Here is a 57671-nt window from a genome sequence, read left to right on the forward strand (position 1 = left end):
AAGACGGCGGTCGGTATCGAAATTGCGGCTGCGCCACAGGCCGTTGCCGTAGCTCATGTACCGCGACGGGCCGAAGGCCTGATACCCATCCAGCGTGGCCACCGTGGTGGTGGCACCGTTGACGGTGCGGAGAACGGGATCAGGTTCTCTTAATTCGTATGCTCTCATCGCATTAATGCCTTCACTTTTCTTCTGCTTTTATATCAGGAAGTGAACCTGACCCCGTTACTCGATGTCGGTGATGCCGCCCTGGGCGTCCTGCCGCGTCGCCACCTGGCCCCACGGCGTGTAGGCGAAGCTGGCCGTGGTGGCCGTGCCGCCGGTCATGGCGGCGCTGCATAACAACCCCTTGCCGTTGGTGCAGGTGTCATAGGTCAATGTGCGCGTCTGGCCATCTCCGGTGACGGTCTTCAGGCGGCCCAGGCTGTCGTAGGTGGCCGTGAGCGTGGAGGCATCCGCCCGTTGCACCAGAACTTGCTGGCCTTGGGCGTTGTAGGTGAAGGTGGTCGTCCCCGTGTCCGGGCTGGTCTGCGTGCGCAGCAGCTCCAGTCCGTCGTACACGTAGGTGGTCGTCGAGTGACGCGGGTCTTCCACCCGTACCAGCGCATCGCCCCGGTCGTACTGGAAGGTGGTGATGCCGCTGGCGGGATCCTTCGATTGCACCAGCCGGTTCAGGGCGTCGTAGCCCAGGGTGGTGATCTTGTCCAGCGAGTCCTTCACGGTCGCGACATTGCCGTTGCCGTCGTAGGTGTAGCGCACATTCTGGCCGTGGTCGCCGCGCCGCGCGCGGATGCGGCCCAGTTCGTCGTAGTCGAGCGAGGTCGGCGACGACTGCCCGGCGACCCAGTCGTACCACACCAGCTTGTCCAAGTATTCGTCGTGCATCTTGCCCTGGTAGCGGTAGCCCGTGTGACCTGCCCCCCCCCGCAGGACGAGTCGCTGGCCACCTGGGAGCCGGCCTTCGATCGGCCGGCACTGTCCAGGTCGGGCCGGTGACCGGCGGGGTATCATTTCGCCCTGTGCAATTTCCTTACACCAGCGGTAAAAACGCTACGCGGGCATTTATCTCACCGCGGAGGCCGATTTATCGCAGCCCGCTACACGTACTGCAACAGCAAGCGAGCCGCTAAAGAAGAAGCCCCGTGATGAGCGGGGCTTCTGTCTATGGGGCGATCAGGAAGTGAACCTGGACCCCGTTACTCCGTGTCAGTGGTGGCGTTCAGGATGCGGGTGTCCTTGGTTTTTATCTGAATTTTGGCCTCCTTTCTCTTTCTCTTTGTTCACCTTATTTATTGGGATAACAAAACCAACATACATGGCGATGATGAAAACAACTGGCTGCCACACAGAAGATAACGCCACCCCGAAGATCAAATTAAAAACAAGCGTCGCCACAAAGATACTCAGTACGGCGAGAAACAAATACGGAGTAAATATTTTCAACATCCTGGAAAATTTCACTTTCGCCCCTCACATCCGCAATCGCTGGCACCTTGAATGGCCTGCGATGTCGTAGCCGCCGCCACACCTGCGCCAGCACCAAACACAGAGCCGGGTATTGCCCCCAAAGGTCCTAGCGCGCCGCCCCCAGCCCCCCCTACACCAGTAAACTGCACCACCGTCGAGGCAAAATCACCGCCTCGCCCTGTCTGACTTAGTTTCTCAAGTCCGCCTGCCGTCAAGGCATTTATCACTACAACAGAAGCATTTCCTTTGCTTTCTATAATAGACTGTGCCGCTGACACAATAGATGCAGCAGCAGCATTCGCGTTTCCGCTCGATCCAAGTCTTTCACCGAGTTTTTGCTGTATATACGTCGCGCCAGCTGCAACACCACCACCTATCAAAGCACCTCTCCAATCCCCTTTACCAAGAACAAGCCCAAGCAAAGCCCCACCAACCCCATTTCCTATTATCTTGGACGCATTTGAAGATATACAAATTAATCCAAACTGATCAATGCCGCTTACTGGATTCCCCCCGACATAGGCATAAGTATTAACCCCACCCCCCAGCCCAATCGGGTCGCTCTGCAAATACCGTCCCGCATCCGCCAGGTATTCACGATAGCCGTTATGCCACAGGCCCGATTCGGTATCGAGGTATTGGCCCGGGAAGCCCAGATTGATCCCGCCGATGCTGTCCTGCGTCACGCTACGGTCAAATGCCAGGGTGCTGGCTTTCCACACCACTTGCTGGCTGGCATTGGTGGCCAGTTGCGGGCGGCCCAGGTGATCGTTGTGCAGGTAGTAAATCTGGTTGTTGCGCACCAGCGCCACTGGCTCGCCGCCGTTGTAGAGGTAACTGCTCCATTGGCCGTTGGTGTTTTCTGCCAGCAGCTGGTTGAAGCCGGCGTACACGTAGCGGCTATTGGTGGAAGCGTTGGATTTGGCCATCCGCTGATCCAGTGCATTCACCGTGTAGGTGGTGGTGGTGCCGGATTTTGTGTGGCTGGCCAGCCGCCCGAACGGATCGTAGGCCAGCGCGTTGGCCACGTCCACGCCGCTGATGAACGCGGTGATCTCGCCCGTGGTATTGGTGGTGTAGCTGCGGGTCAACCCGCCCGTGACCGTTTGCAACAACCGGTTGCTGCCGGCCTGATAACTGTAGCCGGTGCTGCTGGATGGGCTGGTATTGCCTGCACTCACGCGATTGCCCACGGCGTCGTACCCGAAGCTGGCCACGTTACCACCGGCCAAGGTGGCATTGGTGAGACGGGAAGCGCCGTCGTACTGGTATTGCTGGGTGAGCCCCGCATCCACGCCGTTGGTGATGGCGGTGATGCGGTCTGCCGCGTCAAACCCGTAGGTGAGGCTTTGCAGGGGGCCGGCACTGCCATTGGTGCTGATGCCGGCAAGACGGCGGTCGGTATCGAAATTGCGGCTGCGCCACAGGCCGTTGCCGTAGCTCATGTACCGCGACGGGCCGAAGGCCTGATACCCATCCAGCGTGGCCACCGTGGTGGTGGCACCGTTGACGGTGGCGGTGATGGCCGACAGATTGCCGGCAGCATAGGCATACCCCGCGCTGATGCCGCTGGGGTAGCCAATGCCGGTCAAGCGGCCCATGCCGTCGTAGGTGTAACTGGTGGTGTCGGTGGTACCGCCCAGGCTGTCCTGCCGTGTCGCCAGTTGCCCCCACGGGGTGTAGGTGAAGCTGGCCGTGGTGGCCGTGCCGCCGGTCTTGGCAGCAGTGCACAGCTGGCCCTTGCCATTGGCGCAGGCATCGTAGGCCAACGTTCGCGTCTGGCCGCCGCCGGCCTGGGTTTTCAGGCGGCCCAATGCGTCATAGGTGTACGCGGTAGCCAACATATCCGCCCGCTGGCTCTGCACCAGTTGCCCGGTACTGTTGAAGGTGAACGTGGTGGTACCGGTGTCCGGGCTGGCCTGGCTCAACAGATTGCCCAGGCCGTCATAGCTGTAGCTGGTGGTGTTATTACGGGCATCGCGCACCGAGGCGACCTGCCCCAGCGGCGTATACGTCATCCATGTGGTGCCGGCGGCATCACTGGTACTGCTGACGCGGCGCAGGCGGTCGTAGGTGTAGCGGGTGGTGTTGTTCAGCGCGTCCTTCGCCGTGGCCAAGTCGCCGTTGGCGTTGTAGGTATAGGTCAACACCTGGCCATGCTCGCCCTTGCGGGCACTGAGGAAACCGCCGGCATCGTATTCGAATGCGGTGCGTTGCTGCGCGGTGGTGTAATCACGCCGAACGGGTTTTCCCTTGATCGGGTCCCACAACGTGGAGCGATAACGCGTGCTCACCGCAAGACTGACGGGCTGGGATAACAGGTTGTACGCGAATATCTGCTGCTCTGTTTCGGTGCGCCCGGTTTCACATCCGGGATCATCAAACTGGCAGGCACCATCGTCCTCCAGGGTTCTGACCTTGTAGATTGAAGTCACGCGATCGTAAGCGTCAAAGCTGGTTTCAAGATTTTCACCGTCGGGCGTCACTACACTCACGGGCCTGCCGCGAGTGTCATACGTTGTCGTGGTGGTCTGGGCCACCCCATTGACCATGCGCGTTTCCGTCAATACCTGCCCACGCGCGTTGTAGGTATAGCTTGCAACAGCCCCATTGGGCGATGTGACCGTGCCCGGCTGCCCCAATGCATTGTAATTGGCATAGGTAGTGGCGTGGCCCAGGCTGTTGCTGACCGACAACAGGTTGCCGGCGGTATCAAAGCTGGACGTCACCGCGTCGCCGGCACCCGGCAGCGGGCCGTCCACGGTCATGCTGGCCACCATGCCATTGGGATGCAGGGTGTAGCTGTAGCTGGTGGTCAAGCTACCCACCGATCCACCGCCCTGATTGGTCACCGTCACCGATTGCAACAACCGTGCACGGGCATCGCCGTCCGGGTAATAACTGTAGGTGGTGGTATTCAGCGGCTGATCGATGCTGCTGCCGAAGACATTGATCTGGTTCAGACGATTCCTGTAACCGGCATCCCAGACGTACTGGGTGATTTGCTGCTGGTCGGTTTCATTCCCCGCACCAATGCCTGTAATTTTTTGAGTTACACGATTATCGGCGTCATAACTGTAATCTGTCTTCACACCCAGCGCGTCAACCTCATAGTCCGCGTTGCCGTTGGCATCGAACTGGGTATCTACAATCCCCGATGGGCAGGTGCCGCTGACCGGACGTTCAACGCGCCAAATGCGCTTGACACCATCAATTTCCACCAGCCGATAGGTTGAAGCCTGCCCCAATGCATTGGTGACCACCGTTCGGTCGGAAAAATAATCGAAATTGCTGCGCTCGATGCCACCTTCCAAACCCGACCACTGCGCACGGCCATCGGCCAGATACTGGTAGCGTGAATAGCGCGTGCCGTTGATTGAAATGCCGGTCAAACCACCCGCATCGAAGTTGTCTTCGTAGTGATAAGTGCGCGTACCCAGATTATCCGGATAGCTGACGCTGGCAAGATAGCCTGTACTGCTGTAGCCATAGCTGTAGGCCTTGCCATTCGGCGCGACAATGGCAATGACCTTGTCGCCAGACCACGTCAAGGCAATGGATCGGCCGGATGTGTGCGAGATCGTGGCCAACTGAGCACTTGCGCTATAGGCATAGGTCAGCCCGATACCCCGTTCATCCTTGATTGTTTTTGGCCGCCCGTTTGCGTCGAACACATGGCGGGCACCATCGGCATAATTCACCACCCAATCAGCACCCACCTGCTGAAGGGTATCGCCCTTCCCGGATGTCCAACTGCCATTCACCAAACGAAAATTCGTTGCATAACCGCTTGGGCTGTACGCATGCACCACCAGCAACGGCTTGCCATTGGGTGCGCACGGCGCAATGCGGCTTAGCCAGGCCCAACACACATAATTTTCGTATTCGAATACCAGGGTGTAATCAAAGCTGGCGCTCCACGCCTGCCCAAAAGCTCCATATTTTGTATTGCCTTTGGTGTAGGTTCTGCCCACCCCCAAGGCAACGCCACCGCCGATTGGGGCAATGTCCACTTCGGGCAGGTACTTGGTGCCGGTTGCAATCATGACCGGTCGCCCGGTTACCTGAATGCCTTGGCCTGCACTTTTGGTGCCGCCCGATTTTGCATCTTTATCGCAAGGCGATTTTTGTAGTGCTTGCGCTTTGGTGCCGGCACTTACTGCGCCTTGGCCAGACGGATAGCTTGAGGGGTTTACTGGTGCTGGTGTGTATTCCCTGCCGTAGTAGAGCCACCACGGAAAATCAAAACCGTAAGACGTGGGGTTGGATCCCGTCACAGGAACACTATCCATATTCAAAATACACTGTCCCGGATGGCTCTGATCAGGGGTGCTATTGGTTGGACAACGACCGTCCGGCCCCACAGAGAGAGCCTGCGCTTGCCCCGTCATCAGCAAACCACCAAGGGTCAGGAGTACCCCTCCCCCCCCGAAATCAAACGCTTGATTGATTGTGTTTCCATACATTCCCCACGAAGAAGTGCCGCGCAAGCGCGGATTCGGCGTTCAAGTCAAAGATTTCAGCCCCATGCGCGTTGCACGCATGCCCCCGGGCCACCTGTTGCAGCGCGCAAGCTTGCACGATGTTTGTGAAATTTGGAATACGTATACGTCATGACTGCATGCCGGGAGTGTGCCGTTTCGGAAAAACAGCCATCCCGCTGGATTCTGCGGCTGTGCTTCGCTTCGCGCAGAATGACGGAGCGGGTCAAGCATCAGTTCATGGCCCCACTATCGCCGCACCGGATTGGCCAGCCGGCGCAACCATGACAGCAAATCGCTGGGCAGCAAGCCGCGTTCGCCGTCATCCAGCGCCGCCGCGTCGCCGGCTGCGGCGTGCAGCAAGGCCCCCGCCAATGCGGCGTCGGCGACCGCCATGCCCTGCCCGCGCAAGGCGGCGATCACGCCGGTCAGCACATCCCCCATGCCGCCCGTGCCCATGCCCGGGTTGCCGGCGGCAATCACCGCCGGGGCCGCGCCCACGGCCTGCACCAGACTGCCCGCACCCTTCAGTACCACCGTGCAAGCCAAGCGTTCCTGCAGCGCGGCCACGGCGGCGAAACGGTCGCGCTGCACATCCGTGACCGCGCCCCCCAGCAGGCGCGCGGCTTCGCCGGGATGCGGGGTGATGATGTCGTCCTCCCGCAACCGGCTGCCGGCGTCAGCCAACAGGTTCAGGGCATCGGCATCGACAATGCGCGGCTTGCCGCTTCGCATCACCGCCTGCCACAACGCCCGCCCCCACTCGCCCTGCCCCAGCCCCGGGCCGAGTGCAAGCACGTCCGCGCGGTCCAGCAGCGGCAGCAGGTCCGCCGCGCCCTCCACCGCATGCGCCATCACCTCCGGGCAACGCGCCAGCAGTGCCGGCACATGCTCACGCCGGGTCGCCACGCTGACCAGGCCCGCGCCGCAGCGCAACGCCGCCTGCGCCGCCAGCACGATCGCACCGCCGCCGCCGTGATCGCCACCGATGCACAGCACGTGGCCATTGCTCCCCTTGTGGCCATTGCGCGGCCGCAGCGGCAAGAACCCATGCAGGGCATCGGCACGCCAGGCCCAGGCACTGGGCGTGGCGTCTTCCAGCACCGTCGCAGGCACCTCCAGCACCGACAATTCCAGCTTGCCGCAATGCTCCAGCGCCACACCCGTGCGCAAGCCGCGATGGCGCGCAAGGAATTGCAGCGTGCAATCGGCCACCACCGCCATGCCCGGCGCGCTGCCGGTGGTGGCATCGATGCCGCTGGGGACATCCAACGCCAAGACCGGGGCCGGGTGGGCATTGATGGCGGCGATCAACCCCGCTGCAACGGATTCGGGCGCCCGCGCAAGACCGATCCCGAACAGCGCATCCACGATGACATCGGCCTCCGGCATGCCCGTGCCCGCCACGTCCACGCTGCCGCCGGCAGCCACGAAGGCATCGCAGGCCCGCCGGGCCAATGCACTGGCTGGCGGCTGCGACCGCAGCACCCGCACGATGCGGCCGGCCTCGCGTGCATGCCGTGCCAGCACGTAGCCGTCGCCCCCGTTGTTGCCGGGGCCGCACACGACCGTGACCCGCATCGCCTGCGGCCAATGCTTGAGCAGGCAGCGCCACCCCGCCAGCCCGGCGCGCGCCATCAAGGCGAAGGGATCGCCACCGCAATGCGCAGCCCCCCGTGCTTCCAACATGCGCAGTGCGTCGGGTGCAAACAGTGGCAACGGGCTGTGCATCGAAACGACTCCGGTATGCAGACCTATAATTTGCGCCATGTCCACGCCCGACTACAACGCGCTTGCCGCGCGCATCCGCGCCCTTGCGCACGCCGCCGGTTTCCAGCGGGTGGGCATTTCCGACATCGACCTGGGCGAGGACGAAAGCCATCTGCTCGACTGGTTGCAGCAAGGCCTGTACGGCTCGATGGAATGGATGGCGCGCCACGGCGCGCTGCGTGCGCGCCCGGCGGAACTGCTGCCGGGCACGATCCGGGTGATTTCGGTGGGGCTGGACTACGGCAAGGACCCGGACGCGGCCTGGGCCAACCTGCGCGAACACGAGCGCGCCTACGTTGCCCGCTACGCGCTGGGCCGCGACTACCACAAGCTGATGCGCAACCGCCTGCAGAGACTGGCCGAAGTGGTGCAGGCCGAGATCGGCCCGTTCGGCCACCGCGCCTTCACCGACTCCGCGCCGGTGCTGGAACGCGCGCTGGCGCGCAATGCCGGGCTGGGCTGGATCGGCAAGCACACCTGCCTGATCGACAAGGATGGCGGCAGTTGGTTTTTCCTCGGGGAACTCTTTGTCGATATCCCGCTGCCGGTCGATCCGCCAGCCACCGCCCACTGCGGCAGTTGCACCCGCTGCATCGACATTTGCCCGACGCAGGCCATCACCGCGCCATACCGGCTGGATGCGCGCCGCTGCATTTCCTACCTCACCATCGAACACGAAGGCAGCATCGACGAGGAGCTGCGCCCGCTGATGGGCAACCGCATCTACGGCTGCGACGACTGCCAGCTGGTGTGTCCGTGGAACAAGTTCGCCAGGCGCAGCGACGAGCCGGATTTCCGCGCTCGCAACGACCTCGACAAGGCCAGTCTGGCCGAGCTGTTCGCGTGGGAGGAAGACGAATTCCTGCGCCGCAGCGAGGGCAGCGCCATCCGCCGCAGCGGCCACGAGCGCTGGCTGCGCAACATCGCGATTGCCCTCGGCAACGCGCCGACCACGCCGGAGGTGTTGGCGGCGCTGGAAACCCGCCGCCAGCATCCTTCGCCTGTCGTGCGCGAACACGTGGAATGGGCGCTGCGCCGCCACGGCGCGGCCTGAGCGCAACCCGCCAGCCGCCATCGCGATGGCCTTAGAATGGCCGGATGACCGACGATCTCCTCCGCGCCACCTTCCACGGTTTCGAACAGATCCCCCTGCGCGAGTACGCCGAGCGCGCCTACCTCGACTACTCGATGTACGTGGTGCTGGACCGCGCCCTGCCGTTCATCGGCGACGGCCTCAAGCCGGTGCAGCGCCGCATCATCTATGCGATGAGCGAGCTGGGCCTGAACGCCTCCGCCAAGCCGAAGAAATCCGCCCGCACCGTGGGCGACGTGATCGGCAAGTACCACCCGCACGGCGATTCCGCCTGCTACGAGGCGATGGTGCTGATGGCGCAGCCGTTCTCGTGGCGCTATCCGCTGATCGAGGGCCAGGGCAACTTCGGCTCCAGCGACGACCCGAAGTCGTTCGCGGCGATGCGCTATACCGAATCCAAGCTCTCGCCGATCGCCGAAGTGCTGCTCGGCGAGCTGGGCCAAGGCACGGTGGACTGGACGCCCAACTTCGACGGCACCCTGGAAGAACCCACGTGGATGCCGGCGCGGCTGCCGCACCTGCTGCTGAACGGCACCACCGGCATTGCCGTGGGCATGGCCACCGACGTCCCGCCACACAACCTCAACGAGATCGTCAGCGCCTGCGTGCGCCTGCTGGACGACCCCGACGCGACGGTCCGCGACCTGTGCGAGCACGTGCGCGGCCCGGACTACCCCACCGCGGCGGAGATCATCACCGCGCCTTCCGATCTGCTCAACCTCTACGAAACCGGCACCGGCAGCGTGCGTGCACGCGCCGTGTTCGTGAAGGAACAGGCCAACATCGTCATCACCGAGCTGCCGCACCAGGTCAGCCCGAGCAAGGTGATCGAACAGATCGCCGCGCAGATGCGGGCCAAGAAGCTGCCGTGGCTGGAGGACATCCGCGACGAGTCCGACCACGCCAATCCCACCCGCATCGTGCTGATCCCGCGCAGCAACCGGGTGGACGCCGAACAGCTGATGGGCCACCTGTTCGCCACCACCGACCTGGAAAAAAGCTTCCGGGTCAACATGAACGTGATCGGGCTGGACGGCCGCCCGCAGGTGAAGAACCTGAAGATGCTGCTCGGCGAATGGCTGGTGTTCCGCCAGACCACCGTCACCCGTCGCCTGAAGCACCGGCTGGAAAAAGTCGAGCGCCGCCTGCACTTGCTGGAAGGCTTGCTGGTGGCCTTCCTCAACCTGGATGAAGTGATCCGCATCATCCGCACCGAGGACGAGCCGAAGGCGGTGCTGATGGCCCGTTTCTCGCTCAGCGAGGATCAGGCCGACTACATCCTCGACACCAAGCTGAAGCAGCTGGCGCGGCTGGAGGAAATGAAGATCCGCGGCGAGCAGGACGAGTTGGCCGCCGAGCGCGAAAAACTGCTGGCCACGCTGGACAGCAAGGCCAGGCTGAAGAAGCTGATCAAGGACGAACTGCTGGCCGATGCAAAGAAATTCGGCGACGCCCGCCGCAGCCCGTTGGTGGCGCGCCAGGCCGCGCAGGCGCTGGACGAGACCGAGCTGGTGGCCAGCGAACCGATGACCGTGGTGGTCAGCGAAAAGGGCTGGGTGCGCGCCGCCAAGGGCCACGACATCGACGCCGCCGGACTGTCCTACCGCGAAGGCGACCGCCTGCTGGCGGCGGTGCGTGCGCGCAGCACCCAGCAGGTGGCCTTCCTCGATTCCACCGGCCGCAGCTATTCGACGTCGGTGCACACCCTGCCCAGCGCGCGCGGCAACGGCGAACCGCTGACCGGGCGCTTCGCCCCTGCTGCCGGTGCCACGTTCGAAGCGCTGGCCAGCGGCGGCAACGACGACCGGCTGGTGATCGCCTCCAGCCACGGCTACGGCTTCGTCACCCGCTTCGAAAACCTGACCAGCCGCAACAAGGCCGGCAAGGCGCTGCTGTCGCTGTCCGAAGGCGGCCACGTGCTGCAGCCGGCGGCGGTGGCCAGCGTCGAGGCCGACCGCATCGTGGCGGTGACCAGCGCCGGCCACGTGCTGGCGTTCCCGGTGGCCGAGCTGCCCGAGCTGGACAAGGGCAAAGGCAACAAGATCATCGAGATCCCGAAGGCCAAGCGCGGCACCGAAAAGGTGGTGGCGATCGCGGTGGTGCCGGAGGGTGGCAAGCTGCTGGTGCAGTCCGGCGCGCGCACCATGACCCTGGCCTTCCGCGAACTCGACCCTTACCTCGGCGCCCGCGGCTCACGCGGCGGCTTGCTGCCGCGCGGCTGGCAGAAGGTGGATGGGTTGGCCGTCGAAACCTGATCACTACCGCGACGGCGAGGAGACATGCATGCACCCTGATTTCTGGCACCAGCGCTGGCAGCAGAACCAGATCGGCTTCCATCAGCACACCCCCACCCCGCTGCTGCAGAAACACTGGCCAGCGCTGGGCGTGCCCGCCGGCACCCGCGTGTTCGTGCCGCTGTGCGGGAAATCGTTGGACATGGTCTGGCTGGCGGCGCAGGGGCACCGGGTGCTCGGGGTGGAGTTGTCGCAGCTGGCCGTCGAGCAGTTCTTCACCGAACACGGCCTGCAGCCCGTCATCCACGACAGCCCGCTGGGCCGGCACCACGTTGCCGGCAACATCGAAATCATCTGCGGCGACGCCTTCGGCCTGGACGCCGGCCTGCTGGCCGGCTGCAGCGCCGTGTACGACCGCGCCGCACTGGTCGCGCTGCCGCCGGCCATGCGCCAACGCTACGCCGGCGAGCTCCATGCCCGGCTGCCCAGTGGCTGCCGGGGCCTGCTGATCACCCTGGAATATCCGCAGCAAGACCGCGACGGCCCGCCGTTTTCGGTATCGGAGGACGAAGTGCGCGCACTGTACGCCGATGCGTGGAGCGTCGATCTGCTGGAACGCCGGGCGATCCCGGCCGGCCATCCCGGTTTCGTGAATGGGGCAAGCCGGCTGGAGACCGCCGTGTTCCGCCTGCACCGCCAGTGAACCTGCACCGGCGGTTGACCAGGATCAATTCGAATTTGCTCCCATCTGCCTAAGCTGCGCCCATGCAATCCCAAACCATCGCCTTCGATGCCGGTCTGTTGCGGCGTTACGACCGCCCCGGCCCGCGCTACACCTCGTACCCCACCGCCCCGCAATTCCATGCGGACTTCGGCGAAGCGCAACTGCGCGAGGCGGTACAAGCCAGCAACGAAGAGCCGATCCCGCGTCGGCTGTCGCTGTACGTGCACGTGCCGTTCTGCTTCAGCCCCTGCTTCTACTGCGGCTGCAACCGCATCATCACCCGCGACCTGGCCCGCGGCGAGGCGTATCTGGCGCGGCTGCACCGCGAAATCGCACTGATGGCACCGCTGTTCGACCGCGACCGCGAAGTCATCCAGCTGCATTTCGGCGGCGGCACCCCCAATTTCCTGACGCCCCAGCAGCTGGGGGACGTGGTCGATACCTTGCGCCGGCAGTTCCACTTCGCCGACAGCCAGGACCGCGACATCTCCATCGAGATCGACCCGCGCTTCTGCGAGCCGGGCTGGCTGCCGGAGCTGGCGAAGATCGGCTTCAACCGCGCCAGCCTGGGCGTGCAGGACTTCGACCCGAAAGTGCAGGAAGCGGTCAACCGCATCCAGAGCGTGGAGGAAACCCGCGCGGTGGTGGATGCCGCGCGCCAGGCCGGCCTGCGCTCGGTCAACATCGACCTGATCTATGGCTTGCCGGGGCAGAACCTGGAAGGCTTCGGCAAGACCCTGGACATCGTCACCGAAATTCGCCCGGACCGGCTGGCGGTGTACAGCTACGCGCACATGCCGCACCTGTTCAAGCCGCAGAAACAGATCGACGGCGCGCTGCTGCTGGATGGCGAAGCCAAGCTGGCGCTGCTGCAACTGGCGGTGGAAAAGCTCACCGCCGCCGGCTACGTCTACATCGGCATGGACCATTTCGCCCTGCCCGACGACGACCTCGCGCAGGCGCAGGCGCGCGGCGGCCTGCATCGCAACTTCATGGGCTATACCACCCATGCCGACAGCGACCTGATCGGCCTGGGCGTCTCCGCGATCAGCCACATCGGCAACACCTTCAGCCAGAACCCGCGCGACCTGCCGAGCTGGGAAGTGGCGATCGATACCGGCAAACTGGCGGTGTTCCGCGGCATGCGCATGAGCGAGGACGACACCCTGCGCGCCGACCTGATCCAATCGCTGATGTGCCAGGGCCGGGTTCCGGTGGCCGCGCTGGAACGCCGCTACGGCATCCGCTTCGAAGACTACTTCGCCCACGAACTGGAATTGCTGCACCCGTTGCAGGAAGACAACCTGGTGCGCTTTGCGCCCGACAGCATCGAAGTGACCTCGCACGGACGCCTGCTATTGCGTAACATTGCCATGTGCTTCGACCGATACCTGACACCACCCGCAGCCGATGCCAAGCCGCGCTTCTCCCGCGCGATCTGAGCCGTGCCCGCCACCTCGGGTTGCAAGGTGGCCACAATGAGTGACCTGCCGTTTCCGCGGCTGAGCCCGCAAGTCCTCTCCGACGACGGCGACGAACTGCAATTCTGCTCGACCTGCGCGTTTTCCCACGCCTGCTTGTCGCAGGGCATGGACAAGGGCGCACTGCGCGAGCTGCACGTGCTGGTGGAACACATCGGCCCGTTCCATGCCGGCGAGCACGTCTTCCGCGAAGGTGATCCGTTCGAAGCCATCGCCGCGGTGCGTGCCGGCACCGTCAAGACCTGCGTCACCGATGCCGACGGCCACGAACACGTGCTGGGCTTCCACTTCCCCGGCGAAGTCATCGGCCTGAACGCCATCGACGGCCACCGCTATCCATGCGATGCGATCGCGCTGGACACGGTGATGCTGTGCAAGTTCTCGTTCCCGAAGATTTCCGTGCTGGCGGCGAAAGTGCCCGGCGTGCAGCGTGAACTGTTCCGTCTGCTCAGCCGCGACATCGGCCGCGCCGCCCTGCTGGCCGGCGACTGGAGCGCCGACCAGCGGGTGGCGGCATTCCTGGTGGGGATGTCGCGGCGGCTGGCCGCACGCGGCTTCTCCGCCACCCGTTTCCAGCTGACCATGGCGCGCACCGACATCGCCAATTACCTGCGGCTGGCCCCGGAAACCGTCAGCCGCGTGCTGCGGCGGATGCAGGACGACAAGTTGCTGGCGGTGGAGCGACGCGAAGTGGAATTGCTGGATCCGGCGCGCATCGAAGCCCTGGCCGCCCCCATCCTGCGCGACTGAGCGCACCGGCCCGCAGTGCCTGCCCGGGACCACGCCGGCAGTTGACGCAAGTCATGGAGCAATGCGGCGTCGAAGCCGACGATGCCATCGCTGTTTCATCCAAGCGTTCGTCATCGAGGAGAGTTGCAATGTCCACTACGAAACGGCTATGGCTGGGCCTGAGTGCCCTGCTTGTCGCCAGCTTCGCGGTCATGCTCTGGTTGGGCGTGGATTTGGTCCACACCGCCCCGCCGGTACCCGACCGCGTCATCGCCGCCAATGGCCAGGTGCTTTACACCCGCGCCGACATCGATCGCGGCCGGGAGGTCTGGCAGAGCATCGGCGGCCAGCAACTCGGCTCCATCTGGGGCCACGGCGCACTGGTTGCCCCCGACTGGTCGGCCGACTGGCTGCACCGTGAAACCGAAGCCATGCTGGAATTGCAGGCGCGCGCCGACACCGGCCAGTCCTACGCCAGCATGGATGCGACGGAAAAGGCCAAGACCGAGGCCAGCGTCAAGCCGCAGATCCGGCACAACACCTACGACGCGGCCAAGAACGAGATCGTGGTCAGCAACCAGCGCGCGCAAGCCATCAGCACGGTGGCCGCGCACTACGAAAGCCTGTTCTCGAACGACCCGGCCACGCACCAATTGCGCATCGATTACGCGATGCGTGAAAACACGGTGCCGGATGCCGACAACCGTCGCGCGATGACCGCGTTCTTCTTCTGGACCGCATGGGCCGCCGGCACCGACCGGCCGGGCGCCAGCAACCGCACCTACACCAACAACTGGCCGTACGAGCCGCTGATCGGCAACCAACCGACCTCCGATACCTTCATCTGGTCGATGTTCTCGCTGCTGTTCATGATCGGCGGCATCGGCTTGCTGGCATGGCACTACGCCGGCTGGCACGGCAAGGAAGAACTGCCCACGCCGCCGACGCAGGACCCGCTGCAAGGGCTGGTCATCACTCCCTCGATGAAAGCCACTGCCAAGTATTTCTGGGTGGTGGTGGCATTGTTCCTGTTCCAGATCCTGATGGGCGCCACCACCGCGCACTTCCAGGTGGAAGGCCAGGAAGCCTATGGCGTGAAGGTCTCGGAGTTCCTGCCCTACGCGCTCACCCGCAGTTGGCATACGGAACTTGCAGTGCTGTGGATCGCCACCGCGTGGCTGGCCACCGGCTTGTACATCGCCCCGGCGATTTCCGGCCACGAGCCGAAATTCCAGCGCGCGGGCGTCAACTTCCTGTTCGTCTGCCTGCTCATCATCGTGGTGGGCGCCTTCGCCGGCCAATGGTTCGCGGTGATGCAGAAGATGGGCCTGCAATACAACTTCTGGTTCGGCCACCAGGGCTGGGAATACGTGGACCTGGGCCGCTTCTGGCAGGCGTTCCTGTTCATCGGCCTGCTGCTGTGGCTGCTGCTGATGGGCCGTTCGCTGTGGCCGGCGCTCAAGCGCAAGGACGAGATGTCCTCGATCGTGGGCCTGCTGTTCCTGTCCACCATTGCCATCGCCATGTTCTACGGTGCCGGCCTGATGTGGGGTGAAAAGAGCCACCTGTCGGTGGTCGAATACTGGCGCTGGTGGGTGGTGCACCTGTGGGTGGAAGGTTTCTTCGAGGTGTTCGCGGTGGCCGTCATCAGCTTCCTGTTCGTGAAGCTGGGGCTGATCCGCGGCAAGTCGGCCACCACCAACGTGCTGTTCGCCACCATCGTGTACATGAGCGGCGGCGTGCTGGGCATGTTCCACCACCTGTACTTCGCCGGCACCACCACCGCCGCGGTGGCCCTGGGTGCCAGTTTCTCGGCGCTGGAAGTGGTGCCGCTGGCATTGATCGGGCTGGAAGCCTACGAAACCTGGAGCCACAGCCGCGCCACCACCTGGATGGAGCGTTACCGTTGGCCGATCATGTTCTTCCTGGCCACCAGCTTCTGGAACCTGGTGGGTGCCGGCCTGTTCGGCTTCCTGGTCAACACCCCGATTGCGCTGTACTACATGCAGGGGCTGAACCTGACCCCGTTGCATGGCCACACCGCCCTGTTCGGTGTGTACGGGATGCTGGGCATCGGCCTGATGCTGTTCTGCCTGCGTGGCCTGCGTCCGCAGGTGGAGTGGCCGACCGGCCTGCTGCGCGGCGCGTTCTGGAGCCTCAACATCGGCCTGGGCCTGATGGCGTTGCTGACCCTGTTGCCGATGGGCGTGCTGCAACTCAATGCAGCGCTGGAAAACGGCTACTGGTTCGCACGCTCCGCCGAGTTCATGAGCCGCCCGATCATCCACATGCTGGTGTGGATGCGCATGCCGGGCGACCTGGTGTTCTCGGCCGGTGCCTTGATGCTGGCGCTGTTCATCGCCCGCAAGTGGCTGAAGCCGAAGATCGCGGCGAACTGACCGGCTCCACGCAAGGTGTCGCAACCACGGGGACGGCCATCGGCCGTCCCCGTTTTTCCGGGCCGGGCCGAGCAGGGCCACGCACGCCTCTCACGCAGGCGGCTCCGGAACATCGGTCAGGATCCTCTCCGCCAGCCGGCCGTGGCGGGCAAGCGCGGTGGACAGGGCTTTTGCCGCCACCTCCCGCACGGCCCACAGCTCCAGGGACGACCTGGCCCTGGACAGGCCGGTGTAGAGCATCTGCCGCACCAGCAGCGGCGAGCGGGGATCGGGGGGCAGCAATACCGCCACGTGCTGGTATTCGGAGCCTTGGCTTTTGTGCACGGTCAGCGCGAAAGCGTCCTCGTGCGGGGGAAGGGTGTTCGGGTCAAGCAGGCGCACGCCGCCTGCCGCGACATCACCACGGGCCGCCGATGGGTCGGGAGCGCGCTCGAACGCGACTTGCAGCAACGGCCGTTCGTCACCGTTGTCCACCAACACGCACACACCGACATCACCGTTGGACAGCCGCGCGGCAGGGTCGTTGCGGGTCACCATCACGCAGCGGCCGGGATACCACGCCCCACCCGACCAAGGTGCCAGCGCCTCCCAACCGCGCAGGCGTGCGGAAATCTGCCCGGCAGCCTGGATTGCGCCGAACGGCCCCTCGCGCAGCGCGCACAGCAGCTGTTGGCCGCGCAACAGCCCCAGCCGCGTCACCAATCCCGCAGCGTCATCGGCGGCGACAGGCCTGGCAATGCCCGCCGCCTCCATCGCTGCCTGCAGCCTGCGTGTCCACGCGGACAGCCGGCGGCGCAACGTCGCGCCGTCGGACACCGCATGCACATCCGCAGCACCGAGCGCGGCGTCGAACGCCGCGGCATCACCAGTGCGCACGGCTTCGTTGATCGGCACCAGCGCGACATCGGCACGGAAGCAGTGCGACAGCCGCACGATGTCGCCATCGCCACTCGCCTCCAATGCCCGCGCCACGTCCATCATCACCGAGCCGGTGCCCACCGAGGTGAGCTGGTCGGCATCACCCACCAGCACCAGCACCGCATCCTCGCGCAGGGCCGACAGCACAGCGCGCAGCAGGCCGAGGTCGAGCATCGAGGCTTCGTCCACTACCACGATATCGGCTGGCAGCGTTTCACCTGCATGGAAGGCATAGCCACCGTGGCGACCGCGGCTGCCCAGCAGGCGATGCACGGTGGCGGCATCAGCCGCCAGCACCGCGTCCATGTGCGCCGCCCATGCCTGGTCCAGCGGCTGCGCCCCCCCCTGCAGGCGCTCCGCGCCTTCGCGCAGGGATTCGGCCAGCCGCTGCGCGGCCTTGCCGGTGGGTGCGGCAATCCGCAGCTGCGGCAAGCGGCCGGTGACGGCCTGATGCTCGCGCGACAGCCCCAGCAGCATGCGCAGCACGGTGGTGGTCTTGCCGGTGCCGGGGCCGCCGGTCAACACCATCAGGCGGCGGCCCGGTGCCTGCCGCACGGCCGCGCGCTGGCGTTCCTCGGCCTGCGACCAGCTGCCGTTGAACAGCGCGCGAAGGTCTTCATCGCCGAGCGGGCAGCGCGGCGCGCGAGCGGCAGCGCGGCGGGCGCGCAGCGCGTGTGCCACCTCCACTTCGGCGCGATGGTTGCGCAGCAGGTAGAGATGGTCGCCGTCGAGCACGAACGGGCGCACGCCGGCGGCGTCACCCGCTGCCACGTTCGCCATCCTGTTGGCCACCATCGGGCTGCGCGCCAGCGCTGCGCGCTGCGCGTCGGTCACCAGTGGATTGCCCGCTTCATCCAGCAATGACAGCGGCAGCGCGCTATGGCCCTGGCCCTCGGCATGGCTGGCCCACGCCGCCGCATGTGCCGTGCCAAGATCGCCCCCATGCGCGATCACCCAGCGCCAGACCGCACGGTCGATGTCGCGCCACTGTTCGGGAAAGCCTGCGACGGGGGCCCGGCTTGCAAAGCCGAAACACTCACCGGCGATGCGCGCGTTCATGCGGCCTCCCACAGATTCAGGCCCAGCACGCCTTGCACGGCGTCGAGCAGGTCATCGCGAAAACGGTGGTGCCAGACACCGCAGGGCGTGCCATCCGGCAACTGCAGGCCGACGGCGCGGATGAACAGGTACCAGCAGTCGCCGAGATGTTCGGCGCGACGGTAGCGCCCCCCCAGGCGTTCACGCAGATAACGCTCCACCGCGATGGTGTAGAGCAACGCCTGGAAGCGATAACCCGTGGCCAGCATCGTGTGCTCCAGCGCCGCCGGAGCGTAGTCCTGCAGGCAACTGCGGAACCCGCTGGCCAGCTGGTTGCCCTTGTAGTCGAGCACGTGGAAACGCCCGCCGTGGGCGAACACCAGATCGATCTTGCCGTTCATCAACCCGGCCAGTGTTTGCTCGCGCATCGGCACCAGCCCGGCCTCGCCATGCACCTCGCAGGCGTTGCGCAGCGCACGCAGCGAAGCACCGTCGAGCAGGTAGTTGAACTCCAGCTCGGCGCGCATGTCGGCCGCCGCCAGATCGGCCAGTCGCGGGCCGGTTGCGCTGCCCAATGGGGTGTCCAGCACCGCCTGCAGGCGGTGCGCCAGCGGTGCGGCCAGTGCGTCGATGTCGCCTTCGCGTGGGCGCACGCCGTGTTCGCGCAGCGCCGCCAGCACCGCATCCGGGGCGAATGGCCGGCCGGGGACGCGGTGCTCGAACAGGGTATGCACCGCGTTGCCGAAGTCCGCGCCGGCAACTGCCGCCAGCGCATCGAGTTGGCTGTGGAAGGTCGCCGGTGTGTCCTGCAAGAGCGCTGTCGGGACTGGCTCCACATCCTGCGCAGCGACCTGTTCGATCAACACCTCGTCTTCCGCCGCACCATCCTCCTCCGTCACGCGATGGCGACCGCCACCACTGAGCGTGGTGAAGCTGTGCCGCATCGGCAGCGGGCCGGCGGGCGCGGCAGGCAGCGCGCGCGCGTTGCGCGTGGTGTCCGTACCGGCTTCATTGCGCCAAGTGGCGTCGGGATGGGTGTTCCAGCCTTCGATCACGTCGATGCAGCTGGCATCGGTGTTTGAGTGGAAGTTGGAAAAATTCAGCGCGTTGAGAGCCACGTCTCCTGCACGCTGCCGGGCCAACACGTCCGGCGAGAGAATGAAGACATGACAGGCATGGATCGCCCGGGTCAGAGCCACATACAGGATGCGGAAGCGCTCCTCGTATTCCTGCTGCTTGACGAGCTCCCTGGCCGGGCCTTCCACCAGGCATTTCGAAGCACCATCCTCGGACACAAGCAGGCGCGCGCCCTTGTTGATGGGGCCGTGCTTCCACATCAGCGGCAGGAACACCACGCCGAATTCCAGCCCCTTGCTGGCATGCAGCGTCATCAGCTTGACCCGCGCCGCGTCCGATTCCAGCCGCAGCGCGCGTGCATCGGCGGCGTCGCTGCCTTCGGCACCGTCGGCCATCTGGTCGGCCAACCAGGCCAGCAGCCGCTCGCCGCTGCCGCAGTCCACCCATGCCTCCTGCAGCAGCTCGCCCAGATGGCGCAGGTCGGTGAGCATGCGCTCGCCTTCCACGGTGTCCAGCAAGCGCGCGGCATGTTGTTCCAACAGGGTGGCCACCAGCGCCAACGGGCCGCCCCGCTCCAGCAGGGCGCGCAGCTCGTGAAAGCGCCTGGCATGGGCGTCCCATGCCGCCGGATCATGCCGCAGCGCCTGCAACGCTCCCAGACCGATGCCGCAGAGACGGGTCGCCAGCGCGGCGCGCAGCGTGCGCGGATCATCCGGATGCAGCGCCGCGTGCAGCAACAGCCGCAAATCGCGCGCGACATCGGTTTCGAACACGCTCTTTTGCGAAGCCACCACGCAAGGCACCCCGCGCGATTTCAGCATCGCTGCCAGCTTGGCGATCTGCGCATGCCCGGGCAGCAGCACGGCGATGTCACCGGGCTGGAGAGGCGCATCCCCGATGCAATAGCCCTCCGCGGACAGCGCCTGCACGATCTGTCCTGCACAGGTTCGCAGCGCATGCGCTTCGAGGTCGGGGGAGTCATCATCGGGCGCGATGCGATGCAAGACCAGGGGCCGCGCAATGGGGCTGCCATCGATCGCACAACGCAGCGGCTGGCCATCCCGACGACCGCTGGCCTGCACGGTTTCATAGGCGATGCGGGTCTGCGATGCCGCAGGGCCCAGCCTGGTGCCGGTGGCTTCGTAGAACTGATTGATCGCCGCGACATAACCGCGGCTGGAACGATGGTTGGTGCCCAGCGTCAAGCGGTCGGTTTCCGGCACGGCGGCCTTGGCGCGCTCGTACGCTTGCACGTCGCCACCACGGAAGCGATAGATCGCCTGCTTGGGGTCGCCGATCATCACCAGCCGCCCACGCGGCGCATTATCGTCATCGGTATAGATCGCATCGAGGATGCCGAACTGCACCGGGTCGGTGTCCTGGAACTCGTCCACCAGCGCCACCGGCCACGCCGTGAACAGCGCATCGGCCAACGCCCGCTGCCCGTCGCGCTGCTGCAGCGCCGCGCGCACCTTCAGCAGCAACTGATCGAAGGTGGATTGATTGGCTGCCTCCAGACGCGCCTGCATGGCGGCACGGCACCACGTCTGGGCGGCGGAGAGGAATTGGCGCAGGGGGATGCTGCTGCCCAGGTCGAACCGAGACGCAAACGTCTCCAGCACGCTCGATATCCGCAGTGTCTGCTCAACCAGCGCAATGACCTCCGGCCGATCCTTTCCCGCCTTGTTGATGCCTTTCATTTCTCCAACCCCGGCGTAATCACCGAGATACTGGGAAAATTCAGCGATGTTGGTCACGGGCGCGGAAAGTGCGTCCACGAGGGCCGGCCAGGCCCGACGCAGACGTGAATTTGCAGTCGTGCATGCCTGTACAACCGCATTTACCTGCGCGGCCCACGCGTCGAAATCATCGAGGAACGCAAGCCCCCTCATGGCTGCCCGCAAGTCGACCGCCCCGTCGTGTGGACCCACCTCCACATTCGCCTGCAACAACACCGGCACGTATTTCTTCAGCGTGTTGCGGTCGATGTCGGCCGCACGCGCCAGCTGGACAAGTTCGTCCGACGCCTCGCCCTGCGCGATCACCCGCCACAGATCGGCCACCAACGCCGCTTCCAGCGCCTTGCCGTCGATCATCTCGCCAGCGCGGAACAGCGCGCCGGCTGCGAACGGATGGTCGGCGAGGATGCGCGCGCACAGCGCGTGCAGGGTCGAGATCGGTGCAGCGTCGAATTCGGACAGTGCTGCTTGCAAGCGCTGGACGTCGGACTCCAGCACGGCGCTGTCTTCACGCCAGCGGTTGCGGATCCAGTCGCGATCCGAATGCTTGCCCTCTTCGCCGGCAATGCCATCCCGGTACTGTGCAGCCTCGGCCAATGCCCACAGCACCTTGCCACGCAGGCGCTCGCCCAGTTCGGCAGCGGCGGCGTTGGTGAAGGTGCTGACGATGATCTGCCGCGGCGAAAATTTTTCTTCCAGCAGCAGGCGAAGATACAAAACGGCAATTGTCCAGGTCTTGCCGGTGCCGGCGCTGGCTTCGATCAGGCTGCGGCCGGCCCCGTTCAACGGCAGCGTCGTCCAATTCCCGTGCATGTTCATGCGGCCTCCTTGCCGGCAGCGGGTGCGTCACCACCAAGTTGGATCAAGGCATTGATCTGCCGGGCATCCTGCAGCAACGCGTGCAGGGCGCGGCTGTCCGGATCGGTGTCGGGATCGCCGAAAATCAAATCGCCTTCCAGCAACTGCGCGTAGCCGGGGGCGTAGTCGCGCTCGCCGACGCCGCCATCATGCGTCTTGACCCATGCGTCACGCACCGCCTTGGCGCTATCGGCCTGCGGCTCCTTTTGCAGCGCCGCCCACGCCGACCGGGGATGAAACCAGGACACGCCATCGCGCCCCATGTGCAGCAGCGCGGCCAGCCTGCGCAGCCTGCGCCGCAGGTCGGCCGCCATGGCAATGCGCATCGCGACATCGGCGGTGCAGAACGTCGCATCCCAGTCGTTGATTTGCACTGCGATGTCTGGCTCGCCGTCGGCCAGCACGGTCAAGCGCACTGGTGCCGGCACCTCGGCATCGGCACGCTGCAGGCGCAGCAGCGCCCAGTGCACGAAGGCGGGAACGCGATCCTTGAAATCGAGCCCCTCGGGTTCCTTGAGATGCTTCTTTTCGTCCGCCGGGTTCGGGAACGCAAAGACCACCTGCACCCCGTCCTCCGCCCCGTGCAGCGGGAACACATTGCGCAGCAGGCCGGTCATGCGCTGCGGCACGCCCGCCTCGACACCCGCATCCCCCGGTTGGACCAGCGGCACGTCCACCCGTAGCGCCAGCCCGCCCTGCTGGCCGCGCATGTCGAAGCGTCCGCTGGCATCGGCCTGGCTGCACAGCGCCTCCACCGCATCCGCTTCTTTCGCCCAAGCCTCGCCCCCGGCATCCCCCAGTGGCAACAACCCGCCGTGGCGCGCCCAGTCGGGCGGCTGCCGATCCCACACCCACTCGGGGTCCCGGCACTTCTGCGGCAGCACGTGCTGCAAAAACACTTTGCGCGCCACCGCATGCAGCCGCGAAATTCCATCCATCGGCTCGTCTTCCGGCAGCCGCACATCATCGTCCAGTGCATCCAGCGACAGTTGCAGATGCTCCTTCAGCAGCGCCTTCGCCGGGTCCCTGAAGAAGCCTTCCAGCGTGGCCAGCGGCAGCGGATCCGGCAGCGGCTCAGGCGCGGGAAGCTCGCCGTCGCGCAGGCTGCGCATGCGCGCCCGCCCCTCGCCGCGCATGCCGGCGAATGCGCGCGAGTACGAGAACAGCGCCGGGTGCTTGCCATCGAAATAACGCCCGTCGAACGGCTGCAGCGGATGCCACACCCGCCACGGCCGCAGTGCCTTGTCGTCATCCGGCGCGATGCCGCACTGCGTCTCGAGTTCCGCCATCAATTCCGCCAATGGCGCGGCAGGGTTGCGGTGCTTGCCGTCGCGCACACCCTGTCCGATGTACGACAGGTGCAGGCGCTTGCGCGCGGACATCACGGTCTCCAGGAACAGGTAGCGGTCGTCGCTGGGCACGTCGCGGTCGCCGACGCGGCGGATGCCCGCCATCAGGTCGATGCCGCCGTCTGACGGGCGGCGCGGGAACGCGCCCTCGTCCAAACCCAGCACACACACCACCTCGAACGGGATCGCACGCTGCGGCACCATGCCGCAGAACGTGATGCCACCCATCAAGAAGCGTTGGCGCTCCGGCGCGGCAGCCAGCGCATCCTGCAGCAGCTCGCGTACCACCGGCAGGCGCAGCAACGGGTCTTCGCCGTTGCGCGCGGGTTCGACGGCGATGTTGGCGATCGCGCGATGCACCAGCGACAGCGCGGCACGCGCATCGGCATCGGTGCGATCGATGCGCAACAAGGCATCCACCCGCGCGCGCAACATCTCTGCCCATTGGCTGGCCGGTCGTTCGTCATCGGCAAGTTCGCGCCACGCCTGCAGCTCGCACAGCAGGCGATCCAGGCTGCCCAGCGCGGCGGCGGACGGGCCTTCGATGCCCGCCAGCGGCAGCAGCTGTGTGCCATCCGGAAGTGTCAACGCCTGCGGATCCGTGTCGCCCGGCACGTCGGCCATCAGGTAGCCGGCCAACATGCGGTCCATGGCCCAGGCGAAGCTGTGCTCGGCGCGCGGCGGCAGCGACAACGCCTGCTTGTGCGCGCCATCCAGCGCCCACGCCACGCGGCTGTTGCGCAGCCATTCGAGCAGCGTGTCGGCATCGCCGGCATCCAGCCCCAGTGCAGCGCGCACCTCTGCAACGCCCAGCAAGTCCACCACTTCCGGTGCGGTGATGCGGGATGCCCCCAGCCCCAGCAGGGTTTCGAACACGGTGAACAACGGATGGCTGCGCCCCACCGGCACATCGGCCAGGTGGTAGGGCAGCAGGCGTTCGCATGCGGAACCCGGCTCGCCGAATACCGCCGGAATCAGTGGCACGTAGGCTTGGATGTCCGGTGCCATCACCACGATGTCGCCGGCGCGTACCGCCTCGCTTTCAATTGCATCGAGCAGCGCATCACGCAGCACTTCCAGCTCACGCTGCCGGGTGTGGCAGGCATGGATGCGCAGGCTGGCATCAGATGTCGCATCGGGCGCAGCGACGTCCTCGCGCAGCAGTGCCGGATCCAGCTGGCGGATGCTTTCCTGCAGGCGTCCAAGGCGATCGATTGGCGCGGACGGGGCTTCGTCCTGCCAGTGGCGGATGTCCTCGCGCAGCTCGCCATCCACCAGCGTTGCGAAGAAGTGCTGGCCCATGCGCCCCCAGCGCGCCAGCAGCGGATGCCCCTGCGCACGCCAGTCGAGCGCTTGCGGGTCTTCCAGCCGCGCTGTTTCTGCTTCACGGAAGCCGTGCCAGCTGGCCACGTCGGGCTGGCCATGATGGGCTTTGTGCAACCCGCCCCAGTACTCCCGGCAGGGATCGGGCACATACAGGAACACCGGCGCGCGATGCGCATACGCCTTCAGCACCGACAATTCGGCCGGCGGCAGATGCGACACCCCGACCACGTGCAGCGGCGGCAAGCGACCTGCATCCGTTTCCAACGCCGCGATCAACGCCTTCACCAGGCGGCCACGATGATCCCCCAGCGCGGCCGCCGCCGACTGCCACAGGGGCGCCAGGCACTCCGACTCCAGCGCCTGCAGCGCAGGATCGCTGCGCCCGGAAGTGGCGTAAACGCACGTGCCGGCTTCCCAAGCCGCCAACCAATCGCCGCGATACACGAGGTACTGCGAGAACACCCGCGCCAGCCGGTCGGCCAGCTGGAAACGCCGCAACGCGCGTTCGTCCCCACCTGTCGAAGACTCAAGATAGGCCAGCACCCGGGAATCCCGAATGCCGTGGCGTGCCGGCTCACCCAGCATCGCGTGCAACGTCCAGCGCAGATGGCCGCGTCGGTACTTGGGCAACGCCACCGCGCGCTCGCCCAGCATCGCTGCCGACAGCCCGTCCAACCAGGCGCTGGGCAGCTGCACGTCCAGATTGCCGACGATCCGCCCCGCCCCGACCTGCCGCGCCAGTGCGCCGGCAAGCCATTGCTTCATGCCCGGGTGGGCAGCGATGACCGTCTGCGGTGCCAGCGGATGCTCCGGGCGGGTTTGCGCAAGCAGCGTTTCCAGAGGCCCCAGCAATGCCTCCAGCCGGCTGGCACGAAGCAGGGTGAGGCCGCTGTCGATTTCAGGACTGTTCAAACGATGACTCCCAGGCTCGGCAACTCCATTTGACGACATCCGCGTCTCAGGGACCGCGACTCGGCCCATTCTGCCCGCTTCGGGAAGCCGCAACACTTCGGCGAAGAAGCCATCTTTGGTTTCGATCACGCAGTACACGCGCTCGTGCCCCCGCCAATGACGGGGCAACGCCAAGTCCCGGGTATTGTCCCCGAATCACGTGCTCTGGCTGGGTCTGTGCGAAGAATCGGTCAACTGGCACGCGTCCGCGACTGTTGGCCTGCAAAACCGGGAACCGAGACCGCCACGCCTTTCGCCCCCATTCCCATGAGCGCTTTCCACCAAAGCGGCATGTCCCGCTTGAGCGCTTGGCACGGACATGGCGCGGAATGCCGCAATCGCCCCAAAAGCAAAAGGGCCAATGAGCGCTGACTCATCGACCCTTGTGCTTTTTGGATGGCGCGCCCGGAAGGATTCGAACCTCCGACCCCCAAGTTCGTAGCCTGGTGCTCTATCCAACTGAGCTACGGGCGCAATGCAGAAGCGGAATTATGTGGCAACTCCGCCGGCACGTCAACGAAAAATTTCCGTGTCGGTGCAAGTTTTTCGCGTTTCGCCGCAAGTGGCGGAGACTGAGGGATTCGAACCCTCGATGGAGCTTTTGACCCCATACTCCCTTAGCAGGGGAGCCCCTTCGGCCTCTCGGGCAAGTCTCCGTGAAGCGAATCGCGAGCCGGCAAGGATACAGGCATTGCCCTGTCGCGGCAAACCCTCAGGATGATTTTTCTTCGCCCTTGCTGGCATCCTCGCCCTGGATGCGCTGGTAAATTTCCTCCCGGTGCACGGCAACATCCTTCGGGGCCGTGATGCCAATCCGCACCTGGTTGCCTTTCACGCCGAGCACGGTGACAGTGATCGCATCACCGATCATCAAGGTTTCGCCTACCCGCCTGGTCAAGATCAACATTGCAACTCCCCTGTCGCAGCAGCGATTGCGTGCGTCGTCGTCCGCCGGACACGGACTCTTCCAGCATGCACGATCATAATGGGCATGGTTCGCACTCCACAAGCAGACGACCGTCACAGTCCGGCATTCAGGCCCGCATCCGCTGGTCAACCCAGCCCGCCACGCCAGCCAGTGCCGCCGCCAGTGCCGGGCCATCCTCGCCGCCGCCCTGGGCCATGTCGGGGCGGCCACCGCCCTTGCCGCCGGCCTGCCGGGCCACGTCGCCCAGCACGTCGCCGGCCTTGACCTTGCCCAGCGCCGCGCCGCTGACGCCGGCCACCAGTGCGGCTTTGCCGCCTTCGGTGCCGGCCAGCACGATGACGGCATCCACAAGCTGGGTCTTGAGGCGATCCATCGCATCGCGCAGGGCCTTGGCATCGAAGCCTTCCAGCCGCGCCGCCAGCACCTTGATGCCAGCCACGTCCTGCGCCTGCGCGCCGAGGTCGGCGGTGGCACCGGAGGCGGCCTTGGCCTTGAGTGTCTCGACTTCGCGCTCCAGTTTTTTCTGGCGATCCAGCAGCGTGCGCAGCTTTTCAGCCACCTCGCCGGTGGTGCCACCCAGCAGTTGCGCGGCTTCGTGCAGATGGTGCTCTTCGCTCGCCACGTGATCCAGCGCGCCCTGCCCGGTCACCGCCTCGATGCGGCGCACGCCGGCGGAGACGCCGCCTTCGGACACGATCTTGAACAGGCCGATGTCGCCGGTACGGCCCACGTGGGTGCCGCCGCAAAGTTCGGTGGACGTGGGGCCGAAACGCAGCACCCGGACTTCTTCACCGTATTTTTCACCGAACAGCGCCATCGCGCCGAAATCCAGCGCTTCCTGCATGCCCATGTGGCGCACTTCGCCGGCATGATTGGCGCGCACTTCGGCATTGACACGGCGCTCAACTTCAGCCAATTCCTGTGCGGTCATTGGCTGGAAGTGCGAGAAATCGAAACGCAAACGATCGGGCGCCACCAGCGAACCCTTCTGCTGGACGTGGGTGCCCAGCACGGTGCGCAGCGCGGCGTGCAGCAGGTGGGTGGCGCTGTGGTTGAGCACGATGGCACCGCGACGGGCGGCATCCACGCTGCCTGACAGCACATCCCCCTTCTTCAGAGCCCCCGACTGCAAGCGGCCGTGATGGCCGTGGAACTGGCCGGCCAGCTTCAGGGTATTGCCGACCGCGAACGTGGCAGCCGCAGCAGTGAGTGCGCCGGTATCGCCCACCTGGCCGCCGGACTCGCCGTAGAACGGGGTGCGATCGAGCAGCACGATGGCGTGATCCCCTGCGGCGATCGCGTCCACCGGCTTGCCATCCTTCAACAGGGCGAGCACGGTGAGGCCTTCGGCTTGCAGCGCCGCGTAGCCGAGGAATTGGGTGGGTGCCAATTGCGCCACCAGCTCGGCGGGCAACTGCACGCCGCCGCCGAACTTGCCGGCCGCGCGCGCGGTTTCCTTCTGGTGCTCCATCGCCGCATCGAAGCCGGCCACGTCCACCGTCATGCCACGTTCGCGCGCCATGTCCTGGGTGAGATCCAGCGGGAAGCCGTAGGTGTCGTACAGGCGGAAGGCATCACCACCGGGGATGATGCCGTCGCCCACGCGGGCGGCCACGTCCTCGAAAATCTTCATGCCCGAGTCCAGCGTTTCGGCGAAGCGCTCTTCCTCCGCCAGCAATGCGCGTTCGGCGGTGGCGCGGCCTTCGCGCAGTACCGGATAGGCATCGCCCATCAGCGTATCCAGCGTTGCAACCAGTTGATGGAAGAACGGCTGGCGCACGCCCAGCATCCAGCCGTGGCGCAAGGCGCGACGGATGATCCGGCGCAGCACGTAGCCGCGGCCTTCGTTGGACGGCAGCACGCCATCCACAATCAAAAAAGCGCAGGCGCGGATGTGGTCGGCGATCACGCGCAATGATTTGTTTTCCAGGTCCACCGTGCCGGTCAGTTCTGCCGCATGCCTGATCAGCGTCTGGAACAGATCGATTTCGTAATTGGAATGCACGCCCTGCAAGATCGCGGTGATGCGCTCCAGGCCCATGCCGGTGTCCACGCAGGGCGCAGGCAGGGGGGTCAACGTGCCGTCGGCGGCACGGTCGAACTGCATGAACACGTTGTTCCAGATCTCGATGTAGCGGTCGCCATCTTCATCGGGCGAACCGGGAGGGCCGCCGGCATGCGACGGGCCGTGGTCGTAGAAGATCTCGCTGCACGGGCCGCAGGGGCCGGTGTCGGCCATCTGCCAGAAATTGTCGGACGCGAACGGCGCACCCTTGTTGTCGCCGATGCGGATGATGCGGTCTTCCGGCAGCCCGATGTCGTCGCGCCAGATCGCGTAGGCCTCGTCATCGGTGTGGTAGACGGTGGCCAGCAGGCGTTCCTTCGGCAGCTTCCAGACTTCGGTCAGCAGTTCCCAGGCCCAGGCGATGGCTTCTTTCTTGAAGTAGTCGCCGAATGACCAATTGCCGAGCATTTCGAAGAAGGTGTGGTGGCGCGCGGTGTAGCCCACCGAATCCAGATCGTTGTGCTTGCCGCCGGCGCGCAGGCAGCGCTGCACGTCGGCCGCGCGCACGTAGCTGCGCTTTTCCGCGCCCAGGAACACGTCCTTGAATTGCACCATGCCGGAATTGGTGAACAGCAGGGTCGGGTCGTTGCCCGGCACCAACGGCGCCGACGGCACGATGGTGTGGCCCTTGGCGGCGAAGAAGTCGAGGAAGTCGCGGCGAATCTCGGAGGTGGGCTTGAGGCTGGAAGTGGCTGGTGTGTTCATGGGGGGCATCAGGAAGGTGGCGGGCAGCACTGCGCCCGCGAACTGTTCAAGATGCAGCCGCGAAACCGAGTTGGCAACCCAAGGCCACCAGTTTACAGGGGTTGCGAGGCCTTCCGAATCCAAATCAACGCGGGCTTCTCGCAGGCATGGCCCTGCCGGGGATGCGCCTTGGCGCTCAGGCTCCGCACCCAGCTCCGATGCGCGGCCGTGCGCCGTCCATGGCGCGCGCGAAGCACATCCCCGGCAGGGCTATGCCTGATCGTGATTGATCGCGGCGCGCACATGCTCCATCCCGAACCCCCGCCGCAGCAGGAAATCCATCACCTTGCGCCGGGCATCGCGGTCGCCGGCCAGTGCCTGCGGATGGCGACGTTGCAACAGGTCGCGGGCGTTTTCGGCCCAGTCGCCCTCGAAGCCGTCCAAGGTTGCGGCAATCAGCTCGCCACCCAAACCGTGGGTGGCCAGCTCCGCACGGATCCAGCCGGGGCCGTAGCCGCTGCCAGCGCGGCTGCGCAGGAGCGATTCGGCAAAACGGGCATCGTCCTGCCAACCGGCAGCGCTGAGTTTGTCGATGACCGTTGCAGCCACCGCCGTTTCCACGCCACGTTGCAGGAGTTTGCGCGCCAACTCCTGCCGCGAGTGCTCGCGCCGGGTCAGCAGGCCCAGCGCGCGCTGGGTGGGAGAAGGCTCCGGGCGACGACGACGCGGCCCCATTGACGAGGGCAATGCCACGTCATCGTCGCCCGTCCCCGTCATTCGCCGCTGCCTTCGCCTTCGTCGCGGGAAGCTTCCTCGGGCACGAATTTTTCGCGCAGGGCGGCTTCCAGCTTGGCGGCGGCGGCCTTATTTTCTTTCATGTACTGACGGGCATTTTCTTTGCCCTGGCCAATCCGTTCGCCGTCATAGCTGTACCAGGCACCGGCCTTCTCAACCAGTTTGGCGTCCACACCCATGTCGATCAGCTCGCCTTCGCGGCTGATGCCTTCGCCGTACAGGATTTCGGTGACCACCTGCTTGAACGGGGGGGCCAGCTTGTTTTTGACCACCTTGATGCGGGTCTGATTGCCGATGATCTCTTCGCCTTTCTTGATCGAACCGATCCGGCGGATATCCAGCCGTACCGAGGCGTAGAACTTCAGTGCATTGCCGCCGGTGGTGACCTCCGGGCTTTGCCCCGGCATCATCACGCCGATCTTCATGCGCAATTGATTGATGAAGATGACTAGGCAATTGCTGCGCTTGATGTTGCCGGTGAGCTTGCGCAGCGCCTGGCTCATCAGGCGGGCTTGCAGGCCGGGCAGTTGGTCGCCCATTTCGCCTTCGATTTCGGCCTTGGGGGTCAGCGCGGCCACCGAATCCACCACCACCATGTCGATGGCATTGGAGCGCACCAGCATGTCGGCGATTTCCAGTGCTTGCTCGCCGGTATCCGGCTGCGACAGCAGCAGATCATCCAGGTTCACGCCCAGCTTTTGCGCATAGACCGGGTCCAGCGCGTGCTCGGCATCGATGAAGGCACAGGTGCCGCCGGCTTTTTGGCACTCGGCAATGGCTTGCAGGGTGAGCGTGGTCTTGCCGGAGGATTCCGGACCGTAGATTTCCACCACCCGCCCCTTGGGCAAGCCGCCGATGCCCAGCGCGATGTCCAGCATCAGCGAGCCGGTGCCCACGGTTTCCACCGCTTCCACGGTGCGGTCACCCATGCGCATCACCGAGCCTTTGCCGAACTGGCGCTCGATCTGGCCCAGTGCTGCGGCAAGTGCGCGCTTCTTGTTCTCGTCCATCGTGGTGCTCCTCAAGTCGGTGGTCTCTGGAATGGGGTCAGCTTAGGCAGTGGCTGTCGCACAGGCTGCGACGGTGCCCGGCCTGATCGAAAAATTCGCATGTCGGCACGGTGCCCACCATCGGGAAATGCCGCAGCAGCGACTCGGTGGTTTACGCATTGGGCCGCACCAACCCGCAGTACAAGCCTTCGATGGCGAACTCCTGCCCGGGCTTGACTTCGATGGGGGCGTAATCAGGATTGCGCGGCAGCAGGCGTACCTTGCCCTGCCCGATGCGCAGCAGCTTGACGGTGATTTCATCGTCGATGCGCGCGATCACCACCTGCCCGTTGCGGGCTTCGCTGGTGCGATGCACGCCGATCAGGTCGCCGTCGAAGATGCCTTCGTCGCGCATCGAGTCGCCTTTCACCTTGAGCAGGTAATCCGGCGTGGGAGTGAACAGGGCGCGATCCATCAACACCACCTGTTCACTGCCGATATCGGCACCGATGGGTGCCCCGGCCGCTACCTGCCCCAGCACCGGCAGATGCAGCGTGTCGTCGTTGGCAGGGGCCAGCGGCAACTGGCGGGGGCGGTCTTCCGGCTGTTGCAGCAAACGCAGGCTGCGCGCACGGCCGGGGCTGCGGCCAATCATGCCCGCCGCTTCCAGCGCATCCAGATGGTATTGCGCCGCCCGCACCCCCTTGAAGCCGAAAGCGCGGGCGACTTCGGTTTGCGAGGGCGCGAAGCCATCGGCGTCGATGCGTTCGGCCAGGAACAGATGGATGGCGCGTTGGGTGTCGGTCAGGCTCATGGTTAGTAGTAATACTACCAATCATTTGCTACTGTCAACACGACGCGTCGATAATCCATCCAAACAGGAGACCAACAGATGCCCTCCGCCCACCAAAACAGGGAGCCATCCCCGCGTCGGGTGAAGGCAATGCCCGCACGGCTGCCCCCTCCTTTCGCCGCCGAATTCTTTGCGGGGATCGGGCTTGCGCGTCTTGGACTGGAAGCTGCCGGGTTCAGGGTCGCATGGTCCAACGACTACGAGCCGAAGAAGAAAGCGATGTATCAGGGGCACTTCTCCGACGCACGCGGACAGCACGCTTTCGCCCTCGGTGACATCGGCAGGATCACCGGGGACGACATGCCCGCCAACCTGTCAATCGCCTGGGCTTCATTCCCCTGCACCGATCTTTCCCTGGCGGGCAAGGGAAAGGGCATCCGGGACGGGGAATCGAAGACCTTCTGGGATTTCGTTCGCATCCTCGATGAAATGGGGCCTTGCGCCCCCCGGGTTGCATGCCTGGAGAACGTGCCGGGGCTGGCCAGCTCGCATGGCGGGGACGACTTGCGCGCTGCGGTACGCGCCATGAACGGCCTTGGCTACTCCGTGGACGTGCTCGCCCTGGACGCACTGCGCTTCGTTCCGCAATCGCGTGAGCGCCTGTTCCTGGTCTGCGCCAAGGAGCCGCCCATGCTGCGGGAGCAGTCTGCAAGCGTCCTGCGCCCGGACTACCTGCGCTTCATCACGCAGGATGCGTCCCTGCGGACACACGCTGCACGGCTTCCATCCCCGCCGGAATACCTGTCCGACGGGCTGGACAAGATCATCGAACACATCCCGGAAAACGATCCCCGCTGGTGGAGTCCGGAGCGCACCGCTGCGGCGATGGCAACACTTTCCGACACCCAGGCCCGGCGCATCGATCTGTTGAAGCAGCTGAAGCGCCCGACCTACCGCACCGGCTTCCGGCGCACCAGGAATGGCAAGGCCGTTTGGGAGTTCCGGGAGGACAACATTGCCGGCTGCCTGCGTACCGCAAGAGGCGGTTCATCGAAACAGGCCCTGCTTCGGATTTCAGGCGGCTCCGTCAACATTCGCTGGATGACTGCCGTGGAGTACGCGAGACTCATGGGCGCAGGAGACTATGCATTGAGCGATATCACCGAAGCCCAGGCCATCTTTGGCTTCGGTGATGCCGTCTGCGTTCCCGCAATCCAATGGCTGGCCAGCAACTACCTGATGCCGCTGGTAAGGGCGGAACTCTGAGCGCCTCGCAATCGATCGCGCCGCGACTCAGCCCCCCTCACCGCCCTCATCCACCTGCGCGTCAGCATGACCCAGAAGCTGGCCGTGGTATTTCTGCAGGCGCTGGAAATGCGCATCCATCGCACGCGCAATCTGCTCCGAGTTCTTGACAGTCACGAAGTGACCGACGATCTGGGCGTAATGTTGCGCCTGCCGCGGCAATCTCTGGGATGCATCTTTTCTCTCGCGAATCTCATCGCTCGACATCACTTGGACAACCTGCTCCGGCTCCGGGACAAGGCCGCCCTCTCCGATCGCCGGCACCGTTCCATTCATCAATTGCGACTGCGGATTGAAGGCATGGAAGAGCTGGGCTTCGAGACTGTCGATGCCAGCCTTCGAGTCAACGGGATAGGCCCAGACATACGCGATCTCCCAGATATCGACCTGGCGATTGGCGATGATGTCAGAACGCGCGGAGGTCAGATGCCTGGCCACTCGCTTGCGTATCCCATCCTTTGATTGCCCGACGTAGATCGGAACATTGTCCAGATCACAGAGCACATAGACGCCGATACGAGCCGTCAGCGTTCCAACGGCTCGTTTCCTGAATGCGAAATCCGTCATGCCCGCCTCACGTCTGGCCGCCCAATTGCGGCACCAGCCCCGCCAAGGCCGCCGCCACCGTCTGCCGGCGTACGGCGTCGCGGTCGCCTTCGAAATGGAAGACTTCCGCGCGGGCGTAGCCGCCGCGTTTTTTCCAGCCAATCCAGACGGTTCCCACCGGCTTGTCGTCGCTGCCGCCGCCGGGGCCGGCGATGCCGGTGACTGCCACCGCCACCGTGGCACCGGAATGCACCAGCGCGCCGGACACCATCTCCACCACGGTTTCGCGGCTGACCGCACCGAACTGTTCCAGCGTCTGCGGGCGCACGCCCAGCAGGGCTTGTTTGGCTTCGTAGCTGTAGGCGGCCATGCCGCAGTCGAACCATGCCGACGAGCCCGGCACATCGGTCATGCACTTGGCAATCCAGCCGCCGGTGCAACTTTCCGCCGTCACCAGCATGTGCCGGCCGGCCAGCAACAACTGGCCGGTGGTCGCCGCCAATCGGTCGAGCTGGTCATCGCTGGGCGCTTGCATCGGCAGGTCTCCGCTGGGCAGACGTGCGTTGTAGCGCATGCCCACCCAAAACGGAACCGCCGCTCAGGCTGTGGCCGGCTTCAGAACTGGAACCGCAACGTCGCCCCGTACATGGCCGGTGCCCCCAGGAAGGCGTCGTAGGTGTTCTTCGGGTTGCCCGGCTCCGGCGTGCCCAACGCCTGCAAGGGGCCGTCGAAGCCCACTTGCACGTACTTGGCATTGAACACGTTGGTGCCCCACAGCTCCAACTGCCACGTGCGGTCGCGGGCACCGATGCCGATGCGTGCATTCACCACCGAATAGGCTTTCTGCATCTTTTCGACGTCGAGGTCGGAGCCGGTGTTGTAGCTGGACATGTACTTGCCACCGATGTTGAAGCGCCCTTCCAGACTGGAGCCGATGTCCCACTCGTAGGTCAACGAGGCCGACAGCGAGCTGCGCGGCGCGAAGCTCATGCGCGCATCCGGCAATTTGTACAACGCGCCGGGATACGTGAAATCCGCACCCGGGATGTGTTTGCCGTATCGGGTGTCGGCGAGCATCAGGCCGGACTGCAACAACAGGCCCGGCACCGCCTTGGGTTGCCACAGCAGCTCCGCGTCCAGGCCTTGCGATACCACCTTGGGAATGGAACGCACCACGAAGCTGGTGCCCAGGAAGCTGTTGAGCTGGAAGTCGGTATAGGTCTGGTGGAACAACGCGGCATTGAGCAGCAGGTTGCCACCAGCCCAGGTGGTCTTGGCGCCCAGCTCCCAGCTGTCCACGAACTCACCCGGGAACGCGGTGTCATTCACCGGGGTGATGCCCTGCCCGCCACTGGACAAGCCATTGGACGTCTGCACGCGGTCGAAGTTGAAGCCGCCGGCCTTGTAGCCGCGCGCAAAGGACAGGTAGGTCATTGCATGCGGGTTCCAGCGATACGCCGCCTTCACCGTGCCCGACCACTCGTTCTCACTGCGCGATTGCCGGGTGTTGCGGCCATTGTGCAGCACGTTTGCCCAGGGCAGGCAGCTGTAGCCCACCACATTGTTGATCAGGGCCTGCTGGTTGGCGGCAGGCAACGAAGCAAACGGCACCCCGCGCGCGGTCAATGCGGCGGAAATCCGGGCCAGCGCCGCTTGGCTGATGCCGCCACCGGGAGCGAAATAGGACGCGCAGCCAGGACTGCCATTGGGGTTGCTGAATGCCGATTGCAGGTCCTTGGTTTCGCGGGTGTAGCGCAGGCCCAGGGTGAGATCGAGCGCCTCGCTGGCATGCCAGGTGTTGTTGCTGAACAAGGCCGTGCTCTTGGCATCCTGCTTGTAATGGTCCAGCGCGCCGAGGCCGGCGAACACCGTGCCATACGGCTGTCCGGTGACGTCGGCCATGAAGGTGGCGGCATTGGGCAGGCTGGCCAGCGACGGGTTGATCATCGACAGCAGGCCGATGGACAGATACGGCTCGTACGCCGCGCCCATCCGGTAGCTCTCGGTGCGGTGGATGGTTTCATTGCTGTAGAAACCACCCACCAGCCAATCGAGCTTGTCGGTGCTGCCGCTCAGGTGAAATTCCTGGCTGAAGAACTTCACCCGCGCATGGGATTCATCCTGCTGCGGGTTCATGTAAATCAGATCGGCGGTGGAAAAATCGAAATCGCGGCCGTTCACGGCATCCCAATCGCGGCCGGCGGTGATCGACGTCAATCTGGAACCACCCCACAGGTCCAGGTCGATATTGACCTCCGCCTGCGCGCCGCGGTCATTGATCCGCTGGGTGGTGTCGCGGTTGCTGTACGCCACCCGCGCCCACGGGTCGGCCTGGCCGGTGGGGACGATGGCATTGCCGCCGCCCAGCCTGTTGATCAACACCGAGCTTGTGCCGCTGACCAATTGCACCGCCGTGCAGCAGTTCTCGTTGCGACGGGTGGAATCGGCCGACAGCACGATCTCCACCCTGTCGGTGGGGGCCAGCAGCAGCTTGGCGCGGAAGGTGTCGAAATCCTGGTCGTAGTCGCGGTCGCTGCTGCGCGGGCCCGGCGCGGTGACCACCTGCATCCAGCCGTCGCGGTCACGGTGCGCGGCATACACCCGCAATGCGGCGTAATCCCCCATCGGCAGATTGACGCCACCGGCCAACCCCAACGCGCCGTAATTGCCGAAGGTGACCTCGCCATTGGCGGAAAATTCGTGATCCGGCTTGCGGGTGACCACGTTGATGACGCCGGCCGAGGTGTTCTTGCCGAACAAGGTGCCCTGCGGGCCTTTCAGCACCTCGATGCGTTCCAGCTCGCCCAGATCGCCGAAGCCCACCGAGTTGCGCGGCCGGTACACGCCATCAATCACCACCCCCACCGACGATTCCAGACCGATGTTGTCGCCCACCGTGCCAATGCCACGCAGCCGCGCGGTGGTGATCGCCTCGCTCTGGGTGCTGGTCACGGTGAGCCCCGGCACCAGCACTTGCAGATCCTTGACATCCCGCACGCCGGTATCTTGCAGGGTTTGCTGCGACAAAGCCGTGACCGCGATCGGCACGTTTTGCATCACTTCTTCGCGTTTTTGCGCGGTGACAACCAGCGTGTCCAGTGTCTTCGGCTCTTGCTTGCCGCCCGCCGGTGCAGCCTCCTGCGCCTGCACCGGCAGTGCCAGAGAAGCAACAAGTGCGGTGGCGAGTGCCACCTGCAAGGGCGAACGCGCGAACTGGGTGCGGTGCATGGCTTTTCCCCGGAAAGTGGATGACACGCGGGCCATCAGGGCGAAATATGCCGCAAACACCAGCAGGCGGCCACCCTTTGGCCACGCGCCCGGCCACCTTGGCTTCATTGGCTTGAAAGCCGCCGGATCACTACCACCCGTGTGTACCTTGCGCCCCTCCCCTGCGCTGCAAGGGAGGGGGAAAGCGGGACCGCGAAGGCCCTACCAGCAGCCCGCCGTGGAGGGCGATTTGACGCCGGCCTGGTCCAGGCTCAGGGTGCCGCAGGAATCACCGCTTTGCTTGCCGGAAGGGGTAGCCGCAACCGTGTAGGCCTTGGCGGAAGGTGCCACCGAAAACGCGAAGTTGTAGAAGGTCAGCGTCACCGGCTCGCAGGCACCGGTGAGGGTGCCGATGGCCGGTGCGCTGGCGTAGCTGAGGTCGGTGGTGTACACGCGCTCCATCCGCTGCGCCACGGTGGTCAGGCACGCGGTACCCGCCGCCCGGCGGGTCTTGCGCTGGTGCTCGTTGTAGGACGGCAGGGCGATCGAGGCCAGGATGCCGATGATGGCTACCACCACCATCAGCTCGATCAGGCTGAAACCGGCATTGCGGCGCGTTTGCATTGCATGTCCCCCGTGGTTGCGCATGTCAGTCATTCCGGATTTCGCGCCAAGAGACACGCTGCCAGCTCATGGGGGCCTTGCCGAAGCTGGAGGCACCCAAGCCCGCACTGCCATCCACCACGCCCACGCCAGGCAACAGCACCGGGCGCGTGGGCATGCCCACCCCCAGATTGACAGACCCCACCGGCTTGCCGCCGGCGGCGGTATCGTCGGTGCTGCCGTTCTTGTCCAGGTCGAAGTAGGACTTGCCGCCGCTGGTGCCGGTGAAGGCATCGATGGCATTGAGGAAGCCAGAACCGGAGGCTTCGCAGGCGTCGCCCTCGGGAATCATGCTGGCCGTGACCACGAAGTCACCGTCCACCTGCGCATCCTGCACGATGCGCTCGCCCTTGCCCGGCAGATCCACGTACCAGCCCTTGCTGGTGCCAATCGCGGGGGCCGTGTTCGGGTCATCGAAGTAGCGATAACCACTGGCGGCATCCACGGTGAGTGGCCGCGACGTCAGGTCCGAACGGGTATAGGCGGCGGTGGGGCCGTCATCGGTGAACCCGTAGATGGACTGCGCCGAGGTGGTCTTGTCGTTGGCATCGGTGGTGGTCAGGAAGCGGCCGGTACCGAAGAAAATCCAACGCTTGTTGGTCTTCGGGTCGATGGCCGACGCCAGGCCGCCGGTGATGGGCTGCGGCGTGCCTGCCGTCTTTTCGGCATGGAAGAGCTTGGTGGCGGTCCACGCCGAGGGCGTGCTGGAACGCATGTCGAACTTCCAGATATTGCCCTGCATGTCACCGGCATAGGCATACACCATGGTCTTGCCATCCGCCGCGTACACGCCCAGCGGTGCGAACAGGCCATTCCCCGTGGTGTTGTCGGTGGGGATCTCACGGATCACCGCACCCGTGGCAAGGTTGACGACCACCAGCACCGCCTTGTCGTTGGTGCTGTTGGGGCCATTGCCCAGCACCGCCGCCGGGACGGGGGAGCCGTTGCGCACCTGCGCCAGCACCGGTGTGCCCAGCACATTGCCCATGTTGTTCAGCGGGGTGTCCTTCATTTCCCACTTGAAGTTGCCGGTGCCGAACGAGCCCGGCGCACTCACGTCCAACGCATACAGGCCCTTGCCACCGCGCCCCAGCGTTCCCACCAGGATGTTCTGGCTGGGGGTCAATGCGTGCGGGCTGACCACGATGGGGCCGTCCACGAAGAACTTGTGGTCGTAATCACCGCGGCTGAGCTGCTTGAGGTTGCCGAAATTGATCAGGTTGGGGACGTAGGCGAACAGTTCCTGGCCGTTGCCGGCATCGAAAGCATGCAGCATGCCGTCGTTGGCACCCACATAGAGCGTGCCGTTGCTGGTGCCGTCGCCGGCAGCCCCACCGGGCACGTAGGCAGGCGACGAGCCCACGATGTCGCCCAGCACGGTGGTGGCGCGGTTGCGCAGGTTGCTGACGCCGTTGCGCTCTTCCTTGCTGGCGTCGCCCTTGATGTAGGCGGCGTTGTCGCTGCCCCCCACTTCATAATTGGCGGGCCCCACGCCACTGTTGTCCAGCGCGGTGATTTGCGCCGCAGTGGGGAACGCCGTGCCGGCGCTGCCTGCCTGGCCGGGGGTGCCGCTGGCGGTGAAGATGTGCCGGCTGCCCACTGCCGGGATGGTGGCGGTCCAGCTGGCCGTGCCCGAGACCCCCGTCCGGCTGACCGCCTGCGCCTTCACCGCACCTGTCCAGACCCCGGACACGTAGCTGGCCGAAAACACCTGCGCGCCGGTGTTCAGGGACGTGGAGTTGGTGGCCACGTTGGAGAACGAACTGGTGCGCTGGGTAATGGCAGCCAGCGCCTTGTTCAGGCCCTCGGTGAACGCGGCGGGGCTGGACGCCGCGACGAATTGACCATGGCCGTTGACGGCGGCGTGCAGCAGGTCGTCGACGTTGGCGGGTTGGTCATTGCCCGGCGGATTCCCACTCGGATCATTCCACGTCGGATTGGCGGTCACGTCATCCACGCTGGACCAGCCCTGGGTGGTTTTCAGGCCAATGGAAATGGTGAACGTCACCATGTGCTGCCAGAACGCCGGGTCGTCGTCTGATGTGGGCACATTGTTGCCGTCCGGGCTGGCGGTGGTCCCCATCGACGCAATATCGGTGCGCAGATCCGTCATCCAGTAATACATGGCGACGTCGGCCAGCGTGCTGGAGTTGCCGTCCTTGTACGGGGACACCGGGGAATATGTGTACGACTTGCCCTTTGGCCCCTTGATGGTGCTGCCGGCGGTATTGTCCACATTGCCGGAACCTGCCGTGCCGCCGTTCCAGTAGCCGTCGGTGGTCAGAATGGTGAAGTTCTGCCGGCAGGAGAGTTGGTCGGAGCCGCTTTCAGGGCCATAAGGGCCACTGCTGGACGAACTTGTGTAGTACGTGCCAACGGCATTCAGTACCGACTGCAACGGCGTGCCGTTGCCCGCGTAGGCCTTGAACAAACGCGCATACCAGGTGGAGCGGCTGGTGGTTGGCGTGATGCCGGTGTTGTCGATGAATCGGCCATCATTGCCGTCACCCACCGGGATATCGAAATCCGGCGAGACCGAAGAATTATTGTCGGGATGCAGGCTGCGATACCCCACCCGCACCTTGTTGCCCAACGACCCGAATGCTTCGCTGGCACCGGCCTTGGCGGCCTTGATGCGGGTACGATAGTAGGAATACCAAGTGGAAAAATTGGTCTTTTCGGCGGCAACCGTGCGCCCGGTGGGCGTAGCCGATGTGCAGTTGATCCAGCCATAGCTGCCGGGGGCACCGCCATCACAGCTGTTGGTCGTGGTAATCGTAACCGTCACACTGACATTGGAAAACGCTGCAGACCCATAAAGCCCGACGTAATAGGTGCCTGCATTCGGGTTGTACACCGTGCAGGAATCATTGGTATTGCCACTGGTTGAGCTGCACATGTACGGATTCGTGGGCGGATTACTCGAGTCCACGTAGAGATTCGAGTTGCCACTTCCCCCCGAGGTGGTCACAGTAACACTGTACACGCCCGAAGGAATGACGACCGAATTGACATTCCAAGCCTTCTTGGCTGCACTCAAGCCGGATTTTGGATAACCCGTTGCAGTCGAAGTATTGCCTGCAATCAGGCCATATTCCCCTCTGACAATATCGCTTCCACCACTCAAAATCTGGAATCGATAATAATTGTCGGCGAGCGACATGTATGACGTGCTGGTACTGGCGGGATTTTTGGGCACATAGAATGTCTGCGTATTGGAAGACAGATCCTTGCTGCCCCCATTGGTGCCCAGTGATGCATTCGTGACGTAATGGTTGCTGCTGTAAACCGCGGTGTAGGTTTGCCCGCCGGTCATCCGGGTGCCATTGGCTGTCATCCACGGCTGGTAATTGGTGGCCGGGTTGTAGTACAGCGTGTTGGTGATGTAGTTCTGCATGTACATCTTGTCGTTGCCGGTGCTTTCCGTCGTTACCGACGTTCCGGTGCCGATGCCGTCTTGGTCAGGAACGCTGCTGAAACTCCCCGACCCGGTAATTTGCTGGATGCTCTGGCTGTTCATGTTGCCCCAAGCCATCGAACCCGAGTTGTCCAGGACGAACATGATGTTCGGTGCCACCCGGTTGCCGGTGGTCAGCGGCTCGTCGGGAATGGTGATGCCGGCACTGACCGGCAGCGCCAGCAGCGTGCACAGGAAGGCAGCCGGGGTTGTCCACCAGGGGCGGTCGGGACGCAGGGCGCGGGCCAGCTTGCGTTCGGCGGGGGAATGCGTGCGGTTCATGACGGTCTCTCCGGCGAGCCGGTTCAGCGGCTGACGACGTTGGCTTGCAGCACCACTTCCGACAGGCCGCGACTGCGGCCATGGGCGGTGATGCGGAACATGGGGCGCTGGCACTGGTAATTGGAAATGGCTGCGGTGGTTTCACACACGCCCTGCAAGGTGGAGCCCTTGCCGGTGCCCAGGTATTCGATGAAATAGAACGAGCGCCCGTCTGCGGCAGCCATCTTCACCGGGGTTTCCGGGGTGGCCGCCGTCTGGTCGCAGATGCCGTCCGTGGCGCAGGTGACCGGCTTGCCGGCGGCCCGCATTTCGGCCAGCGTCTTGCCGTATTGCAGGTCGGAAATGGCGGCATTGCCCAGCACGTCCTGCTGGGCCACCCGCAACACGGTTTCCGCAGCCTGGAAGGCCTCGCTGCGGTCGCGCAGGTTGGCGCTCATGCGCTCCTGCATGCCGGAGCTGCGCATCACCGCCAGCCCCAGCACGGACATCACCACCAGCAAGACCAGCACGATCACCAGTGAAATACCCTGCTGGCGGCGCGGCGGGCGGGCCGGATGGAAGGCGGGCATCGTGTTCACAGGGTGCGGCTCCTCAGGCTGATGACGTTGGAGACGTTGCGGGTCAGGGTTTTGTTGTCCACCTGGTTGGTGCCGGTGAGGGTCATGTTCACCCGCACCGCCACCACATCCGGCCAACTGGCGGGGGTCGCGGTGTAGCTGTTGGCACCGCGTTGCAGGTAGCTGAAGCCCAGTGCGGTCACGCCGTCGGCCACCTGCTGCCCGGCAGCGCCGTCACGCGAGACATACAGGCCGGTGCCGGAACGGTACCAGCGGGTATTGCGGAACCGGGCCACCATCACCGTGGCGGGCGGGGCCATGGGGTCCACATTCATCACCACCGGGGTGGCCGGGGTGAAGGTGAGCTGGTTGGTGGTCACCGCCGTGGCCGTCACCACATACAGCTGGTTGGCATTGCACAGCAGCACCTTGTCGTTGACCCTGAAAGCATCCGTGGCATTCATGCCCGAAGGGAACTGGGTGGTATCCAGCGTGACCGTGTTGACCGTGGCACCGGTGATGCGGTACGCCGTGTCATCGCCGGAAGTGGCCAGCAACTCGGTACCGGCGGTAGCGCCGTTGTCATTGATGGGGTTGGTGAGAAAGGCGGTTTCATCCGCCGAATTGGTGTGCTCCACGTCCGGCCGCGCCAGACTGGAGCAGGACGAACCACCGGCCGCGCGGATGTCGCGGGACATCAGCTCGAAAGCCACGCGGGCGCTTTCCTGGATGCGGTTCAGCCCTTCGTTGGCCTGGTAGCTGCGCTGGTTGGACTGGAACACGGCAAACGCCGCGCCCATCACCAACAGGCCCAGCACCAAGGCGATCATCAGCTCGATCAGGCCGAAACCGGTTTGACGACGGAATGAAGGCATGCGATGGGGCTTCCTGCTCATATGCGGGCACTCGTTTGCAGCACGCGGTTGGACCCCCCCTGGTCGTTGCCGGCGCGGGAGTCATCCCAATAGACATTGACCTGGCAGGCGGCGGGACAACCGGTGATTTCACCGCAGGTGGTGGTGTCGCCGGCCCCGCTGCCAATGGTGGATTTCATCGAAGTGAGCCATGCACGCAGGTCATTGGCGCGCAGGTTCGTCCCCGTCACCGATGCCACCGCGCAGGTCTTGCCGATGTTGTAGTTGGCGGCGGTGTTGGCGCGCATGGCGTCGAGGATGGAATTGGTCTGCATCACCGCCTGGCTGGTTTCCATCGACCCCTGCCCGCCGCGCAGGGCCAGCGACTGCATGGCGGCCACGCCCAGCAACCCCACCCCGAGCACCAGCACGGAGACCAGCACTTCGATCAGGCTCATGCCACGCGCATGGCGCGGCGCGCACGACAACGGCTTCACGGCTTGCCTCCCGGGCTTGGCATCCCTCTTGCTCACGACCTGTTTCGCGACCTGCTTCATGGGCAGCTCCCCCCGCCATTGTTCAACGTCTTGGTGACCACGCCGCTGATTGCCACCGTCAACACCCGCTGGTTCTGGGAAGGGTTGGTGGTGGGCATGCAGACAGTGACCGTCTGCGCGGTGTCGATCAGCCCGGACGGCCTGAACTCGATGCCGGCAGCCGGGCCACTGACCTGCACGTTGCCGCTGGCGGTGCTGTTGCGGATCACGTCATCGGTGGGCGTGGCCAGGGTGTTGTCCATGCCGTGCACGATCCAGCCGGACCACGCCGTGGTGCCTGCACAGGTCGTACCGTCGGTGCTGGGGCACAGCGTGACCCGGGTGTTGCGGCGCACGGCTTCCGACCGCGCCAATTGCAGCGAGGCGATCATTTCCTCGGTCTGACCGTTGATGCGGCCGTTGTTGACCAGTGCGGCGATGCCGGGCACCGCCACCATGGCCAGGATGCCGATGACCGCCACGGTGACCATCAGCTCCACCAGAGTGAAGCCCCGGACCATCCCGGCGCTTCGCCCGACGGCACCGCCGGCATGTTGGTTGCGAACAGACATGAGACCCCCGGTTCTATGCACTGCCTACCATAGTGACAGGCGGCGACGGTGGCCAGCAATGACCGATGGGCGGGCCAACGCCGGGGGTGGGCGGCAATGCGTGCCAAGCCCAAGGCCAGCGCTCAGTCGTTGTACTCGACTTCGCCGTACAGGTCGTGCTCGTCGCTGCCCATGATCCGCACGCTGGCGAACTCCCCGGGCCGCAGGCCGGCTTCGCGGCCGTCCTGCACCTGCACCAGGCCGTCGATCTCCGGCGCATCCGCCATCGAGCGGGCGATGGCCAGGTCGCCGTCGATCGCGTCCACCAGCACCTGCTGCACGGTGCCGACCTTGGCCGCCAGGCGCGCTTCGGAAATCGCCGCCTGCCGCTCCATGAAGCGGGCCAGGCGCTCCTGCTTCACCTCTTCCGGCACCGGGTCCGGCAGCGCGTTGGCCGCGGCGCCTTCCACCGGCGAATAGGCGAACGCGCCCACGCGGTCCAGCTGCGCCTCGTCGAGGAAGTCCAGCAGCTCCTCGAACTCGGCGTCGGTCTCGCCGGGGAAGCCGACGATGAAGGTGCTGCGCAGGGTCAGGTCCGGGCAGATCGACCGCCAGCGCTGGATGCGCTCCAGGGTCTTGTCCACCGCGCCCGGGCGCTTCATCAGCTTGAGGATGCGCGGGCTGGCGTGCTGGAACGGGATGTCGAGGTACGGCAGCAGCTTGCCGTCCGCCATCAGCGGGATCACGTCGTCCACGTGCGGGTACGGGTAGACGTAGTGCAGGCGCGTCCACACGCCGAGTTCGGACAGGCCCTCGCACAGCGCCTTCATCCGCGTCTCGTAGACATTCGTGCCCCACAGGCGTGGCGCGTACTTCAGATCGACGCCGTAGGCGCTGGTGTCCTGCGACACCACCAGCAGCTCCTTGACGCCGCCGCGCACCAGCTTCTCGGCTTCGCGCAGCACGTCATCCACGGGCCGGCTGACCAGATCGCCGCGCATCGAGGGGATGATGCAAAAGCTGCAACGGTGGTTGCAGCCTTCGGAAATTTTCAGATAGGCGTAGTGCTTCGGCGTCAGTTTCAGGCCGTAGTCGGGCAGCAGATCGAGGAAGGGGTCGTGCTTGGGCGGCACCGCGGCGTGCACCGCGTCCATCACGCTGGCGTAGTCCTGCGGGCCGCTGATGGACAGCACGCCCGGGTGCGCCTCGCGGATCACGTCGGCGCGCTTGCCCAGGCAGCCGGTGACGATGACCTTGCCGTTCTCGGCCATCGCCTCGCCGATGGCGTCCAGCGACTCGGCCACCGCGCTGTCGATGAAGCCGCAGGTGTTGACCACCACCACGTCGGCGTCGTCGTAGGTCTGCACCAGGTCGTAACCTTCGACCTTGAGCTGGGTGAGGATGCGCTCGGAGTCGACCAAAGCCTTGGGACATCCAAGGCTGATGAATCCCACTTTGGGCTGTTGCAGGGACATGGCGCAAGGTTCTGAAAAGGTGCGAGATTATACGTGGCGAAGCGGTGGCCCGAATGGCCGGCGCGCCGCCTTCGGACCCGGTGGCGCCTACCGCCGGGTAAATCGCTACGCCGCTCGGAATGCGGCTACGCGATTTACCCGACGGTCTCGCCACCTGCCACTTCGTTGGAGAACCCCCCCATGCCCCACTGGCGCACCCTCTACACTCCCTGCGGCGCGGTACAGGCGTGGCGGGCCGAACCGGAAGGCACCCCGCGCGGCGCGGTGGTGGTGGCACACGAAATCTTCGGCCTGCTGCCGCATTACCAGCGGCTGTGCGAGCGGCTGGCCGAGGCCGGCTTCATCGCGCTGGCGCCGGCCTACTTCGACCTGATCGAACCCGGGCTGACGCTTGCCACCGATCAAGCCGGCGCCGACCGTGGCCGCGAAGTGGTCAACCAGTTGGGGCTGGACTGCGGGGTGGATGTCACCGAAACCGCCGCGCGGCTGTTGCAGGCGGAAGGCCACACGGTAGGCGTGCTGGGGTTTTCCTGGGGCGGCACGGTGGCGCTGCTGGCCAATACCCGCCTCGCCCTGCCGGCGGTGAGCTACTACGCCACCCGCAACCCGCCGTATCTGGATGAGCCATCGCAAGCGCCGCTGCTGTTTCATTTCGGCGCGCTGGATGTGCCCATTCCGCCGGCCATCGTCGACCTGCATCGACAGAAACAGCCGCAGGCGCAAGTCTTCGTTTACGAAAACGCCGACCACGCCTTCAACCGTGATCCCGACCCGCCCTATCAACCGGATGCCGCAGCATTGGCGTGGAGGCGTACACTGGATTTCTTCGCGGAGCATTTGTCATGACCCACTGGCATCTGGATGCACGGCTGGCCGACGACACCGCCCCGGTGTGCGACCTGAAATTGTGCGAAGTGCGGCTGATGGACGATGCCAACCATCCGTGGCTGGTGCTGGTGCCGAAGGTGGACGGTGCGGTGGAAATCCTCGACCTCAGCCCCGCGCAGCGCACCCAATTGAGCCACGAGATCGACACCGCCGCGCGCGCGCTGAAAACCCTGTTCAAGCCCGACAAACTCAACGTGGCCGCGCTGGGCAACCTGGTGCCGCAACTGCATGTGCACGTCATCGCCCGCTACACCCACGACATCGCCTGGCCGCGGCCGGTGTGGGGGGCGGCCCACGCCCGCCCCTACACGCCGGAAGCACTGGTGGAACGGGTGCGCCTGCTGCATGCGCAATTTCCGGCCTGATCGCCCGCCCCCTCGTTCCTGCCGCCTGTCCTTCGATGGAGCCTGCCATGCGCCAATGTCCCGCGCTGATCCTGTCCGCCTGCATTGCCGCCGCGCTGGCCGGCTGCCAACCGTCCGCCCCCACCGCAGGGGCCGCTGCAACGCCCGCCGCAAGCACCGTCCGGAACGCGGGGCTGGACAAGGCGGTGAATGCCTTCCTCGACGGCTTCTTCCAGCGCAACCCGGTGTTTGCCGCCAATGCCGGCAAACATGCGTACGACGGCATGTTGCCCGACTACAGCCCGGCCAGCCTGAAAGCCGATGCCGACTGGCTGCATGCCCAGCGCGATGCGTTCGCCGCGTTCACCGATGCGCAACTGGACGCGCAAGGGCGCTTCCATCGCGATTACGTGCTGGCGGTGATCGACGGGGCATTGTTTTGGCTGGAAGACTCCGGCTTTGCCTACAACAACCCGGCGTTCTACACCGGCGATCTCTCGCCCAGCATGTACCTCACCCGCGAATACGCGCCGCTGCCGCAACGGATGGCCGCCTTCATCCACTACCAGGAGGCGTTGCCGAAGGCCATCGCGCAGATCAAGGCAAACCTCAAACCACCGCTGCCGGCGTCCTACATCGAACTGGGAGTGAATTCCTTTGGCGGCTATGCCAGCTTCTTCACCAGCGACGTCCCCGCCATCTTCAAGGATGTGCAGGACGCAACCTTGCAGGCACGCCTGAAAGCCAGCAATGCCGGGGCGATCAAGGCCACGCAGGAGATGGCCGACTGGCTGAAGGCGCAGCAGCCGCAGGCCACGCAGAATTTCGCATTGGGCGCGGAAAAATTCGCGAAAATGCTGCACGCCACCGAGCGCGTGGATATCCCGCTGGCGCAATTGAAAGCCGCCGGCGAGGCCGACCTGGCACGCAACCTGGCGGCGCTGAAGGCGGCCTGCGCGCAGTACCTGCCCAATCAGCCCTTGCCGGCCTGCGTGGCCAAGGTGAATGCCGACAAGCCCGTCGGCGGCGCGGTGGAAGGGGCGCGCGCACAGCTCACCGATTTGCGCAAATTCCTGATCGACAAGGACCTGGTGACGATCCCGGGGCCGGAGCAGGCCAAGGTGGAAGAAGCGCCACCGTTCAACCGCTGGAACTTCGCCTATATCGAAATCCCCGGCCCGTACGAAAAAAACCTGCCGTCGATCTACTACATCGCCCCGCCGGACCCGACATGGCCGAAGGCCGAGCAAGATGCTTACGTGCCTGGCAAGAGCGTGCTGCTGTTCACCTCCGCGCATGAAGTCTGGCCGGGGCACTTCCTGCAATTCCTGCATTCCAACCGTTCCGACTGGACATTCGGCCAGTTGTTCGTGGGTTATGCCTTCGCCGAAGGCTGGGCGCATTACACCGAGGAAATGATGTTCGATGCCGGCCTGGGCGGCGGCACACCGGAGGCGCATATCGGCCAGCTTAGTGAAGCCCTGCTGCGCGATGTGCGTTTTGTGTCGGCGATTGGTTTACACACCGACGGCATGACCGTGGCGGAGTCGGAAAAGATGTTCCGCGAACAGGGCCTGCAAGACCCCGGCAATGCCCGCCAGCAAGCCGCACGCGGCACCTACGACCCGGCTTACCTCAATTACACGCTGGGCAAGCTGATGATCATGCAACTGCGTGAAGACTGGACGCGCAGCAAGGGCGGGCGCGCGGCATGGAAGGGCTTCCACGACCAGTTCCTGTCGTTCGGCGGCCCGCCGATCCCGCTGGTGCGGGCGCAGATGCTGGGCGGCACGCCTGCGGCGGTACTGTGGACACCGGCACCTGCAACACCTTGAGCAGGCTTACGTGCGCGGCAGGGTGACGCCGGTCTGGCCCTGGTACTTGCCGCCACGATCCTTGTACGAGGTTTCGCACACGTCATCGGCATCGGACTGGAAGAACAGCATCTGCGCCACCCCTTCACCGGCGTAGATGCGCGCGGGCAGCGGCGTGGTGTTGCTGAACTCCAGGGTGACGTGACCTTCCCACTCCGGCTCCAGCGGGGTCACGTTGACGATGATCCCGCAGCGCGCATAGGTGCTCTTGCCCAGGCACACCACCAGGGTGTCGCGCGGGATGCGGAAGTATTCGACGGTGCGCGCCAGCGCGAAGGAATTGGGCGGGATGATGCACTCGTCGCCCACCACGTCGACGAAGCTCTTCGGGTCGAAATGCTTGGGGTCGACAATCGTCGAGTTGATGTTGGTGAACACCTTGAACTCGCGCGAGCAGCGCACGTCGTAGCCGTAGCTGGAGGTGCCGTAGCTGACAATGCGCTGGCCGTCGGCAGCCTGCTTGACCTGCCCCGGCTGGTACGGCTCGATCATGCCGTGCTGCTCGGCCATGCGGCGGATCCAGCGGTCGCTCTTGATGCTCATGCACTCTACCCCGATGCGGAAGCGGCGATTCTACGGGTTTGCACGGGCGGGATCAGCTGCCCAGCAGCGATGCCATGATCCCGGTGCGCACCTTCGGACGCTCTGCCAAGCGCGCCAGCAACGCCCGCGCGAGGTCGCGATAGGCCCGCGCGGCCGGCGATTCCGGCTGCGCCACCACCACCGGCACGCCGGCATCGCCCTGTTCACGGATGCCGATTTCCAGCGGCAGGGAGCCCAGCACCGGCACGCCGTACTGCCGCGACATCCATTGCGCACCGCCTTCCCCGAAGATGTGCTCGACATGCCCGCATTGGCTGCACGCATGCGCGGCCATGTTTTCCACCAGCCCCAGCACCGGGATCTCCACCTTTTCGAACATCTTCAGCGCCTTGCGTGCGTCCATGGTGGCCACCTCCTGCGGGGTCGTCACCACCACCGCGCCGGCCACCGGAATCTTCTGCGCCATGGTCAGCTGGATGTCGCCGGTGCCCGGTGGCAGGTCCACCACCAGGATGTCCAGCCCGTCCCAGCGGGTATCGTTCAGCAACTGGTTCAGCGCCTGCGTGGCCATCGGCCCGCGCCAGATCATCGGGGTGTCGTCCCCCACCAGCAGGCCGATCGACATCGCTTCGATGCCATGCGCGCGCATCGGCGTGATGCTCTTGCCATCCGGGCTGTCCGGCTTGCCGGACAGGCCCAGCATGGTGGGGATGCTGGGGCCGTACACGTCGGCATCCAGCACGCCCACCTGCAACCCCTCGGCCGCCAGCGCCAGCGCCAGGTTCACGGCGGTGGTGGATTTCCCCACCCCGCCCTTGCCGGATCCCACGGCGATCACATTGCGGGCATGGGGCAGCGGCTTGAGTTCGCCTTGGACGGCGTGGGAGGGCAGACGGGACATGGTGGAAGCACATCAGGCGGGCTTGCACCAATTCTAGCGAACGACGTCATCAGGTCCGTTCACGCCAGCCCCCTACGCGCCACTTCGTGTCCGTTGAATGACGCAAGTCAAACAATCCACTCACCGCGCCAATGGCATGCATCGAGGTGGCTACAGAACCACACCGCCGATCCTCGCCAGACAACATACGTTCATGGATACTCGTTAAATAGATGTTAGTTTGCCCGCGCCCAGCATTGGCCGGGTGTGGTCGATAGCCCCATATGTCGAAAAAATTAGTATCTAAAAACAGCACAGGAATTCCCCCCATGGTTGTACGTCACCGTTTCACCTCCCTCCGCAGCCCACTTGCGCTGACGCTTGCCGCCGCATTGCTGCCCGCCACCGCGTTCGCCCAGTCGCAGGCGCCCGCAGACGCCACCGCTCCGCAAGCCAAGGAGCTGGACAAGGTGGTCGTCACCGGCTCGCTGATCCCGCAGACCCAGGTCGAAACCTTCGTCCCGGTGACCATCATTTCCGCCGAGGACATCCAGGCCCGCGGCTTCAACAACGTGGCCGAAGTGTTGCAGAAGAGCAGCTTCGCCACCGGCGGCGTGCAGAACAGCCAGACTTCCGGCGGCTTCACCCAGGGTGCCGAAACCCTCAGCCTGTTCGGCCTGTCTGCCAGCTACGTGAAGTACCTGATCGACGGCCGCCCGATGGCCAACTACCCGGCGCTGTACAACGGCTCCGACGTGTTCAACAACATCAGCGGCATCCCGGTGGAGTTGGTCGAGCGCATCGAGATCCTGCCGGGCGGCCAGTCCTCGCTGTACGGCTCGGACGCCATCGCCGGCGTGGTCAACATCATCCTCAAGAAGAACATGGAAGGCAGCGTCGTCAGCGGCCGCATCGGCGGCTTTGACGAAGGCGGCGGCAAGAGTGGCCGTGTCAGCTTCGCTACCAGCGTGAGCAGCGCCGACAACCGCTGGACCACCCTGCTGGGCGTGCAGGCCGAGAAGGTCGACCCGGTGTGGGGCTCCCAGCGCGACCTGACCCGGCAGTTCAACCTCAACGCCCGCAACGGTGATGCACCGGTCGCCAGTCGCGACTGGGCGATCTTCGACGTCGACAACTACAACAGCTACATATTCCTCGACCCGGCCAACTGCGCCAACCTCGGCAGCGCCTTCGGCGGCACCGAGGGCAAGCAGAGCCGCGCCGGCAAGGGCGACTACTGCGGCTCGCAGTGGACCCCCGGCTACCGCACTCTGAAGAACAGCATGGAATCGGCGCAGGTCTACGCGCATTCCACCTTCGAGCTCAACGATCTGGCCCAGGCCTATGCCGATGTGCTGCTGAGCCACGAGAAGGTGGAATACAACAGCGGCTCCGACTCCCTATGGTGGGGCACCGAAGTGGGCTTCGGCGCCTACTACGACCCGAACCAGGGCAAGCTGCTGAACCTGCAGCGTGCGTTCGCGCCGGAAGAAGTGGGCAACTGGAACGACCACAACGCCCGCAACAACAGCAGCTCCTACTCCGTCACCTTCGGCGTCAACGGCACCCTGCGCGAAGACTCGAACTGGGACTACGACATCAGCCTGACCCGTACCGAGTACAAGCTGACCGAAACCTCGCAGGCTTTGCTGGCTGGCAAGGTGGATGCATATTTCCTTGATCGCGTGCTTGGCGCGCAGCAGGGCTTCGATCCGGTGGACGGTGCATTCCCGGTGTTCACCCCGGACTACGCGGCGTTCTACAAGCTGATGACGCCGGAAGACTTCACCAGCATCTCCACCTTCGTGCGCTCGCACAGCCGCACCTACGACAACATGCTGCGCGCGCAGTTCACCAACGGCGCCCTGTTCTCGCTGCCGGGCGGCGATGCCGGTGCGGCGATCGCGGTGGAAGCCGGCACCCAGGGCTGGCGCTACGATCCGGACCCGCTGCTGCTGAACGGCAAGATCTGGGGCACCACCGCAGTCAGCGGCCACGGCCAGCGCTCGCGTTACTCGCTGACCGGCGAAATGCGCCTGCCGGTGTGGGAACCGCTGACCATCTCCGCCTCGGCCCGCTATGACGGCTTCCGTGCTGCCGGCGATACCATCGGCAAGCCGACCTACAGCCTGGGCATCGAATACCGCCCGGTCGAATCGTTGCTGCTGCGCGGCAAGTACGGCACCGCCTTCAAGGCCCCGACCCTGGCCGACCAGTTCCAGGGCATCAGCGGCTTCTACAGCAGCACCGTGGACTACTACAACTGCGCCCTGCTCGGCTTCGATGCCAGCAACGTGCAGCATTGCCCGGCACGCTTCTCCGACCTGCAGTACAAGGGCACCTCTTCCGGCAACAAGGACCTGAACCCGATCAACGCCACCGTGTGGAGTTACGGTGTGGTGTGGGCCCCGTCTGCCAAGTTCTCGGCCAGCCTGGATTACCACCACTGGGATATCCGTGATGAAGTCGCCAACCAGAACGTCGGTCAGTTGATGCGCGACGAGTCGGATTGCCGTCGCGGGTTGCTGGATATCAATTCCGGCAGCTGCGTGGCTGCCCTGTCGCAAATCACCCGCGGCCCCAATGGCGTGGTGCAGGGCATCTTCGTCAAGAAGGTCAACGTCGCCAATGAAACCCTGAACGCCCTTACGCTGGACCTGAACTATCGTCAGGATCTGGGTGCCTATGGTGCATTGAACCTGGCTGGCTCGTGGACGCGCAACCTCGACCACCGCTTCCAGCAGTACCCGACCGACCCGGTTGTCGACTACCTGCGTAATCCGTACTACAGCACCGACCCGAAGAACAAGGCGACTGCCTCGGCCAGCTGGAACAAGGACCGTTGGACCACCACCCTGTACGCCAACTACCTCGGCCGGACCCCGAACTACAGGGGCACGACCGACAAGGACAAGGGCTACGGGAATCCCGGTGCCGGCCGCCTGGGCTCCTACACCACCTTCAATGGCAGCGTGAATTTCGATGTCAGCGACTCGCTGAAGGTGTCCTTCCTGGTCAACAACATCGCCAACCGGATGCCGGACATGGACGTGAACTCCTACCCGGGCAACAGTGATGAGCCCTACAACAGCTACAACTTCGACGTGCTGGGCCGCGCCTACTACCTCGAAGCCAAGTGGAGCTTCGGCAAGAAGTAAGCCTTGCCGCAGCAACACCACCCAAACCCCGCCGCAAGGCGGGGTTTTTTTTATGCGCCGGGCACATCAACAACCGGATCAGATCGCGATGCCCGCTTCTTCCAGCAAGGCACGCAAGGGCGCAAGCTGCGCCTCGAAGCGCTTCCAGCGTTGCAGGGCATTGCGATGCAAGGGCTCACGCACCTGCACGGCACTGGCGGTGGCCACCGGCGCGGTGTTTTCCGAAAACCGCAGGCATGCCGGATCCCACGCCAGCCCGCAGTGCTCAAGCAGCTGTCGCGTGCTGGCCTCTTGCGCGTCGACGATGGCTTCGTAGTCGATTTCCAGAATGCGCCCCGGCAGCACCTGTCGCCAATGCCGCATCAGCCGATCGAACAGAAGGTAGTAACGCCCGGTATCGAGCAGGTCGAAGGAGTAGTCGTAGTACGGCGTGTTCTGGGTGAACAGTTGGCGGAAGTTGCCCAGGCAGGTGTCCATCGGATTGCGCCGCAGGCAGATGATCCTGGCATTGGGCAGCGCACGGGCAATATGGCCGGCATACAGGAAATTGTGTGGCAGCTTGTCCACGAAGCGTGGCTTGGCTTCGGTTCCCGGGCGCGTGCTCTCGATATAGGCCTCGCCCACTTGCCGCCATGGCAGGTTGCAGGCGCGACGAATGCAATCCACATCGATCAGCTCCGGAGTCATGCTCCCGGATGCACGCTTGAGCACCACGCCGAAATTCTGCAGCTCTCCGGCCGAATGCACCTCGGGATGGCTGGAGAGGATGCGATCGACCAGCGTCGTGCCGGTGCGCGGCATGCCAATCACGAAAATCGGCGCTGCACTGTCACAGCCGTCACCGCCGCCCCCACTTCCCTCCGGGAATGCCTCCATCAACGCCTGGAACAAGGCGGCGTCGCGGTCAATGGCATAGTCCCGTCCCTCGCGGCCCGCCGCCTTCCCGGCCAGCAGGTGGGTGAAGGCTTGCGCATCCTGGCCGAGATCCTCCAGCTCCTTCGACATCGCCAGGTGCAGATACATCCTGGCCGCATTGCTGCCGCCAGCCGGCGTGGCCAGCAATCCCTGCAAGCGATCGACATGGTTGTCGCCACGAGTGGCCTTGCGCAGCTTCGCCAAGGCGAGATGCGCCTTCCAGTAGCGGGGTTCACGGGCAATGCACGCCTTGTATTCCTGTGCAGCCTCGGGCAGACGCCCCGCGAACGTCAACGATGTCGCCAGGTTGAAATGGTACGAGGCCTGTTGCGGGAGCAGCCTGACCGCCAGCTCGTACATCGACAGCGCCTTGGCATGTTCGTTGGCACGCGTGAAGACCACGCCCAGTGTGTCTGCCGTCATCGCATCCGCCGGACCTGCCGCCAGCGCCTGTTCCGCCGCAGTCATGGCCTGGCGCATCAACCGGCCTTCCATCAATGCCTTGGCAAGCTGCGCGGCATAGTCGGCACGGGCGGGATTCAAATGCACGGCTGCCTGCAGGTGATGCAGCGCCTGCGGCATCATCTGCATGTTCAACGCGGCCACGCCGGCCACGAAATGCACGCCTGCATGCGGCGGGATGCGCGGCAACAACCCCGTGGACAATGCCAGCGCCTGCGGCCATTCCGCCCGATTCAACGCCGCCACCGCGTCCTGGTAGACCGGCCGCGGGTCGAAGGGAACGGTGTTGCCATGGGGTTTCTCTGACACGCCGCAGGTACTCCAGTCCGGATGACAGGAAGTTTAACCGTCATGCAGGCACCACCCCCGTTCCATACCGCTGCGGATGGGGTTATAAAGCGTCAGGGGACGCGCCGCGTCCCGTGGATCCCTGGGAGGGGCATACATGCGCAAGATGATTTTGGCAGCCGGGCTGGCAGCCCTGGCGTTCTCGGTGTCGGCGCAGCAGCACAGATCGCCGGTGGGCAAATGGCGGACGCTGGACGATGAGACCCACAAGCCGATGACGATTTCGGAAATCTACGAGGCGAAGAACGGCACGCTGGCCGCCAGGATCGTCGAGAACCTGGGCATGCCGGCCACCTGCTCGGGATGCAGCGGGCAGTACAAGGGCAAGCCGTTCGTGGGCATCGTCACCTTGTGGAACCTCACGCCGCAGAACGACGGCAGCTGGGGCGGCGGCAACGGCTACAAGCCGTCCGAAGACCGCAGCTTCAAGGCCAAGTCGATCCGGTTGACCGACGGCGGCAAGAAGCTGGAGGTGAAGGGTTGCGTGGCCTTCATCTGCCGCACCGCCGTGTGGGAACGGGTGAACTGAGCCCGACCGCCTTGCACCCCCTGAAACCCCGGCCCGCCCGGGGTTTCGGCGTTCTGGGGCGGCCGCGCCGCGTGCAATAATCGCCGACCCCCTTTGCACGCCTTTCGCCCATGCCCCGCTCCGCGCTCGTCACCAACGCCCTGCCCTACGCCAACGGCCCGCTGCACCTGGGGCACCTGGTCGGCTACATCCAGGCCGACATCTGGGTGCGGGCGCGGCGGATGCGCGGCGACACGGTGCACTACGTCTGCGCCGACGACACCCACGGCACGCCGATCATGCTGGCCGCCGAAAAGGCCGGCACCACGCCCGAGGCCTTCATCGCCGCGATCCAGCAGGGTCATGAGCGCGACTTCGCCGCCTTCGGCGTAGCCTTCGACCACTACGACTCCACCAATTCGGCCGCCAACCGCGCGCTGACCGAACAGATCTACGCACGGCTGGATGCCGGCGGCCACATCGCCCGCCGCAGCGTGGCGCAGTTCTATGATCCGGCCAAGGGCATGTTCCTGCCCGACCGCTACATCAAGGGCACCTGCCCCAACTGCAAGGCCATCGACCAGTACGGCGACAACTGCGAAGTGTGCGGTGCCACCTACGGGCCCACCGACCTGATCGATCCGAAGTCGGTGGTGTCCGGTGCCACGCCCGAGCTGCGCGATTCCGAGCACTATTTCTTCGAGGTTGGCCGCTTCGAAGCCTTCCTGCGGCAGTGGCTGGCCAGCGACACCATGCTGCCGGGGGTGAAGGCCAAGCTGATGGAATGGCTGGACGCCGACGGCGGCCTGCGCGCCTGGGATATCTCGCGCGACGCGCCGTATTTCGGCTTCGAAATCCCGAATGCGCCCGGCAAGTATTTCTACGTCTGGCTGGACGCGCCGATCGGCTACCTGTCCAGCTTCCGGAACCTGTGCGCGAAGACCGGCACCGACTTCGACGCCTTCCTCAAGCCCGGCAGCGACGCCGAGCTGCACCATTTCATCGGCAAGGACATCGTCAACTTCCACGGCCTGTTCTGGCCGGCGGTGCTGCACGGCAGCGGCCACCGCGCGCCCACCCGCCTGCACGTCAACGGCTACCTGACCGTGGACGGCGCGAAGATGAGCAAGTCGCGCGGCACCTTCATCATGGCGCGCACCTACCTCGACGCCGGGCTGGATCCGGAGGCGCTGCGCTATTACTTCGCGGCGAAGTCCTCGGGCGGCGTGGACGACCTCGACCTCAACCTCGCCGATTTCACCGCGCGGGTGAACAGCGACCTGGTGGGCAAGTTCGTGAATCTCGCCAGCCGTTGCGCCGGCTTCATCGACAAGCGCTTTGGCGGAAGGCTGGCGGATGCACTGCCGGATGCGGGACAGTACGCGCGCTTCGTCGATGCGCTGGCCGGCGTGCGCGAGGCCTACGAGCGCAACGATGCCGCATCCGCGATCCGGCAGACGATGGCGCTGGCGGACGAGGCCAACAAGTACATCGACGACCGCAAGCCGTGGGTCATCGCCAAGGAGCTTGATAGCGGCCGGGACGGCGCTGACGCCGAGTTGCAGAGCGTGTGCACGCAGGGGCTGAACCTGTTCCGCGTGCTGGCCGCCGCGCTGGCACCGATCCTGCCGCGCACCAGCGCACAGGCCGCCGCCTTCCTCGCCGCGCCGGTGGCCGGCTGGGCCGACCTCGATGCGCCGCTGCTGGCGCACGGCATCAACGCCTATGCGCCGCTGTTCACCCGCCTTGATCCGAAACAGATCGAGGCGATGGTGGAGGCGTCGAAGGACACGCTTGCCGCGCCCATGCCCGCGGCCGCCACGAAGAAGACGGAAACGAAGCCTGTGAAGAAGGAAGAAGCCCCCTCCCCTGCGCCGGCCGCCGACGCGAGCGGAACCATCGGCATCGACGACTTCGCCAAACTCGACCTGCGCATCGGCAAGGTGCTCGAATGCGACTTCGTCGAGGGCAGCGACAAGCTGCTGCGCTTCCTGCTGGACGCCGGCGACCTCGGCCAGCGGCAGATCTTCTCCGGCATCCGCGGCAGCTACGGCGAGCCGGAGAAGCTCGTCGGCCGCAGCGTGGTGTTCATCGCCAACTTGGCGCCGCGCAAGATGCGCTTCGGCCTCAGCGAAGGCATGATCCTGTCCGCCGGCTTCGACGGCGGCGCGCTGGCCCTGCTGGACGCCGACGCCGGCGCGCAGCCGGGCATGCCGGTGCGCTGACCGGCATCAAGCCTGCTGCTGGATTGCCGATAACCCGCCAGATCACCGAACAGGAGCCGCGCATGAAGACCGACCGGATCAAGAGCGATCACGATGCCCTGCTGGGGTATGTCGGGGGGCTGCGCGAACTCGTGCAAGCCGGCATTCCCGAAAATGCCGAGGCGATCTTCAGGGAGCTGATGAAGATCAGCGCCTCGATCAAGCT

39 protein-coding genes and 2 tRNA genes (1 of these 41 running past the window's edge) are annotated in these 57671 nt (G+C 65.0%); 14 read left to right on the forward strand and 27 right to left on the reverse strand.

The window, feature by feature from the left end; translation table 11 throughout:
- Positions 1–225: 225 nt before the first annotated feature.
- The 4 genes from ACE3OK_RS00005 to ACE3OK_RS00020 all read right to left on the reverse strand — a co-directional run bounded on the left by ACE3OK_RS00005 (position 226) and on the right by ACE3OK_RS00020 (position 7679).
- Entirely contained in the window at positions 226–885 is a 660-nt protein-coding gene (locus ACE3OK_RS00005; RefSeq protein ID WP_374247459.1) for a hypothetical protein, read from the reverse strand.
- Between the two features lie 321 nt (positions 886–1206).
- On the reverse strand, positions 1207–1461 hold the full coding sequence (locus ACE3OK_RS00010) for a hypothetical protein (protein WP_374247460.1): 255 nt from the start codon (positions 1459–1461) through the stop codon (positions 1207–1209).
- Positions 1458–5957: an RHS repeat-associated core domain-containing protein gene (locus ACE3OK_RS00015; protein WP_374247461.1), complete on the reverse strand. Its 4500-nt coding sequence runs from the start codon at positions 5955–5957 to the stop codon at positions 1458–1460. The genes ACE3OK_RS00010 and ACE3OK_RS00015 overlap by 4 nt, the downstream gene beginning before the upstream one ends.
- A 240-nt stretch (positions 5958–6197) precedes the next feature.
- On the reverse strand, positions 6198–7679 hold the full coding sequence (locus ACE3OK_RS00020; protein ID WP_374247462.1) for an NAD(P)H-hydrate dehydratase: 1482 nt from the start codon (positions 7677–7679) through the stop codon (positions 6198–6200).
- A gap of 37 nt (positions 7680–7716) precedes the next feature.
- Between ACE3OK_RS00020 and queG the strand changes: the two genes are divergently transcribed.
- From queG to ACE3OK_RS00050, 6 genes are all read left to right on the forward strand, one after another.
- Entirely contained in the window at positions 7717–8772 is a 1056-nt protein-coding gene (queG, locus tag ACE3OK_RS00025) for a tRNA epoxyqueuosine(34) reductase QueG (RefSeq protein ID WP_374247463.1), read from the forward strand.
- A 44-nt stretch (positions 8773–8816) separates the two neighbouring features.
- Positions 8817–11066 (forward strand): DNA topoisomerase IV subunit A, encoded by a 2250-nt coding sequence (gene parC / locus ACE3OK_RS00030; RefSeq protein WP_374247464.1) that lies wholly within the window; start codon positions 8817–8819, stop codon positions 11064–11066.
- A 28-nt stretch (positions 11067–11094) separates the two neighbouring features.
- Positions 11095–11748 carry a thiopurine S-methyltransferase gene (locus tag ACE3OK_RS00035; RefSeq protein WP_374247465.1) on the forward strand — a complete coding sequence of 218 codons (654 nt, stop codon included), beginning with the start codon at positions 11095–11097 and terminating at the stop codon, positions 11746–11748.
- A 62-nt stretch (positions 11749–11810) separates the two neighbouring features.
- Entirely contained in the window at positions 11811–13211 is a 1401-nt protein-coding gene (hemN, locus tag ACE3OK_RS00040; protein WP_374247466.1) for an oxygen-independent coproporphyrinogen III oxidase, read from the forward strand.
- 36 nt (positions 13212–13247) lie between these two features.
- Entirely contained in the window at positions 13248–14000 is a 753-nt protein-coding gene (locus ACE3OK_RS00045; RefSeq protein WP_374247467.1) for a helix-turn-helix domain-containing protein, read from the forward strand.
- 128 nt (positions 14001–14128) lie between these two features.
- Positions 14129–16378, forward strand: a complete 2250-nt coding sequence (locus ACE3OK_RS00050) for a nitric-oxide reductase large subunit (RefSeq protein ID WP_374247468.1) — start codon at positions 14129–14131, stop codon at positions 16376–16378.
- A 90-nt stretch (positions 16379–16468) separates the two neighbouring features.
- Here the strand turns inward: ACE3OK_RS00050 and recD are convergent, their stop codons facing one another.
- From recD to lexA, 10 genes are all read right to left on the reverse strand, one after another.
- The gene (recD, locus tag ACE3OK_RS00055) at positions 16469–18355 is read right to left on the reverse strand and encodes an exodeoxyribonuclease V subunit alpha (RefSeq protein ID WP_374247469.1); all 1887 of its coding nucleotides are present in this window, start codon (positions 18353–18355) and stop codon (positions 16469–16471) included.
- Positions 18352–21969 carry a UvrD-helicase domain-containing protein gene (locus tag ACE3OK_RS00060; RefSeq protein ID WP_374247470.1) on the reverse strand — a complete coding sequence of 1206 codons (3618 nt, stop codon included), beginning with the start codon at positions 21967–21969 and terminating at the stop codon, positions 18352–18354. The genes recD and ACE3OK_RS00060 overlap by 4 nt, the downstream gene beginning before the upstream one ends.
- The gene (recC, locus tag ACE3OK_RS00065; RefSeq protein WP_374247471.1) at positions 21966–25595 is read right to left on the reverse strand and encodes an exodeoxyribonuclease V subunit gamma; all 3630 of its coding nucleotides are present in this window, start codon (positions 25593–25595) and stop codon (positions 21966–21968) included. The genes ACE3OK_RS00060 and recC overlap by 4 nt, the downstream gene beginning before the upstream one ends.
- Before the next feature lie 436 nt (positions 25596–26031).
- Positions 26032–26108 (reverse strand) — tRNA-Arg (locus tag ACE3OK_RS00070).
- A gap of 89 nt (positions 26109–26197) precedes the next feature.
- Positions 26198–26290: transfer RNA gene (locus ACE3OK_RS00075), tRNA-Ser, on the reverse strand.
- A gap of 56 nt (positions 26291–26346) precedes the next feature.
- Positions 26347–26541 carry a carbon storage regulator CsrA gene (csrA, locus tag ACE3OK_RS00080; protein WP_374247472.1) on the reverse strand — a complete coding sequence of 65 codons (195 nt, stop codon included), beginning with the start codon at positions 26539–26541 and terminating at the stop codon, positions 26347–26349.
- 127 nt (positions 26542–26668) lie between these two features.
- Positions 26669–29332, reverse strand: a complete 2664-nt coding sequence (alaS, locus tag ACE3OK_RS00085) for an alanine--tRNA ligase (RefSeq protein WP_374247473.1) — start codon at positions 29330–29332, stop codon at positions 26669–26671.
- A 249-nt stretch (positions 29333–29581) separates the two neighbouring features.
- A complete protein-coding gene (locus tag ACE3OK_RS00090) occupies positions 29582–30046 on the reverse strand; it encodes a regulatory protein RecX (RefSeq protein ID WP_374247881.1) in 465 nt (154 codons plus the stop codon).
- Between the two features lie 38 nt (positions 30047–30084).
- Positions 30085–31116: a recombinase RecA gene (gene recA / locus ACE3OK_RS00095; protein ID WP_374247474.1), complete on the reverse strand. Its 1032-nt coding sequence runs from the start codon at positions 31114–31116 to the stop codon at positions 30085–30087.
- A gap of 151 nt (positions 31117–31267) precedes the next feature.
- Positions 31268–31909 carry a transcriptional repressor LexA gene (lexA, locus tag ACE3OK_RS00100; protein WP_374247475.1) on the reverse strand — a complete coding sequence of 214 codons (642 nt, stop codon included), beginning with the start codon at positions 31907–31909 and terminating at the stop codon, positions 31268–31270.
- A gap of 129 nt (positions 31910–32038) precedes the next feature.
- Here lexA and ACE3OK_RS00105 point away from each other — a divergent pair, with 129 nt between their 5' ends.
- Complete coding sequence (locus ACE3OK_RS00105) at positions 32039–33154, forward strand: DNA cytosine methyltransferase (RefSeq protein ID WP_374247476.1); 1116 nt, start codon at positions 32039–32041, stop codon at positions 33152–33154.
- Between the two features lie 27 nt (positions 33155–33181).
- On the opposite strand, the gene ACE3OK_RS00110 is transcribed toward ACE3OK_RS00105, so the two are convergent.
- From ACE3OK_RS00110 to rimO, 10 genes are all read right to left on the reverse strand, one after another.
- The gene (locus ACE3OK_RS00110; RefSeq protein ID WP_374247477.1) at positions 33182–33760 is read right to left on the reverse strand and encodes a GIY-YIG nuclease family protein; all 579 of its coding nucleotides are present in this window, start codon (positions 33758–33760) and stop codon (positions 33182–33184) included.
- Between the two features lie 7 nt (positions 33761–33767).
- Complete coding sequence (locus ACE3OK_RS00115) at positions 33768–34274, reverse strand: CinA family protein (protein ID WP_374247478.1); 507 nt, start codon at positions 34272–34274, stop codon at positions 33768–33770.
- Positions 34275–34354: 80 nt separating this feature from the next.
- Entirely contained in the window at positions 34355–36967 is a 2613-nt protein-coding gene (locus tag ACE3OK_RS00120; protein ID WP_374247479.1) for a TonB-dependent receptor, read from the reverse strand.
- Positions 36968–37168: 201 nt separating this feature from the next.
- Positions 37169–37570 carry a type IV pilin protein gene (locus tag ACE3OK_RS00125; RefSeq protein ID WP_374247480.1) on the reverse strand — a complete coding sequence of 134 codons (402 nt, stop codon included), beginning with the start codon at positions 37568–37570 and terminating at the stop codon, positions 37169–37171.
- 25 nt (positions 37571–37595) lie between these two features.
- Complete coding sequence (locus ACE3OK_RS00130; RefSeq protein ID WP_374247481.1) at positions 37596–41348, reverse strand: PilC/PilY family type IV pilus protein; 3753 nt, start codon at positions 41346–41348, stop codon at positions 37596–37598.
- 23 nt (positions 41349–41371) lie between these two features.
- On the reverse strand, positions 41372–41917 hold the full coding sequence (locus ACE3OK_RS00135; RefSeq protein WP_374247882.1) for a PilX N-terminal domain-containing pilus assembly protein: 546 nt from the start codon (positions 41915–41917) through the stop codon (positions 41372–41374).
- Positions 41918–41922: 5 nt separating this feature from the next.
- On the reverse strand, positions 41923–42780 hold the full coding sequence (locus ACE3OK_RS00140; RefSeq protein ID WP_374247482.1) for a PilW family protein: 858 nt from the start codon (positions 42778–42780) through the stop codon (positions 41923–41925).
- A gap of 17 nt (positions 42781–42797) precedes the next feature.
- A complete protein-coding gene (gene pilV, locus ACE3OK_RS00145; protein ID WP_374247483.1) occupies positions 42798–43256 on the reverse strand; it encodes a type IV pilus modification protein PilV in 459 nt (152 codons plus the stop codon).
- 56 nt (positions 43257–43312) lie between these two features.
- Positions 43313–43867: a GspH/FimT family pseudopilin gene (locus tag ACE3OK_RS00150; protein ID WP_374247484.1), complete on the reverse strand. Its 555-nt coding sequence runs from the start codon at positions 43865–43867 to the stop codon at positions 43313–43315.
- A 122-nt stretch (positions 43868–43989) separates the two neighbouring features.
- Complete coding sequence (gene rimO, locus ACE3OK_RS00155; protein WP_374247485.1) at positions 43990–45321, reverse strand: 30S ribosomal protein S12 methylthiotransferase RimO; 1332 nt, start codon at positions 45319–45321, stop codon at positions 43990–43992.
- A 180-nt stretch (positions 45322–45501) separates the two neighbouring features.
- Between rimO and ACE3OK_RS00160 the strand changes: the two genes are divergently transcribed.
- Genes ACE3OK_RS00160 through ACE3OK_RS00170 form a run of 3 tightly spaced genes read left to right on the forward strand, consistent with a single transcriptional unit; the run spans position 45502 to position 48388 of the window.
- Positions 45502–46167, forward strand: a complete 666-nt coding sequence (locus tag ACE3OK_RS00160; protein WP_374247486.1) for a dienelactone hydrolase family protein — start codon at positions 45502–45504, stop codon at positions 46165–46167.
- Positions 46164–46574, forward strand: coding sequence for an HIT domain-containing protein (locus ACE3OK_RS00165; RefSeq protein ID WP_374247487.1), 411 nt, complete (start codon positions 46164–46166; stop codon positions 46572–46574). The genes ACE3OK_RS00160 and ACE3OK_RS00165 overlap by 4 nt, the downstream gene beginning before the upstream one ends.
- A 47-nt stretch (positions 46575–46621) precedes the next feature.
- The gene (locus ACE3OK_RS00170) at positions 46622–48388 is read left to right on the forward strand and encodes a DUF885 domain-containing protein (RefSeq protein ID WP_374247488.1); all 1767 of its coding nucleotides are present in this window, start codon (positions 46622–46624) and stop codon (positions 48386–48388) included.
- Between the two features lie 6 nt (positions 48389–48394).
- Here ACE3OK_RS00170 and dcd read toward each other — a convergent pair whose 3' ends face one another.
- Positions 48395–48970 carry a dCTP deaminase gene (gene dcd / locus ACE3OK_RS00175; RefSeq protein WP_374247489.1) on the reverse strand — a complete coding sequence of 192 codons (576 nt, stop codon included), beginning with the start codon at positions 48968–48970 and terminating at the stop codon, positions 48395–48397.
- Between the two features lie 52 nt (positions 48971–49022).
- Positions 49023–49871, reverse strand: a complete 849-nt coding sequence (apbC, locus tag ACE3OK_RS00180) for an iron-sulfur cluster carrier protein ApbC (RefSeq protein WP_374247490.1) — start codon at positions 49869–49871, stop codon at positions 49023–49025.
- A gap of 308 nt (positions 49872–50179) precedes the next feature.
- Between apbC and ACE3OK_RS00185 the strand changes: the two genes are divergently transcribed.
- Positions 50180–53008, forward strand: a complete 2829-nt coding sequence (locus ACE3OK_RS00185) for a TonB-dependent receptor plug domain-containing protein (protein WP_374247491.1) — start codon at positions 50180–50182, stop codon at positions 53006–53008.
- A 78-nt stretch (positions 53009–53086) separates the two neighbouring features.
- Here ACE3OK_RS00185 and ACE3OK_RS00190 read toward each other — a convergent pair whose 3' ends face one another.
- Entirely contained in the window at positions 53087–54694 is a 1608-nt protein-coding gene (locus ACE3OK_RS00190; protein WP_374247492.1) for a sulfotransferase, read from the reverse strand.
- A gap of 136 nt (positions 54695–54830) precedes the next feature.
- Here ACE3OK_RS00190 and ACE3OK_RS00195 point away from each other — a divergent pair, with 136 nt between their 5' ends.
- The 3 genes from ACE3OK_RS00195 to ACE3OK_RS00205 form a co-directional block, all read left to right on the forward strand.
- Positions 54831–55262, forward strand: a complete 432-nt coding sequence (locus ACE3OK_RS00195; RefSeq protein WP_374247493.1) for a DUF2147 domain-containing protein — start codon at positions 54831–54833, stop codon at positions 55260–55262.
- Positions 55263–55372: 110 nt separating this feature from the next.
- Positions 55373–57466 carry a methionine--tRNA ligase gene (metG, locus tag ACE3OK_RS00200; protein WP_374247494.1) on the forward strand — a complete coding sequence of 698 codons (2094 nt, stop codon included), beginning with the start codon at positions 55373–55375 and terminating at the stop codon, positions 57464–57466.
- A gap of 62 nt (positions 57467–57528) precedes the next feature.
- Positions 57529–57671: the 5' end (the start) of a hemerythrin domain-containing protein gene (locus ACE3OK_RS00205; protein ID WP_374247495.1), read on the forward strand. Its footprint extends 268 nt past the window's final position; only the first 143 of its 411 coding nucleotides appear in the window; it begins with the start codon at positions 57529–57531; the stop codon falls past the right edge of the window.

Origin of the sequence: Thermomonas sp., assembly GCF_041905325.1 — a bacterium.
Taxonomy (GTDB): domain Bacteria; phylum Pseudomonadota; class Gammaproteobacteria; order Xanthomonadales; family Xanthomonadaceae; genus Thermomonas.

Coding starts and splice junctions, on each gene's coding strand:
- ACE3OK_RS00005 (WP_374247459.1), bottom strand. CDS start 885: ATGCACGACGAATACTTGGACAAGCTGGTGTGGTACGACTGGGTCGCC.
- ACE3OK_RS00020 (WP_374247462.1), bottom strand. CDS start 7,679: ATGCACAGCCCGTTGCCACTGTTTGCACCCGACGCACTGCGCATGTTG.
- queG (WP_374247463.1), top strand. CDS start 7,717: ATGTCCACGCCCGACTACAACGCGCTTGCCGCGCGCATCCGCGCCCTT.
- parC (WP_374247464.1), top strand. CDS start 8,817: ATGACCGACGATCTCCTCCGCGCCACCTTCCACGGTTTCGAACAGATC.
- ACE3OK_RS00035 (WP_374247465.1), top strand. CDS start 11,095: ATGCACCCTGATTTCTGGCACCAGCGCTGGCAGCAGAACCAGATCGGC.
- hemN (WP_374247466.1), top strand. CDS start 11,811: ATGCAATCCCAAACCATCGCCTTCGATGCCGGTCTGTTGCGGCGTTAC.
- ACE3OK_RS00045 (WP_374247467.1), top strand. CDS start 13,248: ATGAGTGACCTGCCGTTTCCGCGGCTGAGCCCGCAAGTCCTCTCCGAC.
- ACE3OK_RS00050 (WP_374247468.1), top strand. CDS start 14,129: ATGTCCACTACGAAACGGCTATGGCTGGGCCTGAGTGCCCTGCTTGTC.
- recD (WP_374247469.1), bottom strand. CDS start 18,355: ATGAACGCGCGCATCGCCGGTGAGTGTTTCGGCTTTGCAAGCCGGGCC.
- ACE3OK_RS00060 (WP_374247470.1), bottom strand. CDS start 21,969: ATGAACATGCACGGGAATTGGACGACGCTGCCGTTGAACGGGGCCGGC.
- csrA (WP_374247472.1), bottom strand. CDS start 26,541: ATGTTGATCTTGACCAGGCGGGTAGGCGAAACCTTGATGATCGGTGAT.
- alaS (WP_374247473.1), bottom strand. CDS start 29,332: ATGAACACACCAGCCACTTCCAGCCTCAAGCCCACCTCCGAGATTCGC.
- ACE3OK_RS00090 (WP_374247881.1), bottom strand. CDS start 30,046: ATGGGGCCGCGTCGTCGTCGCCCGGAGCCTTCTCCCACCCAGCGCGCG.
- recA (WP_374247474.1), bottom strand. CDS start 31,116: ATGGACGAGAACAAGAAGCGCGCACTTGCCGCAGCACTGGGCCAGATC.
- lexA (WP_374247475.1), bottom strand. CDS start 31,909: ATGAGCCTGACCGACACCCAACGCGCCATCCATCTGTTCCTGGCCGAA.
- ACE3OK_RS00105 (WP_374247476.1), top strand. CDS start 32,039: ATGCCCGCACGGCTGCCCCCTCCTTTCGCCGCCGAATTCTTTGCGGGG.
- ACE3OK_RS00110 (WP_374247477.1), bottom strand. CDS start 33,760: ATGACGGATTTCGCATTCAGGAAACGAGCCGTTGGAACGCTGACGGCT.
- ACE3OK_RS00115 (WP_374247478.1), bottom strand. CDS start 34,274: ATGCAAGCGCCCAGCGATGACCAGCTCGACCGATTGGCGGCGACCACC.
- ACE3OK_RS00120 (WP_374247479.1), bottom strand. CDS start 36,967: ATGCACCGCACCCAGTTCGCGCGTTCGCCCTTGCAGGTGGCACTCGCC.
- ACE3OK_RS00125 (WP_374247480.1), bottom strand. CDS start 37,570: ATGCAAACGCGCCGCAATGCCGGTTTCAGCCTGATCGAGCTGATGGTG.
- ACE3OK_RS00130 (WP_374247481.1), bottom strand. CDS start 41,348: ATGAACCGCACGCATTCCCCCGCCGAACGCAAGCTGGCCCGCGCCCTG.
- ACE3OK_RS00135 (WP_374247882.1), bottom strand. CDS start 41,917: ATGCCCGCCTTCCATCCGGCCCGCCCGCCGCGCCGCCAGCAGGGTATT.
- ACE3OK_RS00140 (WP_374247482.1), bottom strand. CDS start 42,780: ATGCCTTCATTCCGTCGTCAAACCGGTTTCGGCCTGATCGAGCTGATG.
- ACE3OK_RS00150 (WP_374247484.1), bottom strand. CDS start 43,867: ATGTCTGTTCGCAACCAACATGCCGGCGGTGCCGTCGGGCGAAGCGCC.
- rimO (WP_374247485.1), bottom strand. CDS start 45,321: ATGTCCCTGCAACAGCCCAAAGTGGGATTCATCAGCCTTGGATGTCCC.
- ACE3OK_RS00160 (WP_374247486.1), top strand. CDS start 45,502: ATGCCCCACTGGCGCACCCTCTACACTCCCTGCGGCGCGGTACAGGCG.
- ACE3OK_RS00165 (WP_374247487.1), top strand. CDS start 46,164: ATGACCCACTGGCATCTGGATGCACGGCTGGCCGACGACACCGCCCCG.
- ACE3OK_RS00170 (WP_374247488.1), top strand. CDS start 46,622: ATGCGCCAATGTCCCGCGCTGATCCTGTCCGCCTGCATTGCCGCCGCG.
- dcd (WP_374247489.1), bottom strand. CDS start 48,970: ATGAGCATCAAGAGCGACCGCTGGATCCGCCGCATGGCCGAGCAGCAC.
- apbC (WP_374247490.1), bottom strand. CDS start 49,871: ATGTCCCGTCTGCCCTCCCACGCCGTCCAAGGCGAACTCAAGCCGCTG.
- ACE3OK_RS00185 (WP_374247491.1), top strand. CDS start 50,180: ATGGTTGTACGTCACCGTTTCACCTCCCTCCGCAGCCCACTTGCGCTG.
- ACE3OK_RS00195 (WP_374247493.1), top strand. CDS start 54,831: ATGCGCAAGATGATTTTGGCAGCCGGGCTGGCAGCCCTGGCGTTCTCG.
- metG (WP_374247494.1), top strand. CDS start 55,373: ATGCCCCGCTCCGCGCTCGTCACCAACGCCCTGCCCTACGCCAACGGC.